General features: G+C 54.6%; 52 protein-coding genes (2 of these 52 only partly in view). 18 read left to right on the top strand and 34 right to left on the bottom strand.

Annotated features, from left to right (window positions below; genetic code table 11):
* From FCL49_RS02910 to FCL49_RS02885, 6 genes are all read right to left on the bottom strand, one after another.
* On the bottom strand, positions 1-352 hold the 5' portion of the coding sequence (locus tag FCL49_RS02910; protein WP_174352357.1) for an amino acid ABC transporter ATP-binding protein. Its footprint begins 410 nt before the window's first position; the window shows 352 of its 762 coding nt (coding positions 1-352); it begins with the start codon at positions 350-352; its stop codon lies beyond the left edge, outside the window.
* Positions 349-1,266 carry an amino acid ABC transporter permease gene (locus FCL49_RS02905; protein ID WP_174352356.1) on the bottom strand — a complete coding sequence of 306 codons (918 nt, stop codon included), beginning with the start codon at positions 1,264-1,266 and terminating at the stop codon, positions 349-351. Before FCL49_RS02905 ends, FCL49_RS02910 begins: the two co-directional genes overlap by 4 nt.
* Entirely contained in the window at positions 1,263-2,177 is a 915-nt protein-coding gene (locus tag FCL49_RS02900) for an ABC transporter substrate-binding protein (protein ID WP_174352355.1), read from the bottom strand. Before FCL49_RS02900 ends, FCL49_RS02905 begins: the two co-directional genes overlap by 4 nt.
* A 16-nt stretch (positions 2,178-2,193) precedes the next feature.
* On the bottom strand, positions 2,194-3,531 hold the full coding sequence (locus FCL49_RS02895) for an LLM class flavin-dependent oxidoreductase (protein ID WP_174352354.1): 1,338 nt from the start codon (positions 3,529-3,531) through the stop codon (positions 2,194-2,196).
* Between the two features lie 17 nt (positions 3,532-3,548).
* On the bottom strand, positions 3,549-4,868 hold the full coding sequence (locus FCL49_RS02890; RefSeq protein ID WP_174352353.1) for an MmgE/PrpD family protein: 1,320 nt from the start codon (positions 4,866-4,868) through the stop codon (positions 3,549-3,551).
* Between the two features lie 269 nt (positions 4,869-5,137).
* Positions 5,138-6,001, bottom strand: coding sequence for an alpha/beta hydrolase (locus FCL49_RS02885; protein ID WP_174352352.1), 864 nt, complete (start codon positions 5,999-6,001; stop codon positions 5,138-5,140).
* Between the two features lie 181 nt (positions 6,002-6,182).
* Here FCL49_RS02885 and FCL49_RS02880 point away from each other — a divergent pair, with 181 nt between their 5' ends.
* Positions 6,183-7,613, top strand: coding sequence for an MFS transporter (locus tag FCL49_RS02880; RefSeq protein ID WP_174352351.1), 1,431 nt, complete (start codon positions 6,183-6,185; stop codon positions 7,611-7,613).
* Between the two features lie 64 nt (positions 7,614-7,677).
* Here the strand turns inward: FCL49_RS02880 and FCL49_RS02875 are convergent, their stop codons facing one another.
* The gene (locus FCL49_RS02875; protein WP_174352350.1) at positions 7,678-8,700 is read right to left on the bottom strand and encodes an SDR family oxidoreductase; all 1,023 of its coding nucleotides are present in this window, start codon (positions 8,698-8,700) and stop codon (positions 7,678-7,680) included.
* Between the two features lie 123 nt (positions 8,701-8,823).
* Between FCL49_RS02875 and FCL49_RS02870 the strand changes: the two genes are divergently transcribed.
* The gene (locus tag FCL49_RS02870) at positions 8,824-9,441 is read left to right on the top strand and encodes a TetR/AcrR family transcriptional regulator (RefSeq protein ID WP_174352349.1); all 618 of its coding nucleotides are present in this window, start codon (positions 8,824-8,826) and stop codon (positions 9,439-9,441) included.
* Between the two features lie 7 nt (positions 9,442-9,448).
* Here the strand turns inward: FCL49_RS02870 and FCL49_RS02865 are convergent, their stop codons facing one another.
* From FCL49_RS02865 to FCL49_RS02820, 10 genes are all read right to left on the bottom strand, one after another.
* Entirely contained in the window at positions 9,449-10,870 is a 1,422-nt protein-coding gene (locus tag FCL49_RS02865; protein WP_174352348.1) for a hypothetical protein, read from the bottom strand.
* A complete protein-coding gene (locus tag FCL49_RS02860) occupies positions 10,851-12,764 on the bottom strand; it encodes a hypothetical protein (RefSeq protein ID WP_174352347.1) in 1,914 nt (637 codons plus the stop codon). The genes FCL49_RS02865 and FCL49_RS02860 overlap by 20 nt, the downstream gene beginning before the upstream one ends.
* Before the next feature lie 10 nt (positions 12,765-12,774).
* Complete coding sequence (locus FCL49_RS02855) at positions 12,775-14,436, bottom strand: hypothetical protein (RefSeq protein WP_174352346.1); 1,662 nt, start codon at positions 14,434-14,436, stop codon at positions 12,775-12,777.
* Positions 14,437-14,445: 9 nt separating this feature from the next.
* Positions 14,446-16,281 (bottom strand): hypothetical protein, encoded by a 1,836-nt coding sequence (locus tag FCL49_RS02850; protein WP_174352345.1) that lies wholly within the window; start codon positions 16,279-16,281, stop codon positions 14,446-14,448.
* Positions 16,282-16,347: 66 nt separating this feature from the next.
* A complete protein-coding gene (locus FCL49_RS02845) occupies positions 16,348-18,489 on the bottom strand; it encodes a hypothetical protein (RefSeq protein ID WP_174352344.1) in 2,142 nt (713 codons plus the stop codon).
* Between the two features lie 21 nt (positions 18,490-18,510).
* Entirely contained in the window at positions 18,511-19,935 is a 1,425-nt protein-coding gene (locus FCL49_RS02840; RefSeq protein WP_174352343.1) for a hypothetical protein, read from the bottom strand.
* Complete coding sequence (locus tag FCL49_RS02835) at positions 19,932-21,683, bottom strand: hypothetical protein (protein WP_174352342.1); 1,752 nt, start codon at positions 21,681-21,683, stop codon at positions 19,932-19,934. Before FCL49_RS02835 ends, FCL49_RS02840 begins: the two co-directional genes overlap by 4 nt.
* Positions 21,684-21,686: 3 nt before the next feature.
* Complete coding sequence (locus FCL49_RS02830) at positions 21,687-23,288, bottom strand: Hint domain-containing protein (RefSeq protein ID WP_174352341.1); 1,602 nt, start codon at positions 23,286-23,288, stop codon at positions 21,687-21,689.
* An 89-nt stretch (positions 23,289-23,377) separates the two neighbouring features.
* Positions 23,378-23,902: a hypothetical protein gene (locus FCL49_RS02825; protein ID WP_174352340.1), complete on the bottom strand. Its 525-nt coding sequence runs from the start codon at positions 23,900-23,902 to the stop codon at positions 23,378-23,380.
* Positions 23,903-24,419: 517 nt separating this feature from the next.
* Entirely contained in the window at positions 24,420-25,034 is a 615-nt protein-coding gene (locus FCL49_RS02820) for a TetR/AcrR family transcriptional regulator (RefSeq protein ID WP_174352339.1), read from the bottom strand.
* Between the two features lie 176 nt (positions 25,035-25,210).
* On the opposite strand from FCL49_RS02820, the gene FCL49_RS02815 reads away from it, so the two are divergent.
* Positions 25,211-26,425 carry an MFS transporter gene (locus FCL49_RS02815; RefSeq protein WP_174352338.1) on the top strand — a complete coding sequence of 405 codons (1,215 nt, stop codon included), beginning with the start codon at positions 25,211-25,213 and terminating at the stop codon, positions 26,423-26,425.
* Positions 26,426-26,471: 46 nt separating this feature from the next.
* Here the strand turns inward: FCL49_RS02815 and FCL49_RS02810 are convergent, their stop codons facing one another.
* The 4 genes from FCL49_RS02810 to FCL49_RS02795 all read right to left on the bottom strand — a co-directional run bounded on the left by FCL49_RS02810 (position 26,472) and on the right by FCL49_RS02795 (position 28,753).
* A complete protein-coding gene (locus FCL49_RS02810) occupies positions 26,472-26,666 on the bottom strand; it encodes a ribbon-helix-helix protein, CopG family (protein WP_037415083.1) in 195 nt (64 codons plus the stop codon).
* Between the two features lie 56 nt (positions 26,667-26,722).
* Positions 26,723-27,511 (bottom strand): spermidine synthase, encoded by a 789-nt coding sequence (locus FCL49_RS02805; RefSeq protein ID WP_174352337.1) that lies wholly within the window; start codon positions 27,509-27,511, stop codon positions 26,723-26,725.
* Between the two features lie 37 nt (positions 27,512-27,548).
* The gene (gene fabZ / locus FCL49_RS02800; RefSeq protein ID WP_135316520.1) at positions 27,549-28,004 is read right to left on the bottom strand and encodes a 3-hydroxyacyl-ACP dehydratase FabZ; all 456 of its coding nucleotides are present in this window, start codon (positions 28,002-28,004) and stop codon (positions 27,549-27,551) included.
* Positions 28,005-28,258: 254 nt separating this feature from the next.
* Positions 28,259-28,753, bottom strand: coding sequence for a TIGR00645 family protein (locus FCL49_RS02795; RefSeq protein WP_012145114.1), 495 nt, complete (start codon positions 28,751-28,753; stop codon positions 28,259-28,261).
* A gap of 303 nt (positions 28,754-29,056) precedes the next feature.
* Between FCL49_RS02795 and FCL49_RS02790 the strand changes: the two genes are divergently transcribed.
* A complete protein-coding gene (locus FCL49_RS02790; RefSeq protein WP_302479846.1) occupies positions 29,057-30,529 on the top strand; it encodes a serralysin family metalloprotease in 1,473 nt (490 codons plus the stop codon).
* A 41-nt stretch (positions 30,530-30,570) separates the two neighbouring features.
* Here FCL49_RS02790 and arsC read toward each other — a convergent pair whose 3' ends face one another.
* Genes arsC through FCL49_RS02775 form a run of 3 tightly spaced genes read right to left on the bottom strand, consistent with a single transcriptional unit; the run spans position 30,571 to position 32,669 of the window.
* A complete protein-coding gene (gene arsC / locus FCL49_RS02785) occupies positions 30,571-31,002 on the bottom strand; it encodes a glutaredoxin-dependent arsenate reductase (RefSeq protein WP_174352335.1) in 432 nt (143 codons plus the stop codon).
* Between the two features lie 12 nt (positions 31,003-31,014).
* A complete protein-coding gene (locus tag FCL49_RS02780) occupies positions 31,015-32,304 on the bottom strand; it encodes an arsenic transporter (protein ID WP_174352334.1) in 1,290 nt (429 codons plus the stop codon).
* 44 nt (positions 32,305-32,348) lie between these two features.
* The gene (locus tag FCL49_RS02775) at positions 32,349-32,669 is read right to left on the bottom strand and encodes a transcriptional regulator (RefSeq protein ID WP_012145119.1); all 321 of its coding nucleotides are present in this window, start codon (positions 32,667-32,669) and stop codon (positions 32,349-32,351) included.
* 90 nt (positions 32,670-32,759) lie between these two features.
* Here FCL49_RS02775 and arsH point away from each other — a divergent pair, with 90 nt between their 5' ends.
* Complete coding sequence (gene arsH / locus FCL49_RS02770) at positions 32,760-33,458, top strand: arsenical resistance protein ArsH (RefSeq protein ID WP_174353443.1); 699 nt, start codon at positions 32,760-32,762, stop codon at positions 33,456-33,458.
* Between the two features lie 44 nt (positions 33,459-33,502).
* On the opposite strand, the gene FCL49_RS02765 is transcribed toward arsH, so the two are convergent.
* A complete protein-coding gene (locus FCL49_RS02765; RefSeq protein ID WP_174352333.1) occupies positions 33,503-35,461 on the bottom strand; it encodes a sigma-54-dependent Fis family transcriptional regulator in 1,959 nt (652 codons plus the stop codon).
* Positions 35,462-35,654: 193 nt separating this feature from the next.
* Between FCL49_RS02765 and FCL49_RS02760 the strand changes: the two genes are divergently transcribed.
* The 3 genes from FCL49_RS02760 to FCL49_RS02750 all read left to right on the top strand — a co-directional run bounded on the left by FCL49_RS02760 (position 35,655) and on the right by FCL49_RS02750 (position 38,468).
* Positions 35,655-36,671 (top strand): Gfo/Idh/MocA family oxidoreductase, encoded by a 1,017-nt coding sequence (locus tag FCL49_RS02760; RefSeq protein WP_174352332.1) that lies wholly within the window; start codon positions 35,655-35,657, stop codon positions 36,669-36,671.
* Entirely contained in the window at positions 36,671-37,450 is a 780-nt protein-coding gene (locus FCL49_RS02755) for a TIM barrel protein (RefSeq protein WP_174352331.1), read from the top strand. The genes FCL49_RS02760 and FCL49_RS02755 overlap by 1 nt, the downstream gene beginning before the upstream one ends.
* A gap of 94 nt (positions 37,451-37,544) precedes the next feature.
* Entirely contained in the window at positions 37,545-38,468 is a 924-nt protein-coding gene (locus tag FCL49_RS02750) for a substrate-binding domain-containing protein (protein ID WP_174352330.1), read from the top strand.
* A gap of 45 nt (positions 38,469-38,513) precedes the next feature.
* On the opposite strand, the gene FCL49_RS02745 is transcribed toward FCL49_RS02750, so the two are convergent.
* Complete coding sequence (locus FCL49_RS02745; RefSeq protein ID WP_174352329.1) at positions 38,514-39,737, bottom strand: MFS transporter; 1,224 nt, start codon at positions 39,735-39,737, stop codon at positions 38,514-38,516.
* Between the two features lie 97 nt (positions 39,738-39,834).
* Here FCL49_RS02745 and FCL49_RS02740 point away from each other — a divergent pair, with 97 nt between their 5' ends.
* The 5 genes from FCL49_RS02740 to FCL49_RS02720 all read left to right on the top strand — a co-directional run bounded on the left by FCL49_RS02740 (position 39,835) and on the right by FCL49_RS02720 (position 43,947).
* The gene (locus FCL49_RS02740) at positions 39,835-40,773 is read left to right on the top strand and encodes a LysR family transcriptional regulator (RefSeq protein WP_174352328.1); all 939 of its coding nucleotides are present in this window, start codon (positions 39,835-39,837) and stop codon (positions 40,771-40,773) included.
* Between the two features lie 160 nt (positions 40,774-40,933).
* Complete coding sequence (locus tag FCL49_RS02735; RefSeq protein WP_174352327.1) at positions 40,934-41,695, top strand: dimethylarginine dimethylaminohydrolase family protein; 762 nt, start codon at positions 40,934-40,936, stop codon at positions 41,693-41,695.
* A gap of 27 nt (positions 41,696-41,722) precedes the next feature.
* Positions 41,723-42,496, top strand: coding sequence for an ABC transporter substrate-binding protein (locus tag FCL49_RS02730; protein ID WP_174352326.1), 774 nt, complete (start codon positions 41,723-41,725; stop codon positions 42,494-42,496).
* A gap of 36 nt (positions 42,497-42,532) precedes the next feature.
* Complete coding sequence (locus FCL49_RS02725) at positions 42,533-43,225, top strand: ABC transporter permease (protein WP_174352325.1); 693 nt, start codon at positions 42,533-42,535, stop codon at positions 43,223-43,225.
* Positions 43,225-43,947: an ABC transporter permease gene (locus FCL49_RS02720; RefSeq protein WP_174352324.1), complete on the top strand. Its 723-nt coding sequence runs from the start codon at positions 43,225-43,227 to the stop codon at positions 43,945-43,947. The genes FCL49_RS02725 and FCL49_RS02720 overlap by 1 nt, the downstream gene beginning before the upstream one ends.
* Before the next feature lie 6 nt (positions 43,948-43,953).
* Here FCL49_RS02720 and FCL49_RS02715 read toward each other — a convergent pair whose 3' ends face one another.
* On the bottom strand, positions 43,954-44,409 hold the full coding sequence (locus FCL49_RS02715) for an Lrp/AsnC family transcriptional regulator (protein WP_085116755.1): 456 nt from the start codon (positions 44,407-44,409) through the stop codon (positions 43,954-43,956).
* Positions 44,410-44,423: 14 nt separating this feature from the next.
* Here FCL49_RS02715 and FCL49_RS02710 point away from each other — a divergent pair, with 14 nt between their 5' ends.
* Complete coding sequence (locus FCL49_RS02710) at positions 44,424-45,530, top strand: succinylglutamate desuccinylase/aspartoacylase family protein (protein WP_174352323.1); 1,107 nt, start codon at positions 44,424-44,426, stop codon at positions 45,528-45,530.
* Positions 45,531-45,546: 16 nt separating this feature from the next.
* Here FCL49_RS02710 and FCL49_RS02705 read toward each other — a convergent pair whose 3' ends face one another.
* Positions 45,547-46,224 carry a helix-turn-helix transcriptional regulator gene (locus tag FCL49_RS02705; RefSeq protein WP_174352322.1) on the bottom strand — a complete coding sequence of 226 codons (678 nt, stop codon included), beginning with the start codon at positions 46,222-46,224 and terminating at the stop codon, positions 45,547-45,549.
* Between the two features lie 86 nt (positions 46,225-46,310).
* On the opposite strand from FCL49_RS02705, the gene FCL49_RS02700 reads away from it, so the two are divergent.
* Positions 46,311-46,904, top strand: a complete 594-nt coding sequence (locus FCL49_RS02700) for a hypothetical protein (RefSeq protein ID WP_135316534.1) — start codon at positions 46,311-46,313, stop codon at positions 46,902-46,904.
* A gap of 56 nt (positions 46,905-46,960) precedes the next feature.
* On the opposite strand, the gene FCL49_RS02695 is transcribed toward FCL49_RS02700, so the two are convergent.
* From FCL49_RS02695 to FCL49_RS02675, 5 genes are read right to left on the bottom strand one after another with little or no spacing between them, the layout of a single operon-like run.
* Positions 46,961-47,881, bottom strand: a complete 921-nt coding sequence (locus FCL49_RS02695; RefSeq protein ID WP_174352321.1) for a metallophosphoesterase — start codon at positions 47,879-47,881, stop codon at positions 46,961-46,963.
* Between the two features lie 17 nt (positions 47,882-47,898).
* Positions 47,899-48,741 (bottom strand): carbohydrate ABC transporter permease, encoded by an 843-nt coding sequence (locus FCL49_RS02690; RefSeq protein ID WP_174352320.1) that lies wholly within the window; start codon positions 48,739-48,741, stop codon positions 47,899-47,901.
* Entirely contained in the window at positions 48,738-49,649 is a 912-nt protein-coding gene (locus tag FCL49_RS02685) for a carbohydrate ABC transporter permease (RefSeq protein WP_174352319.1), read from the bottom strand. Before FCL49_RS02685 ends, FCL49_RS02690 begins: the two co-directional genes overlap by 4 nt.
* An 11-nt stretch (positions 49,650-49,660) precedes the next feature.
* Positions 49,661-50,947 carry an ABC transporter substrate-binding protein gene (locus FCL49_RS02680; protein ID WP_174352318.1) on the bottom strand — a complete coding sequence of 429 codons (1,287 nt, stop codon included), beginning with the start codon at positions 50,945-50,947 and terminating at the stop codon, positions 49,661-49,663.
* A 34-nt stretch (positions 50,948-50,981) separates the two neighbouring features.
* A complete protein-coding gene (locus FCL49_RS02675) occupies positions 50,982-52,085 on the bottom strand; it encodes an ABC transporter ATP-binding protein (protein WP_174352317.1) in 1,104 nt (367 codons plus the stop codon).
* A 226-nt stretch (positions 52,086-52,311) separates the two neighbouring features.
* On the opposite strand from FCL49_RS02675, the gene FCL49_RS02670 reads away from it, so the two are divergent.
* A complete protein-coding gene (locus tag FCL49_RS02670; protein ID WP_153860444.1) occupies positions 52,312-52,512 on the top strand; it encodes a hypothetical protein in 201 nt (66 codons plus the stop codon).
* A gap of 152 nt (positions 52,513-52,664) precedes the next feature.
* On the top strand, positions 52,665-53,678 hold the full coding sequence (gene adhP / locus FCL49_RS02665; protein ID WP_174352316.1) for an alcohol dehydrogenase AdhP: 1,014 nt from the start codon (positions 52,665-52,667) through the stop codon (positions 53,676-53,678).
* Positions 53,679-53,867: 189 nt separating this feature from the next.
* Here the strand turns inward: adhP and exaC are convergent, their stop codons facing one another.
* A complete protein-coding gene (exaC, locus tag FCL49_RS02660; protein ID WP_174352315.1) occupies positions 53,868-55,388 on the bottom strand; it encodes an acetaldehyde dehydrogenase ExaC in 1,521 nt (506 codons plus the stop codon).
* Between the two features lie 280 nt (positions 55,389-55,668).
* On the opposite strand from exaC, the gene FCL49_RS02655 reads away from it, so the two are divergent.
* A protein-coding gene (locus tag FCL49_RS02655) for a sigma-54-dependent Fis family transcriptional regulator (RefSeq protein WP_174352314.1) crosses the window boundary here: on the top strand, positions 55,669-57,175 show its 5' portion. The gene runs 290 nt beyond the window's last position; the window shows 1,507 of its 1,797 coding nt (coding positions 1-1,507); the start codon lies at positions 55,669-55,671; its stop codon lies off the right edge, out of view.

The following is a 57,175-nucleotide window of genomic DNA, read 5'->3' as shown; positions in this document are numbered from 1 at the left end:
CCAGCAATGGCGCTTCAGAGACGTTTTCCAGCACCGTGCGGTGGGGGAACAGGTTGAACTGCTGGAACACCATGCCGATGCTTTTACGCTGTTCGGCGACTTCTCGCTCCTTCAGTTCGTACAGGTGATTGCCTTTCTGGCGATAGCCGATGAGCTGTTCGCCTACGCGAATGGTGCCGCCATCGAGTTTCTCCAGGTGGTTGATGCAGCGTAGCAAGGTCGATTTACCCGAGCCGGAAGGGCCAAGGATCACCGTGACCGAGCCGGCCGGGATCTGCAGACTGATATTCTTCAACACCTCGGTGCCGGAGAAGGACTTGCGAACCTGATTAATGTGAATGGCGGCGCTCATGACTCTGCTCCCTGTGACGGACTAACCGGAGCCTTGCGGCGGCGAAACAGCCAGTTGCTGCGGCTGGCCTGGCTGCCTCGACCAAAGTAGCGCTCAACGTAGTGCTGGCCGATCGACAAAATTGAGGTCATCACCAGATACCATAGCGTGGCTACCAGTAGCAGCGGAATGACTTCGTAAGTGCGCTGGTAGATGATCTGCGCCGAATACAGCACGTCCTGCAGGGCAATCACCGATACCACCGCGGTGGTTTTAAGCTGCCCGATCACCTCATTACCGGCCGGTGGCAAAATAGTGCGCATCGCCTGCGGTAAAACCACTCGCCACAGAATTTGCCCACGACGATAGCCCAGGGCCTTGGCGGCTTCCAATTGACCGCTGCCGACGCTTTGGATACCGGCACGGACAATCTCTGCCGCGTAAGCCGACTGATGCATCACCAGCGCGATCACTGCCGCGCTGAAGGTGCTGATAATGGTGTTGGTTGGCGCGCTGGCGACTTCCCCCAGGAACGGGATCCACAGGCTGATGCGCGGATAGAGCGCGGCGATGTTGTACCACAGGAAAAGCTGCACCAGCATCGGCACCGCGCGAAAGAACCAGGTATAGAACCAGCTTACCGCCACCAGCACCGGGTTGGCCGACAGGCGCATCAGTGCCAGCAAAACGCCACCGGCGAAGCCGAAGATCACCGAAATCACCGTCAGCTTCAGCGTCATGATCACGCCGTTGATAATCGACTCTTCGGTGAAGTTTTCAGCCACCACGGCCCATTCGAAACGCGGGTTATGCAGCATCGAATTGGCGATAAGGCCAACCATCAGCAGCACCAGCAGTGCGCTGAACCAGCGGCCGTAATGCCGATGACCGACGATGCGCAGCTCGGCATCGTCGGTAGGGTATTGCCCACTCATTTTGCGATCTCTTCATTGATACCGGCGGTTTTCACCGCGCCAAAACCGATATCCCAGCCGTCGAGGATTTTCTGATAGCTGCCATCGGCAATCAGCGAGTTCAGCGCCGCCTGTACCGGTTTTACCAGTTCGGAGCCTTTCGGCAAGGCGATGGCCACCGTAGTGCCTTCAATGTTGATATCACCGGCCAGCGCCAGCGGCTTAACGTGGGTCGCCTGGTAACGCAAGCCTTCATAAGGGCCGAAGAACATCGGCACCCGGCCGCTGATCACTGCCTGAACCCCGGCCGGGCGGTCCGGGAAGATCGGAATGACGATTGCCGGTTTGCCGGCGCTGACGCATTGTTCGCTGGCCTGCTGCAAACGGGTGATCTGTGAAGTGCCTGCACCCGCACCGACGGTTTGACCACAAAGCTGAGCCAGATCGGTATAAGGCCCCAGTGCCGCATCTTTACGGGCAATCAGTGCCAGTTTGGACGCGTTGTAATAGCCGACAAAATCAACCTGCTGGAAGCGTTTCTTGTTGGCGTCGATATTGGCCAGCGCCACGTCATAGCGGCCGGATTTCAGGCCGGGAATGATATTGTCGAAACCGCCAGTGTCTTTCCAGTGAATGGACACGCCAAGACGATCGGCAATCGCGCTCATCACGTCAATTTCACGACCGGCCAGCGTTTTGTTATCCGCTTCATAGAAGGTGGTCGGTGGGGTATTCGGGTTGGTGCCTGCCACGATGTAACCGGCCTTTTTGATGGCTTCAGGCAGGCTGTTGTGTAAAGCCGGATCGGCGCTGGCTTTCACCGCGGCACGGAAGGGCACATCGCCTTCGGCGGCGAAGCCGCTGGCCAGCGGTGCCAGCACGGCAGAGGCCAGCAGCAGGGACAGTGCAGTACGTTTAATGGTGATTTTCATGATGTTCCCCTGCGAATTAAGCCGATTTAACGTTGGCGAAGTTGATTGCCGGTTGCGGCAGGCCCAGGTTTTCACGCAGGGTTGCATACTGATACTCTTCGCGGAACAGACCACGACGGCGCAGCTCCGGGATCACCAGTTCGACGAACAGTTCCAATTGGTTCGGCAGTACCGCAGGCATGATGTTAAAGCCGTCGGCGCCTTGCTGTTCCAGCCACAGTTGGAAGTCATCGGCGATCTCTTCGGCGGTGCCCACCACCACGCGATGCCCGCGTGAGCCGGCGGCCACGGCGGCCAATTCACGCAACGTCAGGTTTTCACGCGCCGCCAGATCGGTCAGCAGTTTCACCCGGCTTTGGCCGCCTTCGGTCGCGCCCACGTCCGGTACCGGGCCGTCAAGCGGCAAGCCGCTCAAATCGAAGCCAAAACGGGCAGAAAGCTGTTCGATGCCGTTATCGATATCCACCAGCTGATTAAGTTGATACCAGGTTTCCTGCGCCTCGGCTTTGGTACGGCCGATGATCGGCATCACGCCCGGCAGGATCAGCAAGTGATCCGGATTGCGTCCGGCATCGGCGACAAATTTCTTCTGGCTGCGGTAGAAAGCCTGGCCTTCTTCCAGCGTGGCGGCGGCGGTAAACACCACCTCGGCGGTTTCTGCCGCCAACTGCTGTCCGGCCGGTGAGGAGCCGGCTTCGATAATCACCGGACGGCCCTGTGGGGAGAGTGAAATATTCAGCGGCCCCTGTACCGAGAAATGTTTGCCTTTGTGGTTGGCGGCATGAATTTTCTCGTCAATGGCGTACACACCGTTTTCTTTGTCACGCACGATGGCATCTTCTTCCCAGCCGTCCCACAGCTTGTAGCTGGCCTCCAGGAACTCGCGTGCCACTTCATAGCGCTCGGCGTGTGAGGGCAGATCGTCACGGCTGAAGTTGCGAGCGGCATCGCTGGAAAATGAGGTCACCACGTTCCAGGCTGCACGGCCGTGGCTGATATGGTCGATGGAGGCCATGGCGCGTGCCAGATGGAAGGGTTGATCGAAGGTGGTGGAGGCGGTAGCCGCCAGCCCGATATGGCGGGTATTCACCGCCAGCGCAGCCAACAGCGTCAGTGGCTCCAGGCGCGACATGGTGGAGGGTAAACGGTGCACGCTGGTTGCCAGCGCATCGCCGACGAAGAACATGTCAAAGGTGCCTTCCTCGGCTTTTTGAGCGATCCAGGTGAACCAGTCAATGTCCGTAGGAGAACCACTGGCACCGGCGGCACGCCAGCCGCCGACGTGGTGCCCCAGTGCCTGAACAAATAGGCCGAGACGTAATTGACGCGATGGTGTTGAAGATAAAGCACTCATAATTATTCCTATATTTATTATTGGTTTAGTAATTTTATTAAACGGGTCAAGGCGTCAGGCTGTGCCAGCGCACAGTCGCTGATCACCCGGTCACAATCCAGGTGCGGCAACAGGTGCAGAATGCTGCGCAGCTTGGCATTGACATCGGTTTGGCGGGCGGCCGTTTGCTTTCTGGTGACAATGTCACTTAATTGCCGACCATCGTGTAGGGTCAGGGTCACGCGGTGGAAGCGTAACTCTGCATCCAGCTCATCCGGTGGAGCCGTCAGGTCGGCGTGGCGCTCAACCCGTGCTGCCAGGGCAGCAATCAGTGGATCAACCGGGTTTTCGCCGTAATGCATCAGCGGTAGGCTGCCGCTGTACAGGGCGTCGGCGATGACATACTCCAGGCTGAAACGCGCCTCGACCCCGTTTGACGGGCGACGAATATAAGGCGCGGTATCGGCGCCAGGCGGGAAACTGACCTGAATATGACGGATTGCCGCAGGGATATCGGCGGCGGTAATACCTTGTTCGAGCAGGCGCTCACGCAGGATGAATGCCGCTTCGACGGCGCTGTGGGTACCGCCGCAGGTCGGGTAGCGTTTAAATTCCAGGCCCGGTTGCAGAATGCGCCACGGCGCGCCCCAGTCCGCGGTCAGCAGCTCCGGCCGCTGCCGCCCGTCACCGTGCGAGTGCAGCAGGCTGTCTATCACGCCTTCCGACTGACCGACAAAACCCGCCTGAGCCAGCAGCACCGCATTTACCGCCGCGCGTGCCGCCAATCCCGCATGCAGCGGTTTGGCGGCCGAACCAAACTGGCTGCGCAACCCGGCGGCCTGGGTGGCGGCCAGCCCGAGTGCGATCTGGGTTTGTTGGGGTGTCAGTTGTAAATAGCGTGCGGCTGCCGCACTGGCGGCCACCGCCCCCAGGGTCGCGGTGCTGTGAAAACCCAACTGATAATGCTGGGTTCCCGCAGCCAGCCCCAGTCGCCCGGCGGCTTCTACGCCGATCGCATAGGCGCTCAGCAGCGCATCAACGTCAGGTTTATCGTCGGTCAGCGCCAGCAGCGCAGACAGCACTACCGTGGTCGGGTGGCCGCGCAGCGCGGGGTGATAATCATCAAAATCCAGCGAGTGGCTGACATAGCCGAAGTACAACGCCCGGTTCTCAGGCCCGACAGGGGGGAAGACCGTGTTCACCGTCGCCAGCCCGCTGTCGGTGAGTGCGCCCTGGGCAATAGGCAATGCACAGGCGAAATAATCCATCAGCCCAACACGGGCGGCCAACAGGGCGGAGGCTTCGGGCCGGCTATCGAGCACCAGACGGGCAAATTGAGCGGTTATGAGCGATGGCAAGATATAAAACCTGATTTTTTATGCGGTTATGCGCTGGTCAGCAATTCAGATTTCATTGTGTGGTGATTTTACCGGGGCCGAAAGAACGAACGGAACTTTCATATTGCCAAATGGAATATAAAAAAAGAACAGGTAGCCCAGAGAGACCGAAGCATTACGGAGTTGCATCCGCCTTAGTCAATTTTGTGCATAGCAAAGGCGCAATTAATCTTAATAAAATGACCCAGGCAGAATAGCCGGGCACTATTCTGCTGTTTAAGCGACCGGGGTTACATCATCATTGCCATGACCTGTTTGAACATGGCGCTGTCAGGATTGGCCAACTCGTTCACCAGGGTGAAATGGTTGCAGTGCCTGTCTTCCAGCAGCGTGACGTTAAGCCCTTTTTCACGACAGGCGGCGTAATAAGCCAGCGTCTGGTTTTTAAAGCCCTGAGTCTCTTTGGCACCTACGTCGAGCAGGATCTGCGGCGCATTGGCCTTTGCCGGCAGCATAAACAGCGGGCTGAGCGTTGCCGCCTGTTCAGGCGTCAGACGCATCCAGTCATTGACGTAGATATCACACAGCGGACGAATATCGTACAAGCCACTGAGCGCCAGCGCGCCTTTAATCACATTGACCGGTAACTGATAAAGATGCTGCCAGTCATCGGCAATCAGCATTCCGCTCAGATGGCCGCCGGCTGAGCTGCCACTGACAAAAATACGCTCGGGATCGATGCCATATTGAGCGGCATGATGGTAAAGCCAGGCTATTGCGCTGCGCACTTCGCGGACAATTTCCGCCAGTGTGGCTTCCGGTTGCAGGGTATATTCCAGCGTGGCCACCGCTACCCCGTGGCGGGTGAAGCTGGCGGCCATCGAGCAGGCTTCCTCTTTGCGTTGGGAGTGCCAATATCCACCGTGAATAAAGACCAACAGGGGCGCAGGCTGGCTGGCGGCCGGGAACAGATCTAGGCGTTCGGCAACGCCCATGCCGTAGTGGATGTTATAAATCCCCGGCGTTTGCGCTTTGGCCTGGCTGGCCAACGCCGCATATTGCGCCATACAGGCGTCAAAATCCTCTACCGAGTTGCGGGCATTGTATTGCACCGCGCGTACTGACAGGTCATCAAACAGCAGGTCGATTTTCATCTTGTCTCCTTGAGTGGTTCCTCATCATCTGCCTGAAGGCGATTTAAAGTTTGCTGCTTAATGCTGGCCAAACTCGGCCATAACATGGCGTCGCATGCACTAATAAACTGCATATGCTGCGTCTTCCGCCAGGTTATTAGCTGACATAGGCTACTGACAGGTTCTTTTCAGGAGTCAGACTATGAAGCCAATTACTCAGCATACCGCCCCCAGCCCCCATATCGGTGGGATCCTCGCCAGCCTTTCCTTGTCGATGCTGGTTTCCTCATTGGGGGCCAGCATCGCCAACATCGGTTTGCCCACGTTGGCACAGGCGTTCAACACCTCGTTTCAGGCGGTGCAGTGGGTGATGATCGTCTATCTGCTGACCATTACCACCTCCATCATTGCGGTTGGGCGTCTGGGAGATAGAATCGGCCGACGCCGCCTGCTGCTGTTGGGGATTGGCCTGTTCAGCGTCGCTTCCGCACTCTGTGCCATTGCGCCTGATATCTGGCTGCTGCTGGCGGCCCGCATTGCACAAGGGCTGGGGGCGGCAGTGATGATGGCGATGACCATGGCGCTGGTGGGTGAGACGTTGGGCAAAGAAAATACCGGCCGTGCCATGGGGTTGCTGGGCAGCATGTCGGCGATTGGCACCGCGCTTGGCCCTTCGCTGGGCGGCGCATTGATTTTTGGCTTTGGCTGGCGGGCGATGTTTCTGGTGAATTTTCCGCTGGGGCTGCTGGCCTTTATATTGGTTTATCGTTATCTGCCTGGGAACCCGCCGCAGTGGCAAAAGGACACCGGCAGGTTTGATTTGCCCGGCTCTTTGCTGCTGGGTTTGACGCTGGCCAGCTACGCGCTGTCGATGACCTTGGGACAGGGTGATTTCGGTGCCATCAATTTGCTGTTGTTGCTTTGCGCCGGTCTGGGAACCGGGCTGTTTATACGGCTGGAAAACAGCACGGCATCGCCTCTGATACAGCTGGCGCTGTTCCGCCAGCCGGGGCTGAGCAGTGGGTTAATGATGAGCGCACTGGTGATGACGGTGATGATGACGTCGCTGGTAGTGGGGCCATTTTACCTGACGCGCGGTTTGGGCTTGACGGTGGGACAGGCCGGGCTGGCGATGTCAGCCGGGCCGCTGGTTGCCGCTTTGTTCGGTGTGCCTGCTGGCCGACTGGTGGATCGCCTGGGGGCACAAAAAATTACTGCCGTGGGGCTCGCCGTGATGACCTTGGGGGCGGGGGTGATGTCGATGATGTTGTTAAGTGAGGGCGTTCTCGGCTATGTGGCTCCCCTCTGCCTGATTACCCTGGGTTACTCGCTATTTCAGGTCGCCAATAATACCGCGCTGATGAAGCATGCAGCCCCTGAGCAACGCGGGGTGATCTCCGGCATGGTTAACTTGTCACGTAATCTTGGTTTGATCACCGGCGCTTCTGCCATGGGCGCGTTGTTTATGCTGGCGGCGAACACTGGTGATATCAAGCTGGCGACGGCAGAGGCGATATCCCATGGCATGCGGGTGACTTACCTGGCGGCTGGCGTATTGGTAGCCATCGCATTGGTAATGACCCTCAAAAAACCTGCCGCTATTAAACCGGACGCGGATTACGGTAGGGAGTGATTGAGTCGGCGGGCTGGGCCGACTAACTCGAAACACAACGGCTTAATCGACAAACTCTGGCGGATCAGCCGGGCTTGAGGTGATTGCGTAACCAGGCCACCGTATCCTGAAGCGTTTGTTCCAACTGTCGGAATGTCAGCCCCAGGTCACGTTCACTTTTGGCGTGATTAAAATGAGAACGATTGCCCTCTTTTACCATCAGGCGTACCGTGGCCAGACTGAGTAGCACCGGTTTGCCACTGAGGCGGGCGTAGGCCTCCTGTAGCGTCGCCAACAGGTAGAGAAACGGCAGTGGCAGCGTGCGGGTGGGGGTTTTGACACCGGCAATCTCTCCCAGCAAGGGGACCAACTGGTGCATGGTCATGTGTTGCCCGGCGGCCAGATAACGTTCACCGCGTCGACCGCGCTCTGCAGCCAGTATCATGGCCTGTGCCACATCTCTCGCGTCAACCACTGAAAAACTGCCCGTCACCAGCCCCGGCAATTTGCCCTGCATCACGTCATTGGCTAACTGACCGGAAGAGGTGGGACCAAGATCGCCCGGCCCCCACATCCAGCCTGGCAAGATCAGGCTGCCGTTCATTTCCGGATACTGATTCAGGAAGGCCAAAACCTCTTCATCCGCCATTATTTTACTGCGGTAGTAATCATCGGCATCTTCGGGGCGTCGCAGACAGGTTTCGTCGATCGGCTGGCCCGGTTCGCCGTTGAGCACGGCGATGGATGAGGTATGGATAAAACGACGTAATCCGGCACGGTAAGCCTGTTCCAGCAGATGCCTGGTACCCTCGACGTTGATGGCTTTCAGCTTCGGCCAATGGCTACCGCCCTTGTAATTATCACGGAAGTAGGCCGCAGTATGGAACAGGATGTCGCAACCTTGCAGGTGTTCGGCAAAGGCGGCGACGTCAGTCATATCGCCTACGATTAATTCAACACCTTCGATCCCCCCGAACTGCCGGCGACCTTTTTCCATGGAACGAACCAGAGCTTTGACCCTGGCCCCTTGAGAGACCAACTCACGCACCAGATTATTACCGAGCAAACCGGTCGCGCCGGTGACAAATGCCGTTTCTATTTTCATCATGATTAAAATCTTAAGTGAATTTCAAAGTTCAAGTGATATCTAAATCTAGTGGTAGAGGTTTAAAATATCAAGTGATATCTTGAATGCACTGGAGCAGTGACAACCCGCGTAAAGTTGAAACAGATGAAAACGATAAAAAAACGCTTAACCCGTGAGGAGAGCCAACATCAGACCCGAGAACGGCTGATTGAAACCGCTCGCCAATTATTTATTGTCGGCGGTTATGGCGGCACTTCGATCCGTGATATTGCCAGCGAGGCCGGCTATTCACAGGGGGCGTTCTATTCCAATTTCGCTTCCAAGGAGGATCTGTTGTTGCAACTGTTGCAGCGACATATGGAAACGGAGGCGGCACAGCTCACCGGCCTGACCCAGAATGATGGGGGAAGTCCGGAGCAGGTATTTGCGGCGCTGGAAGCCTGGTCGGCGACCCTGAATCTGGAGGTTGACTGGTGCATGCTGTCGATAGAGCTGCAACTGCATGCGCAGCGCAGCCCGGCCTTCGCCGTCGAATATCAAAGGGTCTGGGATAGCCATCAGGCAAAAATTGGCGGGGTGATAGCCTCGCTGTTTCAGCAGGTGGGTAAGACGCCGCCCGCGGAACCCCATGAGCTGGCGGCGGCTTTTATGGCGATGGCGCACGGGTTGGCTTTGCAACGTACTCGTGGGGGGGGCGATCCCTCGGGCCGGTTGATTATGCTGTTTCTGCGCAGTCTGCTGCAGATGCCAACAGCAGACTGATCGCTCCTCAGGGGACGTAAATGATCTCAAAGCTGGAGGTTTTATCGTAGTAGGGCGTCATGCCGCCATCGACGTAGAAAACCTGTAGGTCGTAATGATAAATCAGCTTTTTATCCGGGTTGAGGATCAGATCCAATGCCGAGACTTTAACCGTGACGTCATGGTTGGGGTGATCTTTATTCAATTCGACGGTTTGGTTATCGATATTCACCAAAATGCGTTTGATCGGTCGCGGCCCAGAGGGGTCGTAGGCACCGCTGTCGCTTCTGAATTCAATGGTTTTGTAGATGTCGACCGGTGCCGTCTGTTTGATAAAGTCACGTACCTTACTCTGATATTTGGCATCCAGCGCCAGTACCACCGGCAGGTTATCCGGGTTAAAACCGATAAACTGCACCGCCAGATAGCCTTTCAACAACAGGTTTTGCGGTGAGCGATCAAATAACGCGTCCCAGATTAGCGCGAACTGCTGAGCGGGCAGCGTGAATGAATCGACAATGCCGCTTTGCAGGTTGATCAGCGCATTTTTTTCCTCGGTTTTGCCTTCGGGCAATGCCAGCTGCAACACCAGTGAGTCCGCATTGGCGAAGGGTGCCAGCCGGGCGTCCGACTGCATTTGTGAAAACTGTGCCGTGGCGTTGGCGATGCGTCCCTGGTTCACCTTGGGCGACAGGAAGTAGTCAAAAGTCACTTTGATCTCCCCCAGCGAGGTGGCGTGCTCGCCGGCGGAGAAGGATATTGACAGCATCGGCTTGCCATCGGTATCGGTGCCCAGCAGGAAGGTATCCGGCAGGTAATAAAGGTAATTCTTGCGCACGTAGTCCTGATAGTAGTTATACCAGAGTTGCTGATACTGCAATGGCGTGAGGATCAGCTGCAGGCGCGGCGGTGGTGGCGCAATGCCCTGGTAAATGTACGGGTAATAGTTTTCGGCAAAGTAGAAAACTTTAGGGTCGGTGACGGTATTGGTGAGGCCGTGCTCGGTTTTGACTGCCACCACCAGCGTGGTTTGCGCATCGTAATCCGACAAGGCCTGCAGCAAGGCGTCGCGTTGCTCCAGCTTGTACAGATCCAGCTGAGCCTGATAGCGATTTTCCTGTGGTGTCAGCAGGACCTGGTCAAAAATCATCTCTTCGACGCTGCCAAAGCGGGTGTAACTCAGCACCACATAGGGAATTTGCGGGATGCTGTGATTCAGGGCAAAGTCCAGTTGCATGCGCCAACTGCTGCCGTCGGTGCTGGTGGCGATCTGGTAGCGGGTTTCCCCTGAAACGATTTCGGTGCAGACCTCGGCGGTCAGGTCGTCTTCCCGCATTAGCGCTGCCGCCCGGTAGCGTAGCTTTTTACCCTCAACGTCAGGAAACTGCTCACGGGCATTGAGCAGAATAATTTGGTTCAGTGCCACCAGGTCATTGAGAAAGGTATTCATGGTTATCCTCAGTGCATTCAGTTTGGGCCAGAGTTCTGAATTGGTTCAGGCAGGACGAGGTCCAGAGGAAGCGCCCGTCATGCCGACGGTAGAGTGGGCTTTCCAATTGGTCGGCGGGCCATTGCCAGTGGGCCAATGCATCAATCAGCGGCGTGAGTTGCGGGATCCCCGCCAGCCTGGCGTACTCAAGGGCCGTGCGCCATTCGTTGGGGTGGGCGTAATAGGGCGTTAGCGAACTGAGCCGATCGTAACGGTTGTCACTCCATTGCACCGCCTGATTCAGCATTTGAATAATGCGCCGGTAAGCCGGTAACACGGCGTCGCTGCCGCTCACAAGTCGGTGGAGCAGGATCAGCGCATTGGTGTTCACGCAGCAATCCAACTGGCGGATGTCATTATCATCTTTCATCCAGGTGTGAAAACTTTGGCACTCCGCCCATTGGTGCTGCTCGGCGGCCTGACGGGGATCGACCCGGCGTAGCTGATAGCCGTTCATGTGCGAAATCGTCTCCCCGACCTGTGACAGTGAAATGCGCCCAAACTTGTACAGCAACTCGGTGATAATCGCGGTGTCGTCAATGTCGGCGCAGATACTCTGGTTCGCCATCCATGGCGGATGGGCGGTGGGCGGCCAAAAGCTGAAATGGCACGGGCGGGTTTCACAGGCGATTAAAAAGTCGAGCGCCTTCTCGATATAAGGCTCGGTCTGCGGGGTGTGATCCAGAGTGCGTAGCACCTGCGCGGTCACAAAGGCGTTTTCATCATGATGCCAGCATCCGTCCGGGGTTCTGACATGGGCGGCAAAGGCGCCACTGGCACACTGTTGACTCAGTAACGCGCTTAAGCTGGAATTCTCATTAGTGCCGGCGGATGAAATCGGTTGCTGCGGCTGCACTACGAAGTGGGTATTTTGCGGGCTAAAAGTGCAGCTGATGGCATGACGACCCTGCATATCCAGTGAAAAACCCACTACGTTGAACTGCAGGGGAACTTGCGCGGTCATGACGCATTGCAACAAGGGCATGGTTTGTTGGCTTTGTGTCAACAAGGCTTGCAGCGCGGGGAACACTCGCGGGTTATCACCAAAGAAACTGGCCGCCATGGTGAACAGCGTGAAGCTCTCCAGTTCACCTCCGGGGCCATAGACCAGGCTAAAACCGTAGGTGGTGGGTGGAAAACCTTCGCGACTCAGGGTTTGTTGCCGGGCACGTTCCAGCAGCGGTGCCAGCGCTGGAAACAGCCGTTCACAGTCAAAAAAGGCCATGACTGCCGCAATATCAGCTTCAGTGATTAGCGCACTGTGCCACTGGAAGTAATACTCACGCGGCGAGTCGATCTGTTGCGGGTAATAACCGACCATCAGCAGTGACAAGCCGGCCAGTTGGCAGGCCGCGGCGGGGTAATCCGGCCAGACAATCTCCACCGTACTGTCGGGCGGGACCTCGGAGTAGACCTTGGTTTTAACCGTCTCCGGGCTATATTTTCGCCCAAGCCAGGAGCCAAAGCGCAGAGGTTGGGCCGCCTGGCGCTGCATCTGGCTGATGGTAGCCAAACAGGCCTCTACATCATCCTGCGCGGGCGAGTCCGTGATTTGCTGGTAGTGCCGATAAAAAGCCTCAACCCCACGATTTTCGGCATAGCGTGGTAAAAAAGGGTCCAGCGTGCAGGAAAGCGCCTGCGGTTTTGACGACGAGACGGTGAACTCCAGTGGACTGCCGTTATACCCCAACAGACTGGTGTTAAAGGCCGCGGACAAACAGCCTGAAGCCTGGCGTGCCTGGCTAAAGCGCGCGATTTCGGGCACCAGTGAGCGGCGTAAATAGGGCGCCTCCTGACACAGGGCGCTTACCAGGGCGTTCCATGCCGCTGGTAATACCGTATTGCGTTCGACCATCGTCAGTTCCCTATGCCACGGCCGGAATAACAATGGCCGGCGGATTCTCGCTGCCATCACGCGTGACACTGTCACCACCGACCAGCAGGTAAGTGATTTTGTAATCGACCGTCCAGGGCTTCTCAGTCAGGCAGCGGTACTTAAAGGTCTGCTCCTCGGTTTTATCCGGATTAAACTGGTACTTCTTGGTTTTGCGACTTTGTTTGTCGTCCAGGTAAGTCAGTTCGACGATCACCTGATTGTAATTCTCCCAGGAGAATTTCCGGTCGAGGAAGATGGAGATCTCGTTGAAGGTCAGCACCGCTCCAGGATCCAAATTCAGCAGGGTTGAAGCTGAAGCCGACGGCTGCTTGTAGCTGGTGCTACCTTCCCAGCCGGTGGTGGCGGCAGACTTGAAGGCATATTCGCTGTTGATCACAAACAGCTCATTTCTGTCAGGGCTGCGCGAAATGGTCTTGCTCCATTTACCGTCGTCGGTGACAAACGGTTCGGCGGTATAAACCTGTTTGTTATATTCGATTTTGAAGGTAGCGGCCTTGATGCCGTATTCGTCAAAACCATCCGGCCCCAGCACGGTAAAGTCGATTTTCTGGAAGAAAGGATCGTTAACGTTAACTTCAATAAAGTAAGGCGGCTCTTTTTTGGCGCGCAGAATGTCGCTGCCGATAAAGTTTTGCGGTACCGCCGACTGGCTGAGGGCTTTTGATGAGGTGTAGTTGAAGTTCAGGCTTTTGGTTTCTTCGATGCGCACCAGTTTTATTTCCAGCGAGGCACTGGGGAACAGCCCGCCTTTGCCGCCTTCCTCACCGTCTTCTTTACCGCTGGCGAGCAGAGATTCCAGGATGGAGTCGCTGGCTGATTTGGCCTGAGTATTGCTGTCATCATTGGGTTTGAGCGATGCGGTGAAGAAGCTTTTCAGGATCTCCTCTTTGACAAACTGCAGCGCCCATTCTTTCTCTTTGGCTTCCTCCTCGCTCGGCATGCTCTCGGTGACCTTGATGATCAACTTCTGATCCTGCTGCAGTTTTTTGATCACGCTGTCAAAGCCCAGCCAAAAACTGGCCGGGGTTTCCACCGGGATCGGGATATTGGCGCCAAATTTAAGGTCGAACTCTTTGTAGATGCTTTCAAATTTGGCTTCTACCTCGACCTTTAACGCTGGGGTGATGCCGGTAAAGCTGAGGTTATAGGCCACGGCCGCCGATGCCTGCGCTTTGTTAAAGGCCGCTTCCAGGATCACCGCCTGCTGCGGCGTCAGTTTGGCGCTGAAGATGGCACTATTGTTGCCAAACAGGCTGGGGCACTGCGCGCTGATCAACTCACCGTTGGCATTGCTGCCGACATCAAGCACGAAGAAATTTACCGTGCCTTTGTCATACGGCACCTGGGCCTTGCGGGCGGTTTTCGGATCAACTTTGAGTTTACGCAGGTACTCGTTAAATGCAGCGTCCAACTCGCTGGCATCGATCGAGGTATTGACCTCGAAGTTGATGTAACCCCCTTGCTGACCGCTGCCGTCACCAGTGTATTTGATCAATGAAAAAATCGGTCTCCCGTCTTTTTCTGCGATATGGATATCACCGGGCAAATACCAGAACTGCTTGTCATCGGAGTCGTCGGCAAAGAAGGTGATGTTGTTGATCGTGGCAGTTCTTGCTCTGAGTAATAACATGATGGTTCCTTAAATGAGGTTGGCGATATCGATATCGTCTTGAACGGTTGCGGTTTGGACGTAATCGGGCTTATCCCCGCCTTGGTCCGGTTGGTAGGTAAACCAAATTTCCAGATCGACGCTAAGTCGTTCGGGGTCGAGTTGGTCGGCACTAAAACGCTGAGGGGCGGCATCGTCGGCGGTAAACTGAAAAATTTGCTGCAAAGGCGGGGCGTCATCGCCGGGCAAATAGGCATAGCTGGCAGAAACCAGCACCGACGCAATCTGTTGCCAGTCCATGTTGGCGGCAATCATTAACACCCGCTGGTGATACAGACTGGAGACCAGGTACACATCCTGGCTGGTCGGTTCGTTTAACAGCGCAGAGATATGGGGCGAGTTAACGGCGCTGTTGTATTCCTTGGTGACCTCAAACAAATACTGATCCGGGTTGGGCAGCATCACCGGATAGCTGTTCTGCTGCGTCGTCTGGCTAATCTGAAAGCTTTTCGACAGGCTGGCTAGCGGCTGTCCGCTATGGCGGCAGCGCAGGGTGACCAGGATCGACTGGTACCAGCGCCAGTCAAACAGGCTGGCGGCCTCAATGACAAAATCGTAGCGGCCGTAGACAGACTCAATATCCAGATAGACATCGTTCAATTCGGTTTGCAGCGCGCCGGAACTGACCGATTTCACGCCGCCTACCGCCTGATTGAGATAGACGGTGAAGCTGTATTCGACCGGCCACAGCATTTTGCCGGTTATAGGGTCGGTAATACTCGGTGACCTGAATAACTTCGGCCCGATATCACCCAGGCGGAAGGTGTATTGCTTGCTGTCCGAGCCATAGCGCAGGCGCACCATCACCAATTGGACGTTAACGTCCAGCTCGTCGGACAGCAGGTTGATCCGAACTTCACGGTGGGCGAAGAAGTCATCCTGCAGGTCAGTTTGGCTGATCACCCGGTTGGCCTGATAGTCGGTGCCGGCGACCAGTTCGGCAAACAGGGCCTGCGGATAAAGCGAACGTTTGACCACCGTGGTTTCGCTCAGCTTGCCGCTTAAACGCCGCTGGTCAATATCCTCAACCGACAGCCTTTGCAGATAAAAACCGGCCCTGGGCTTGGGTTGTTGTGGCACTTCGGCAAACACCGGGGTGAAAAACTCGCCGGTCAGGATCTGCGTCAACTCGGCCACCGCCTGCCTGAAGTGCCCATCGGGGTCAGTGTCCCTGACTTTGATGGTCACCACTTTTTTGCTGATTAATTGCGATGAGGTTTCTTCGATATCGACGGAAAAAAACAGCAGGTTGAAACCGACCGACTGCTGCAGAAATTGATAAACCTGATCCCAACGGGCTTCCAGTTCAAAGGTGGCTGGCGGCAATTGCAGCAGATAGTCAATTTTATAGCTGATGGCGATGGGCGCCGTGGCGGGGGTCGCCATCAGGCTGGCCAGCAGAGCGATATCCGCGTCAGCCGGTAATTTGGCCAACAGATAGCAGTTTTGTTGGTCGCTCAGTGAGGTCTTGCTGGTTTGGCCGTCGATAAAGCCGGGAATGTTCAGCGTGGCGCTGCAAGCGATCGCCTGCAAGGGTAATAACACCGCGTCGCGCGGCATGTCCGGGTTGGCTGCCGCCGCCGACTGCGCCGCCTCGGGGCTGCTGGTTAACTGGGTTTGCAACGACAGCATGGCATAGTAAACCGTGGCCGGTTGGCTGCTGTTTCTAAATATCTGTAGCTGGACCGCCGGTTGGTCACCGTCAATAACGCTAATGCCCGGCGCGGCCGCGCAATAATAATAAATGGGCCGGTCCGGATCGGCCCGGATAAAACAGATGTTTTGCACTACGACCTGATTGTTCATAGCGACCATCCCATTTTATGAAGGAGATCCAGGGCAAAGAAGCTTTGCCCTGGAGTGCTCAGCACATCAGAAAGTCACCACCACAATGGTGCTGGTTCCTGTCACATCCTTCTTGACGGTTTTTTCCAGATTGTCAGGCCCGTAATACACCGTAGCGACGTAATGGATCCTCACCTCGTTGTCTTTTTCAGCCTGCATCAGGTCGAAGGTCAGGTACTGGGTGAGGGATTTAGGATCAAACTCGGTCAGGGCAAGGGATTGGGATTGCGTAAAGTCCCATTTCGGGTAATACACCACCATTTCATAGGTGATGAGCGAGATATCTTTCTGGCTTGGCTTGAAGATAATGGTGTACTTCTGCTCTTTCGGCAGGGCATTGGCGACCACGATCTGGTGGCCGCGGATCAGCCCATAACCCGGTAGTTGTGGGTTGGTCTCAACGCCGCTGGGGATGTAGGTCAGGCTGTCCCCATCCAGGGTCTGGTAATCGGTGGAGAAATAAATCGGCTTATCCACGTCAATGCCAATCGGGTAAATAAAGGGGTGAGGAGGAGTCGACTCCCTGACTATCTGGCTGTCAGTCTTGAGTTTGACCCCCTTATCGGGATCGGAATATTGGGTTTTAATCACCACCTGGCTGAAGACTTTCCAGCCCATAGGATCGAGCAGCGTAGAAATATCGGCATAAACGATGCCGCATTCGGCCACGTTGATGGAGATAACCAGATCCTGATCGCTCTGAAGTTCGCCAGAGTGATAGGGCTTGGCCTGCATGCCGGTGAAGTTGACGGTGTAGGAGTATTTAAATGCCCGACCCAATTCGGGGTTGATAAACCATTTGCCGGTTTCTTTCGGCTCGCTGTCGCCTGGGGAAAACTGCAGCGTGCTCTGGTTGTCTTTGTCGTAGACGGCGGTCACCACGATATTGGCGACGTTATATTGTGCCAAATCCTGTGTGACATAGAACTTGGGCTGTATGTACTGGTAGAAAGGATCGTTGAGATCGTACTCTTTAAAATAGTCTTTCAGATTGGCTTCGCCGACAATGGACTGGATAGACGGCAACTGAGTCTGAGGGGCGATGGAGAAAGAGACCACCGAGTTTTCATCATAAACGCGGGTAAAGCTTTTGGTTTCGCTAAGGCTGGACTTGAATTTATCAAAGCCGTCGGCTTCATTAAGCAATTCCAGGCTCATGTCCAACCCGGTTTGGCTGCTTAAAATCTGTTCTACCTGCTTTTGCCCCCAAGCGGTTAGCCCGTCTTTCCATTTAATGTATTGATCCGCGGTCATGCCCATTTCTGCGGCGGTCAGCCCGACCTGAACATCGATCTTGATCGCGCCTTTTTCGATATATTCGCGCTCAATTTTTTTCTCATCGGCCGACCAGGTGTGGTAGGTGATGCTTTGCGTCACCGATTTGGTGATTTCACTGTCATAGCTGACCGTAACTTTGGCCGCCGGCAGGGAAGCATCCAGGTTGAAGTCGAAACGAATGCCAACGCTGGAGTTTTTATCGGTGCCTTTCAATACCTGCTCGAACAGGGTGGCACCTTCGCCGGTTAACGACAGGCTGAAAACGGTATTGTTATCACCCAGGCCTGATGGCGACAGCGTGGTGGGGATTTGGCGGTAGAATTTCTCGTTGCTGTCCAGAATCAATGAAGCCTGTGCCGAGGTGAGTCTCGGGACTTGCAGCTTGATTTCTGTCGGCGTCAATTCCAGCACGAATTGGTCATTGCCTTTGTTGCTGTCATATAACGCGACAAACCTGGCAGCCTGATCGTCATTTAAACCGGTATTGCGCAACGCGGTATCCATAGCTGCTTTTTTGGTCGCATTTTCGGGGTCGGCCACCGAGGCCTGCTCGGCTTGAACATACTTGACGATCAGGGTGGACTTCGCGATCAGCGGATCTTTAAGCTTGCCGAGCAACTCGATAGCGATCTTGTTTTTCATCTCCGAATCAGGCTGCGGCAGCATCACGGTAAATTGCGCATAGCCGCCCTGGTTGTCTTCACCACGGTACTTGTAGAACATGAAATAGGGGCTTTTGGCATCCCTGGCGACAAACACCGGGATCTCGGGCACCACATAGAAAGTATTCTTATCAATGCTGTCGCCATAGCAGGTAAAGGCATATTCCTTAATGCCCAGATATTTATCCGTGGCGATCTTGACCGATTGCTGCAAAGCGGTGGTTAACATAGGGTGTTCCTCTTGTTTATGTCACTTGTTGTATTGCAGTTTGACGGGGCTGGCGCTGGCCTGTAGCGGGCCAGAGTCGTAGGTTTTGGGGAATATCGAGTCGAGTTTGCCTTGCCATTGGTAGTCAACGCGGCCGTTTAAACCGGCGGCATGGGCATTAATCCACCAGTTGGCCTGCCACTGCTGGGCAGCAAACGAAAAGCTGAAGTTTTGTTTTTTTGCCTGACCTGCCGGCTGATAAGTGGCGGTGCCGCTAATCGACTTAAATTTCGCCTTCAGCGGTTCGGCCTCAAACAGCAGGCTATAGAAACCCAGGTCTTGCGGGGTGAGCGCCAGGCTGTCTTGCCAGCCGAGTTGGCTTTCATAGCTGGTGTAGTCGGAAAACGTCACTTTCAGGGTGATAACGCTGACCTCTTCAGTGGTTTTCAAGGTGACCGGGGGGAAGCTGGGCCACTGCATCGGCGTTTGCGACTGGGCATAGCGCAGCTCGATCGACATGATGTTAAAACTCTTGGGATTGAACCCCAGACTCACCACGCATTCGCGGTGTTTTATCGGCTTATCCGGCCGGGTAGGTTCGGGTAACGGGGTCGGCGTAAAAGTGATAATGCTGTCGGCGGGCAGTTGGCCAAGCAAGGTGGCGATATCCTGCTGCTGAACCAGCAAATAGCGTTGCGGCACGCTATTGCTGTAGCTGACGTCATAACTGATCTTGCTGGGGATTTCATCGATGGAATGGATGTTACGCAGCGTATTGCTGACCAGCAGTGCTGCAGTATTCACCAGTGAGTTTCTGACCAGTTCGCGGGTCTGTTGCGAAGGATCATTATCGAACTGTTCCAGCAGGGTGATCACCCCGGCGTCGATCTGCTGATTAAGCAAAATAGCGATAGCTTCGGGTTGACGCGCCTGCTGGTTAAAGGCCAGGGTTAGAAATGCCACCCAGTCGGTTTCCAATCTGGCAGCAACGCGGCTGCTAACGCTAAACCGGCTGTGAGTCACCAGATAAACCTGGCTCTTGGCTCCGCGAATGGCGTTGTCCAGCAGGCCGGCTTCGGCATGGGTCAGCGGCATTTTTGACTGTTCGAATTCGACGTTATAACTGCCGGATTCCGGCTGGTGGACAAAGCGTAGAAACAGCGACTGACGTATGTCGCCCTGTTGCAGACTGATTTTTCCCGGAGCCGGAATGAAATGCTGGCGGATATAGGCTTCAATCGCCGCGGTATCCACCGGCAGATTGGGCGCGATAAAGGTCGCCAGACCGCCGCCGGGGCTGGTCAGCAAATGCAGCGCGCTGACCTTGCCGTCCAGCACTACCTGCGGGGTAAAGCTGCCGTAGGTGTAGCATTCCGGCGGCTGCGTTTGGTCGTGGAAAGCGAAGGCTCGGCCAAGCAGGAAAAAGTTCTGTAGCGTTTGTTGAGGGTTCAAATCTTCAGCGTTCATTTTTCACCTTTTATATCAATCGTTTGATCGCCGGTCACATACGCCGACCATTGGCCCGAAGGGGGCTGGTAGCGGAATCCGCAGGCAAAGATAGAAGTGACCGTCCACAGGTAATCGAAACTGCTCTGTTGGTGGGTGAAGGTATGCTCCGTAGTGCGGTCGGTGCCCTGGGCTTGAAAGAGCACCGTGGCTTTGAGCATTTCAGTGGGCAGAATGACGGTGATCCGCGCTCGTTGTGAGCCAAACTGCGGGAAGCTGTAAGCCCCGATGGTGGTGGGCTGGGTAATCGGCATCGGCAATGGTACGACGCCGCTGCCGGCAAGCTGATAGGCGGTTGCTTCGGCGTAGGTTTCATCACCGAGGATTGGGTAACTGAAATAAGGTGCCGCTGTGGTTAAGGTAAAATCCTGCTGCCAGCCGGCAGAATGATAGCGACCGCTAATTCGGCTTTCCCGGGCAAAACTCGGATCAATATTGATGGTCAGAAACTGACAGGGCAGCGCGGCGTAATCCAACACCAGAGCGCGTTGGTCGCACGCTTGCCGTTCACCGATTTTGGAGGGCCAGCCGCCCAGTTGCGTATTATTAACCCGGATTTGGTAGAAGAAAGGTTCTGTCTCCAACTCGCTGGTATAAAAGCGGAAGGTCAACCGGCTCTGGTCAGAATTCAGCAGTTGGGTTTGACTCTGTTCCATCGGGTAAATCAACCCTGGTGGCACGGTGATCTGAATATCGATAGAGACATTGCTTTTCAACCCCTGCGGGAAGGCGTAGAAAACGTCTATCTCCCGTTCACCCTGTGGAATTGGCGGGGCGGTAGTGCGGTGAATAATGGTCTCGGGCGAGACTTTGGCGATTTGCTGAGCGGCGGCAAAAGGATCCAGTATAAAACACAGCGGGCGTTGGCTCAGCACCACCGAGTCGAGTTTAAAGATCACCCGGCCGCCTTGAGCGGGCACCTGCAGGGCGATCATCGCCGTATTGCTGGATGCCGGACCGGCGTAGGGAGAGCCCAACAGATTGTAGAGTCGGTCAAGGAACGTCTGGCTGAAAAGCAGATTTTCCTCGGGCTGGTTCTCCGGTAAGGGGGGACTGATTTGCAGCGGCAGCCGCGCCAGATTTTGGTAGAGATATTGCGTCAGCAGGCCATAGTCAAACGCCACCCGGTCATCGTTAACCAGAGGCGTGCCTTTGGCTCCGTCGGTCAGGAGCAGCATCAGCGCGCGGGGATCAAACTCGACGGAATACGCCAGGCGCGGCGATACCCCCTCAACAAAGCCGTCCAGCCGGGCATTAAAACCGATGGTATCATCGAGCAGGGTTTTCTCAATCAGCTGGGTACTGGCCGAATTCAGCAAAATAATAAACTGGATACACTGAGCCGAATACCAGGTGGCGTCATAGCTTTGCCCGCGAAGAGCGCTGTGATACTCAATCGGCACGTCAAACCCCAGGCTACCGGGTAACACCGGCAACACCTTCACCGCTTTATCCGGGTGTTGCTGCTTGAAATTCACCAGACTTTGGCCTGCGGCATACTGCAGTTCTGTAGTGAAATTCAGCCAGCCGTAAATACTGTCGGTGCTGGGGCTGCGAACAATATCCAGCGAGAAAGCCAGTGGATCCGCGACCAGAATGCTGACCGAGTCCGGGTATAAGAAATAGCCATCATTCTGTTGATAGGTAGCGATAAACCTAAGCTGGTCGCTAATGATAATCTGCTGAAAGTCCGGATAGCCCTGATACATGAGTTATTTACCCGCCGCGTTGAGATGGTTTTGATAATCCTGATGCCATTCTTTTGGCAGTTTGCTCAGGATATTCGCCGGGCGTTGGTAATATTCATCCTCATAGATACGTTGCATCTGGAGATCACCGACCAATATGCCGTTGGCATACAGGGTGTTGTCGTCGTACAGACCTTTGTCAGCAGGTGCTTCAGCCGCCAACTGCAGGTTATATACCTTCAGTTCTCCTTGTTGTTGCACCATGCTTATAATCTCGCACTCACCATCCAGAGTGATTAATTTCGTTGAGTGGTTTAATTCACGAGCAATCACCACGCCGGCTGAGGTAATAAACGGGTGGCCAAGGCTGGTGGTAATGTTTTTTATTTCATCTTTGTTGTTTTTTACGGTTATTTCGATGAAATGACGTTCCTGGCCAGTAGTGATGGCTTCAATTTTGAGCGGTACATTGTTTCTCGATAATACGGACTCACCGATAGCAAGCTCGGAAATCATTTTTTCCCTGCCATCCTGCATCAGGATTTTTGTGTTCTCAGCCAGACAACCATAAACAATACGCATCGGCTTTAATGATTCTGTGTTTAGAAATCGCTGGTCTGGCTCAAGGCTTTTAGGGGCGTTGGTGATAAAGGTCGCAATGCTTTTCCCATCGACATTGAGAATAACCTTGAAAACATAATAAACCCATTCGCCAGATTCAAAGTCAACCTGATTGAACCTTAGCCAGTCCAGGTCCCAGGAGATATTGTCACCATTAATTCTGGTGTTGGCTGAATTGAAAATATTGTAGTTGCCGAAAGGGGTGACAGGATCGCCGCCAGCACGAGTACGTATCAAATAAATGGTATTACTGGCTTTGACAGGTTGGCCCCCGTTGAGCTCAATTTGCCCCAGGTAGGTAATATTACCTTTAATCGGTACCCTGACCGAGCCGTCATAATTATTTCGGTAATCACAGTCGGCCTCATCGCGGGTCAGGCAGATCTTGATTTCATTTGGATTAATAAGACTTCTCGGTGACTCATTATAGATAATTTTTGGATAACTCTGGCTGGTAATGATTTCTGCCCCGTATACCGTCTGGTTACCGATAGTCTGAGCAAAGGTATAAATCACCGTGACCGGATAATCCGCAGCGATCTGGCTACCCGGATAAACCCCATTGGCACTCAGAGTACAGTCTGCGGCGTAGACATAGGCCTGGTTGTAGTTAACCGGCCCGACATTGCCGGCCTCGCCGTCAAACAGCCCAAGGGTTTGCGTGACGTTAGTCGCCGAGACAGGCAGGGAGCCTATGGCATTGGCACGATAATTTCGACCGTCGGTAGAGTCCAGCCGGACAATACTGTAAACCGGTTGAGCGGAGCCATTACCGGCATCGCTCAACCGGCCGGCACTGAGTTTAAGCCGTTTTGTCTGTTGCCAGCATTGAGTAAACTGCGGAGTATTGCCCGTGGTAAGACCGGCAAGTTTTAATTGAATATCGTAAAAGCTGACCAGCAAGGGATCGCCGGGTTCAATAATAAACAGACCGGCATTGCTATATTTGCTGATGACATCTTTAACAATAGTCTTCTCGTCTGATGTATAACCTTGTGTGATCATAATATCAGTACCCAATAAGTTTCAGACATAAACGTGCGCAAGCAATGGCGGCAATGAACCAAACCATAGCTAATTAAACGATTAATGATTTATTTACAGGTTTCTTTGCAATAAGCGTAAATGGCACTCAGAGTGTCGGAACCAAGATATTCTTCGAATTGACCATCGGTAGGATCTATATGTGGATCCTGCGTCATGGCGTACAGTTCTTGAGCAAACATATCTTTGGTGGCAGAGGGCTTGTTTTTAAAATAGGTTTTCAATTTTCCCTTGCTGACTTTCCGTATCCAGGCGAACTCACCGCCAAGCGCTACTGTACCAGTGAAGGTGAAAACTTTACTGGTGTAGAAAGTAATATCATTGGGAAAAACTTTATAGCGAACAACTTGCTGGACTTCAATATTATGCAGAGTTTCTTCCCAGGTCTCTCTTTTGATAACGTTTAAGGCAAAGTTCTTGCCGTCAACCGGGCCGTCTTTTGCATCAGCAGTTCCGCCAAATAACATCGGACAACCTCTGGCAAAACCTTCATTTTTCAAACCTAATAGAATAAAGTCATCATTCCCAACAGCAGCCGGATTGCTGTCAAGAATGACGTATTTTTTAATCGGCATGGTCTGGTCCTTATACATTTGTGAGTATAAAAATAAAATTTATTTTTCGGGTCGGGAGCGATGAATTACTCAACTTCAACAATAGCAATGGCGACTAAAAAATCAACTGACACTTAAAAATAAATGAAGTATTTTTGGGTTGAGATCGAGATAACCAAGCAAATCACAGCGTTAAAAAAATAAAGAAAAATTTATTTAAAGAATCAAATAAACAGGAGGGTTTTGTTTTTATTTCGCGACTTCCGATCTTTAATTTCATTAAATCAATGAATTGAACGGCAAGGGTGATAAAGTCTTTTTAGAGTTGTTAAAATAATTCATGACACTTAGCTAAGCAATTAATTGTGTGATAGGAATTTCTTTAACCATAAAGGTTGTGAATAGTTAATTAAACAGTTGAAATAGTCATCATATTAGTTGGGTAATGATATTTATACTTTGCTAATGATATGGAAGGGCGATGATTTGCCAAAGTGTTCGCCAGATTGGTCCGGTGAACACTTTAGAGTCGATGCCATCAGGCATGACTATTAACATCCCAAACCGTCATCAATGCCGTGACGGCGTTATCCAGCACGCTGTAGTCGACGCCATCCCTTGCAAGCGTTGAAACGCCCAAAAGGAAGCTGTCGAACAGCGTGGCGATAACAGCAGGGTCAATCTGTTTTCTTAACTCGCCGCTTGCTATGCCTCGTTGAATGCAGCGACTAAAACCCTTCAACGTTCGTTGGCGTGAGTCTGTCAGTGGTTTCAGCACCGCGGCATGCTCATCAGAACCGCCGGACATTACCGCCAAAGCCACCATGCAGCCTTTGGGATGGTGGTCTTCGCATTGCATCTTGACCGAGCGGCGCAAGGAAGTTTCAATCGCTTCTCTGGGTGGCAGCGAATCATCCCACAACGCATCATTCACCCGTCCATAGCTATTGAGATAGCAGGACACCGTCTCGTTGAACAGTGCCTCTTTGGAACCAAAGGCGGCATAAAAACTGGGTGCGGTAATGCCGCCACCAATCTGTGCCTTCAGCTGTGCCAGAGAGGTGGACTCATAACCGTGCTGCCAGAACAGATGCAGCGCCTGCTGCACGGCCTGGTCGCGATCAAAGCGGCGAGGGCGGCCTATTTGTGCCATAGCTGTCTCCAGATTTTTAATTATATACCGATCGGTATAAATATCATTGACACTCAGATGATACCCGCTTAGCATTATTATACCACTCGATACATAAATCAATTCTCGTGATGCGCTCACGGGGACGGGTAAGTATCGCCCACATTTATACCGATCGATACATAATGAGGTTATTGATGAGCCAGACCCCAATCAATTGCACTGTAGAAGGGGATATACCCGAACAGGCGCAGCGTTTGCCGATGGCGGCGCTACTGGCATTGGCCATGACAGGTTTTATCTGTATTGCCACCGAAACCTTACCCGCCGGTTTGCTGCCGCTGATCGTTCCCGGCCTGCAGGTATCGCCTTCACTGGTAGGACAGATGATTACCGCCTACGCGCTGGGTTCTGTACTGGCGGCCATACCCCTGACGCTTGCCACTCAACGCTGGCGTCGACGCAGTGTTTTGTTGCTGACCATTGGCGGTTTTTTTGTTTTCAACACGGTCACAGCGCTTTCCTCCAGCTATGTTGTCACGCTGGCCGCGCGTTTTTTTGCCGGGGCGGCGGCAGGGTTGGCCTGGAGCCTGCTTGCCGGTTATGCTCGCCGCATGGTGGCGCCTCATCTGCAGGGAAAAGCCATGGCGGTCGCTATGGTGGGTGCGCCAATAGCGCTTTCGCTGGGGGTCCCACTGGGAACATGGCTGGGAACGGTGGTGGGTTGGCGCAGTGCTTTTGGTGTGATGTCATTGATGACACTAACGTTAATCGTTTGGGTGTTGGCAAAGGTGCCGGATTATCCTGGCCAGGCGGGTACTCAGCGAATGCCGCTGTATAAGGTGCTGATCACTCCGGGTGTCAGGTCGGTCTTGGGCGTCGTTATGCTGTGGATGTTTGCGCATAACATTCTCTACACTTACGTTGCCCCTTTGGTGACGCCGGCCGGATTGGCCAGTCAGGTTGATGCGGTGTTACTTGTTTTTGGTCTGGCGGCGCTGGCGGGGATTTGGTTTACCGGCCGGGTGGTTGATCGCCATTTGCGAAAGGCCGTGCTGGCCAGCCTGGCGTTGTTCGCCGTGACGACGTTGCTGTTGGGTATTGGTATTCACTCCGCGACTGCGATCTATGTGGGGATGGGGCTGTGGGGGTTGAGTTTTGGCGGGGCGGCGACGTTATTGCAAACTGCACTGGCGGACACTGCCGGCGAGGGGGCGGATGCCGCGCTGGCGATGAACGTCGTCATTTGGAACAGCGCCATTGCTGTCGGCGGTATTTTTGGCGGTTTGTTGCTTGACCACTTCGGGGCGGTGTCCTTCCCATGGGCATCGCTGGTGTTGGTGCTGGGAGGGTTGGCGCTCACGATAGCGGCCAAACGGCATGGTTTTTCCGCCGAGGCACGCAAGGGGTAAATCACCGTAGCAGTTACAGATGGCGCGAATCTTGCGCCATCTGACTTCAGACGTTATCCACGCGCGGATTCGAGTGGGTCGGCTGGCTTGGATATTCCACCTGATGTTTATGCAGATAGTCGCGTATCAGCTGGCGGATCACCTGGGAAGGGGTGACGTCCTGCTGCAAACACAGCTCTTCCAACGCTTTTTTCTTATCAGGATCAATGAGTACGGTCAGGCGCGCCGTTTTCTTTTCCATGATGGTGACTCCAGAGAATAATAATCAAATGATAATAGTGAAATGGCCCTACCGGCTCAGCTAAAGTGCAAGCGTTCAATCTTGCGTGACAGGTAACCGAGGTCACAGTTAAAACTCGGCCCGACTTCGGCACTAAGGCGGCGCAGCAGGTTTAGCGGCGTCTCGATTTCAGCCAATGTGGCATAGATAATCACGTTGCCGCTGGGCGCAACGCAGTACAACACGCTGTTAAACACCCGGTGCAAACTGTGGTACAGCAGTGAATCTTCATCGGGCACTTCATGGTAGTTCAGCACCAGCCAACCTTGTGGTGAAAGCCGTCCGGCACACCGCTGAAGAAAGCTTTGCGTCCCCTGTTGCGGATCCATGCTGAAGGCGCTGTAGAGGTCGGAAAAAATCAGATCATACTGCCGGGTTACCGGGGCACGTAAAAAATCGCCCGCGTCAGCAACGCGCAAGACAACCTTTTCGTCGGTGGGTAAGGTGAAATAACTCTGCGCAACAGAGACCACCGCCTCGCGCAGTTCTACCACTTCCAGCAGCATATTGGCGTCATAGGCATGCAATGCCCGCACCAGACCGCCGCCACCCAGTCCGAGGATCAGCGCTGCCGAAGGTGGCTGCCAGGCCACCGCCATCAGCATGGTTTTGATGTAGTTGTGAACCGGTACCTGTGGCGCGTCGATGCACATTTTGCTCTGCTCGCAAATACCGTCAAAACGCAGGGTTCGGTAGCCCTTGTGGTCAGAGACAATAATTTCACCGCAGTGGTCTTGCTTGCGGGCAATCACCTGGCCGCGAGGAGAAAAATCCAGGCTATTAAGCAATTTATCAACCATAGACATAGTAATTTCTTTAAGCCTCCATCAGAAAACTGCGGTGTTACTTCCGAGCGCACATAAACTCGGCGGTACAGATGCGGCGGCCATTGACCGTGGCACGGCCGGTAAAGCGGGCAAGGCCGGAGCGCTGCCTAACAAAGGCGACATCCATACGAAGCTGATCGCCAGGCCGTGCCGAGCGATAGAAACGAGCGTGATGAATGGCGGCAAAATAGTAATGTTCGCCGGGTAATAGCGGGCTGAGAAAATAATGAGCCAACAAGCCAGTGGTCTGTGCCAGCGCCTCCACCATTAATATGCCGGGAAACACCGTGGTCTGGTGGTGGCCAGTCCAGAAGGTCGGTTCATTGGCAGTGATATTTTTGATGGCACTCAAGCGGCCTTCGGCCACGGCAGTGCCGTCAGGCACAATGCGGTCAACCAGCAGACAGGGGAAGCGGTGCGGCAGGATGGATTGAACATCCTGAAACTGTAGTGGTTTACCATTGAGCGGCATGATTGATTAGGGTCCTGTCAGCGGGACAAAGCTCAGCTTGTGCCGGCGTCTGTGCCTGTCGAAGTGTAATAACATTATAATGTTATTATCATTGGATGCACCAAGTGAAATTAGGCCTATAAGCGGATAAAGGTTTCTTGGTGACAACGTCACTAAAAATGGAAGTTTAAAATATGACTCAATATGCTGATTAATATTAGATTTTAACGGGGTGGGTGGTTAGCCGCCAGCAGAGGGTGACGGCTAACGGGGGATCATTTTTTGTCGCGAGTCAGCTTATCGAGATAGCCCATCACAAAGGCGGAAAGCACAAAGGTGAGGTGGATGATCACATACCACATCAGCTTATTGTCCGGCACGTTCTTGGCATCCATAAACACCCGCAGCAGATGGATAGAAGAGATGGCGACAATGGATGCGGCCACTTTGCTCTTTAGCGAAGTGGAGTCCATTTTGCCCAACCAGCTCAGCTTTTCTTTGTCGTCGCTGATATCCAGTTGCGAAACAAAGTTCTCGTAACCCGAGAACATCACCATTACCAGCAGTCCGCCTACCAGCGCCATATCGATCAGCGACAGTAGCGTCAGAACCAGATCCGCCTCGGCTATGGCGAAAATGTTCGGCAGAACGTGGATGATCTCCTGGAAGAATTTTATCGACAGCGCCAGCAAGGCCAACGACAGGCCGAAGTAAACCGGGGCAAGTAGCCAGCGAGAGGCGTACATGGCATTTTCTAGAAAGCGTTCCATAGTCTTCTGAGTTCGTTACAAAAAGTGGGCCACAGTATAGCGCAACAGGCCTGGCAACTGGCAAGTGGCGCGATTGAGGGGCAACTCCCTGGATTATCCCTGGTCGGCGGCGTTGGCTTATTCGCACTAATAATTAGATATTAAAAAGATGATTACTCCGCGATAAATTATTTCATCAAAATATATTGAGCTATCTGAAAATCATACTAGCATTTAAATGCTGCGATATGATGTTGCGGTAATTCTATATATCGAAATTTTATTTCTATATAACGGAAATGAATTAACCTACTGGAGATGGATATGGATAATTCCCTAAATGGAAAGACCAGCGGTTGGGATGACGTTAATGATTTGCTGAATTATCATAATAGAGGTAATGATTTAATCATCAATAATAAGCCTTCTTTTGGCGTGGAAGAGGCCGGGAAGCAAATAGCACGTAGTGAACAGACCTGGAATGGTACTCATGTCACCGGCAACGGCGCTACCGTCACTTATTCGTTCCCAGACTGGGATTATAATCAGAGTAATTTAAATTTCCGATTTGGCACCAATAATCAAGATACCGGCCTTAGCGCCTTCACCGCAGAGCAAAAAGCTCAGGCCAAGCTGTCTCTGCAATCCTGGGCTGATGTAGCTAACCTTAAGTTTGTTGAAGTTGCCCCGGATCAAAAATCCAATATTACCTTCGGAAATTATGAGGGTTCTGGCCAGGCTTATGCAATTAAGCCATTCAGCGGGGCGGGTAATGACTATCGTGGGCATAATACCGATGGTCAAAGCTGGTTCAACATCAATTACGATTACGCAGATCCCCGTGATGGTGTTTACGCCAACCTGCACCCAGAGCTTGGCAACTATGGTCGCCTGAGCATTACCCATGAACTGGGGCATACCTTGGGCCTGGATCATCCTGGAAAATATAATGCCGATGAAAATAATCCACCCAACTACAGCATGGCGAATTATGCTGAGGACACGCGCCAATTCAGCGTAATGAGCTATTGGGATGAGTCACTCACCGGTGGTGATAACGGTGGTCATTTTGCCGCCGCGCCTCTGGTTGACGATATTGCCGCTATTCAATATCTGTATGGCGCCAATACCACTACGCGCACCGGGGACACGGTGTACGGGTTCAATTCCAATACCGGGCGGGATTTCTACACGCTGACGGACAGCAACCAGAAGCTGGTGTTCTCCGTCTGGGATGCAGGCGGCAACGACACTCTTGATTTCTCGGGCTATACGCAGAACCAACGCATCAATCTGACGGAAGGATCCTTCTCTGACGTCGGCGGATTGAAGGGCAACGTTTCCATCGCTCTGGGCGCTGTGATTGAAAATGCCATTGGTGGTTCAGGTAATGATGTGATTGTCGGCAATGATGCGGCCAATATTATCCATGGAGGTGCGGGTAACGACGTTATTTACGGTGGCGGCGGGCAGGATCAGCTATTCGGTGGCAGCGGCAACGATATCTTTGTTTTCTCTGCGGTAAGTGACTCGTCGTTCAAGTCCCCAGATAAGATTATGGACTTTGAAACCGGCATCGACAAAATTGATCTGTCGTTCTTTAATCATGGCGCTAAAGACGCAGGATTTATTCATTTCGTTGACGCTTTTAGCGGTCAGGCGGGGGAGGCATTGCTAACCTATGACTCACAAAGTAATTTGAGTGAGTTGGCGCTAAATATAAATGGCCAGGCTACCCCGGACTTCCTGGTCAATATTGTCGGGCAAGCGAATACTGCCACCGACTTTATTGTTTAAATCAGTCACGGTGGGTTACGCCCACCGTGCTTTTAAGGTCTTTACTCCGGCTTGATTCTATTGCCCGCCTGGTCAATTACCTTTTCACCGTCTTCTTTGGTGAATGCGGCCTGTTGCGGCTCTGGGAGGATATCCAACACCACTTCGGAAGGGCGGCACAATCGGGTTCCGGTCGGGGTGACGACGATGGGGCGGTTGATCAGGATCGGATACTGAAGCATAAATTCAATCAACTGCTCGTCCGTCAATAATTCATTATCAAGGCCCAGCTGCTCATAGGGTTCAACGTTTTTGCGTAGCAACGCACGGACGGTAATTCCCATATCCGCAATAAGTTGAACCAGTTCATCATGTGAAGGTGGTGTGTCGAGATAATAAATAATCGTCGGTTCGTTACCGCTGTTGCGGATCATCTCCAGCGTGTTACGTGAAGTGCCGCAGGCCGGGTTGTGATAGATGACAATGTTGCTCATATCGGTATCTCATTAGAAAGTAACGGAGAGCCGCAACGCCAGCGCGGCCAGGGTGACAAACAGAACGGGCAGGGTCATGACGATGCCGGTGCGGAAGTAATATCCCCAGGTGATCGTCATATTTTTTTGTGAAAGCACATGAAGCCACAGCAGGGTGGCGAGGCTGCCAATAGGGGTGATTTTTGGACCTAAATCGCAGCCAATGATGTTGGCATAAACCATGGCTTCTTTGATGACGCCGGTAGCCGTGCTCCCGTCAATCGACAATGCGCCAATCAGCACGGTAGGCATATTATTCATGACTGACGACAACAATGCCGTCAGGAAGCCGGTGCCCAATGTTGCAGCCCATAGTCCTTCATTTGCCAGCAGATTGAGAACACGGGAAAGATATTCCGTCAGCCCCGCATTTCGCAGTCCGTAGACCACCAGGTACATCCCCAGAGAGAAGACAACGATCTGCCAGGGTGCCCCTCGCAACACTTTCCCGGTATTAATGGCATGGCCTTTTTTCGCCACGGCAAACAGGACAACAGCGCCAGCTGCGGCGATCGCACTGACGGGGATCCCTAACGGCTCAAGAACGAAAAACCCCGCCAGCAGCAGCACAAGGACAATCCAGCCGGCTTTAAAGGTTGCCGGGTCTTTAATGGCGCTGGCAGGTGTCTTCAGTAACGCTACGTCGTAGGTCGCCGGGATATCCTTGCGGAAAAAGAGATGCAGCATGACCAGCGTAGCGATAATAGCGGCAATATCTACGGGGATCATGACCGACGCATATTCCGTAAAACCGAGCTGGAAAAAGTCAGCAGAGACAATATTCACCAGGTTTGAAACGATAAGCGGCAAACTGGCGGTATCCGCGATAAATCCGGCTGCCATAACGAAGGCCAGCGTTGTTCCTTTACTGAAACCCAGCGCGAGCAACATGGCAATGACGATGGGCGTCAGGATAAGTGCTGCACCATCGTTGGCGAACAGCGCTGCGACCGTCGCACCCAGCAATATAATCCAGGTGAAAAGCAAACGTCCTCGCCCATTGCCCCAGCGGGAAACATGCAGTGCGGCCCACTCAAAGAAGCCCGACTCGTCGAGCAGCAGGCTGATGATGATCACCGCAATAAAGGTTGCCGTGGCATTCCAGACGATATTCCACACGACAGGAATGTCATTAAGGTGGATGACGCCAAAGAGCAATGCCAGCACGGCGCCAATACTCGCACTCCAGCCAATGCTGAGCCCTCTGGGCTGCCAGATGACCAGAATCAGCGTCAGTAAAAAAATACTCCCTGCCAGTAACATATCAGACTCCGTTATATATGATTAAAGCAATGTGTTCCTATGGCTTAACAGGAGGATGTCGCTGATTGTGCCAGCCATCCACGAACATCTTCACGCAGGCACTGCCAGGAAGCCGTGATGGTCTCTGCCGCCCAGGCAGGGATATGGGGCGAGAGTCGATAGTGGATCCATTTTCCTTCACGGCGATCAATGACCAGCCCTGCATTGCGTAATATCGCCATGTGGCGGGATATCTTAGGCTGTGACTCTGAAGTAGCCCCGCAGATATCACAAACGCACAGCTCTCCCGACTCTCTGAGAAGCATAATGATGGCCAGTCGTGTTTCATCCGACAAAATTTTGAAAAGTTGAACAGGCTGTAGCATTTTGGACCTCAATGCGTTTAAATTACACATATGATAATTCATATGTATTAAATTTTAAATCACCGCGTGTAAATAATGAGGAACAAAAAAGTGGAGCAATTTCCGGCCCTGAACGAAGAGTGCTTTGATAAGCAGATTGCCGAGCGTCTGCATCTGCAAGAGCCACCACGGATCCTGATCCTGTATGGTTCGGTAAGAGAGCGTTCATACAGTCGTTTTGCTGCTGAGGAGGCAGGGCGCCTGCTGACCGCGTTGGGCGCCGAAGTCAAAACCTTTAACCCATCGGGTCTGCCGCTGCCTGACGATGCGCCAGAAACACATCCGAAAGTCGCTGAGCTGCGCGAACTGGTCAGATGGTGTGAGGGGATGGTCTGGAGTTCTCCTGAGAGACATGGTGCGATGAGTTCAGTGATGAAGGCCCAGATTGACTGGATCCCGTTAAGTGAAGGCGCTGTTCGCCCATCTCAGGGCAAAACACTGGCAGTGATGCAGGTCTGCGGCGGTTCGCAGTCATTCAATGCCGTGAATCAGATGCGCATTCTTGGCCGATGGATGCGGATGTTCACTATTCCCAACCAATCCTCAGTGGCGAAAGCCTGGCAGGAGTTCGATGATAACGGGCGGATGAAACCCTCTTCCTGGTACGATCGCATCGTCGATGTCACCGAGGAGTTGTTCAAAATAACCCTGCTGCTGAAGGGACAGACTGACTATCTTGCTGACAGATACAGCGAGCGGAAGGAAAGTCATCAGGAGCTGTCCGCACGCGTTAATCAGACAAAAATATAACCGGGTCTGCTGCCAGAGCGCAAAACTGCCTGGCTCCGGGGCACTCAGGAGCGAAGCAGCGCCAAATCGATCTGCCACTTATTGATTTTGTTGTACAGCGTAGTGCGCGACAGCCCGAGCATCTGGGCGGCCTGCCTCAAATTGCCACCATTGGCTTCAATCACCTGAATGATATGAGCGCGTTCATTGTCTTCCAGCCGGCTTGAGGGAATAGGGGCCGGTTCAGGGGCAGTTCGCCGGATATCCTCAGGCAGGTCACCTACGTCAATCAGTAATCCTTCACACAGGTTCACCACCCGCTCCACCAGGTTTTCCAGCTCGCGCACGTTGCCCGGCCAATGCCAGGCGTTGAGGCAGGCCATCGCCGGTGGTGAAACCTGCGGCGGAACTTTTTTCATCCGCGTGCTGAGCTTGTGAATAAAGCCGTTGACCAGTCCGGCAATGTCGTCCCGGCGTTCACGCAGTGGCGGAACCGGGATCGAGAGCACGTTTAAACGGTAATAGAGATCGCGGCGAAAGGCGCCTGTCTCCACCGCTTGCACCAAGTCGCAATGGGTGGCGGCAATGATGCGCACATTCACTTTTACCGGCTGCGCCGCACCAATGCGCAGCACTTCGCTTTCCTGCAGTACGCGCAGCAGGCTGGTTTGTGCTTCCAGCGGCATTTCACCAATTTCATCGAGCAGCAGGGTGCCACCGTCCGCCAGTTCGAACTTGCCGGCGGCTCCTCCCCGGCGCGATCCGGTAAAGGCACCGTCCACATAACCAAAGAGTTCGCTCTGCACCAAATCACGCGGTAAGGCACCGCAGTTGACGGCGACAAAGGGTTCGTTGCAACGTCCGCCGGCATTGTGGATAGCCTGGGCAAACAGCTCCTTGCCGGTGCCGCTTTCGCCGGTCAACAGTACCGTGCTGTCACTGCGGCTGCAGGTGCGCGCCTGCATGATGGCCTCGCGCATCCGCCCGGAGTGGCCATATATCATCTCAAAGGTATAGCTGGCGCTAACCCCCATTACGCGGCGGGTAATGGCACGGATACGCTGATTCTCACGTACTGAAAGCACCCGACCGTCATCCGGTGCGGGCATCAATGAAATCACGCAGGAGAGGGCCGGTTTACCGGCTGGCATAAACACCATTTCACGATCGTTACAAAATGGCATGGTCAGCAGCGAGCCGGACTGCGGGCGCAGCAGGTCATCGATCGATTCGTTGCCCGGCTCCAGACCGTCAAAAATCTGGCGGGCATAGCGATTGACGGTTTTCAGGCGGCCCTGACGATCGCAAACCATCACGCCTTCATTCAGGGTTTCCAAAATGGACTGCTGTTCGGCCAGCAGCCGCTGTAGCTTGAGCTGTTGACCGACGGCCTCCGCCGCTGCCTGCACGGTGCCCAGCGTGTGGGCATTGAAATTATCCGGCGTAGCGGTGAGGGTCAGCACGCCAATCATCGTTCCCTCGGCGTCACGTACCGGTGCGGCGGCGCACTGGCGATGGCGATGGCGCAGACCCATCTTCCAGTTTTCGCCGCTTAATACATACACCAGGCGCTGTTCCAGCAGGCAGCGTGCGGTGCAGTTGGTGCCCTGAACCTCTTCACGCAGAATACTGCCGACCGGCGTCATGTCCACACCGCAGTAGTGGAGGGTGACGCCGTTGGCATCGGTCAGGTTGATGTGGCCGTCGGGGTTGTAGGCCAACAGATTTTCCATGATGCTGCGTGCCACGCTAATCAGCCCGGCGTTGTGCAACAGGATGGCCTGTAGTTGCTCTGCCGGTGGTGCGTGATAGACAAACTCATCGGGATCAATACCGTACTCACGCGAGCGCCGCCATGATTGCAAGATTGACTTGCGGATCCAGCCCGGCTGCCCCCCTTCGTTAAATGCCTGCCAGCCTTGCCAAAACAGGCTGTCCCATTCACCGGCCTCCGGCCCTTCCGGCAGGCTGAAGATCGGGTCGCTCTCATCTTTGATTGGCAGCAGGCCGGCGGCAGTGTGCATCGGATAACTCCGTTTTGGAATGTAATGTCCATTTTATTGACATGTGAAATTGACATGTCAATTTAGTTGTCACTTTGTTATGGCTATCTGTGCAACGCCTCACAAATTCCCCGGGTTTTAAGCTGGCATCCCCTTTGCAATACCCTCCGTGAACTTGTTGCCCGCAAGGGCGTTACCCACATAAGGAATCACGATGAGCCATTTACCCCAAACCCTGCGCGTTGGTCTGATTGGTGCCGGAAGAATGGGCAGTTTCCATGCAGAGTCGCTGGCGCGGCGTGTGCCAGGCGCGGTACTGGCCGCGGTGGCCGATCCGTTACCCGGTGCCGCGCAACGGCTGGCGGAACGTCTGGGCGTTAAGGCCCATAGCGATTTGCAGGCGATGCTGGATGACCCGGCCATTGATGCCGTAGTGATCGCTTCTCCGGCGCGTACCCATGCACAGTGGGTGATAGCGGCGGCCGGGGCGGGTAAGCACGTCTTCTGTGAAAAACCGATGGCCGTCACGCTGGAGGAGGCAGATTGCGCCATCGCCGCCGCCAATCAGGCGGGTGTGGTGCTGCAGGTGGGCTTTAACCGCCGTTTTGTTACCGGTTTTGCCGCGGCCATTGCTGCCGTCAAGTCGGGCGAAAATGGCACCACCCAGTTGTCCCGCTCGGTCACCCGTGACCCGCAGTTGCGCGATCCGGCGCCGATCCCGGCATGGACCATCTTTCTGGAAACCCTGATCCATGATTTTGACACCTTGCTGCACTTCAACCCCGGAGCCAGGCCGGTAGAGGTTTACGCCCTGGCGGATGCGCTGGTGCGTCCGGACTTCAAGGACAAGGGGTTGCTGGATACCGCCGTAGTCACTATTCGCTTTGATAACGGCGCTATCGCAACTGCCGAGGCCAATTTCCAGGCGGTCTACGGCTATGACGTACGCGGTGAAGTGTTTGGCAGTAAAGGCATGTTGCAGGCGGGCAATATCAATTTAAACAACTGCGTGCGTTATCACGCCGGGGGTATCGCCATTGAGACTTCACGTCAGGATACCGATTTGCTGCACGACGCCTACGTGGCGGAACTGACCGAATTCGCTCAATGCATTCGGCAAGGGCAAAGGCCACGGGCGACTGGTCAGGATGCGCGTAATGCGCTGGAAATCGCACTGGCCTGTATAGCGTCGGTACAGCAGGGCAAACCGATCAGATTGGGAGATCAATAATGGCGAGTTTTCAGCTGTCCGTTTGCGCCGAAATGGTGTTTCTCGACCTGCCGTTTGTCGAACGCGTGGCGCGTATTGATGCGCTGGGTTTCGGCGTTGAAATCTGGAACTGGGCCAATAAAGACCTTGATGCTTTGGTGGCTACCGGAGCGCGCTTTACTTCGATGACCGGCTATCTCAGCGGCAACCTGACCGACGAAGAGGAGATCGTTCAACTGCTGCAAAGCGCCGAGCAGTCGCTGGCGGTGGCGCAACGCTTGAACTGCCCGAGCCTGAATCTGCACGGTACCGGCCTGGACTCGCAGGGGCTGCCGGTGAAACCGGTGGCGGTGGTGACGGGCGCGATGTGGCTGAAAGCGGCCAATACGTTAAACCGATTGGCACAAATGGGGGAGCAGGCCGGTAAAGTTTTCACCCTGGAAAACCTCAACCTGCCGTTGGATCACCCGGGTACGCCTTTTGCCAAAGCTGGCGACACTTTGGCTTTGGTGGAGGCGGTTAATCGACCGGGGTTGAAGATGAACCTCGATCTTTACCATGCGCAAATTGGCGAGGGCAACCTGATTGAACTGATCCGCCGCTGTGGCCCGGCAATCGGTGAAATTCAGGTGGCTGACGTGCCGGGGAGAAAACAACCTGGTACCGGTGAAATTAACTACCGCGCCATTGCCCGCGCGTTGGACGAAATCGGCTATCAGGGGGTGGTAGCGATGGAAGGCTGGGCATCCGATGACAGCACCGAGGCACTGCAACAGTTCCGCGACCATTTCACCCTATAAACCGAAGCAAACCGGGTATTGGCCTGTTGCCCGGAATAAACAGTGATGCGTTGATTTAAATAAAAAAACAAACCTCAACCTACAGGATGTCACCATGAAAACCAAAACCTTGTTGTTGATACTGCTGAGCATGGTCATGGCCTTCAGCGCCCAGGCGAAAACCTATAAGGTCGGCGTTGCGCTGGCCAATTTCGATCTTAACTTTGTCTCTATCTTGCGTTCGCAGATGGTCAGTGAACTCAAGCAGTTGAATATGGACGGGCAGTTTGTCGATGCCAAAGGGGACGTGGCGCTGCAGGTGCAGCAGGTGGATGACTTTATCAACCTCGGGGTGGACGCGATTATCCTCAATCCGGTCGATACCCAGGGGGTGAAGCCGATGATGGACGCGGCCGAACGCGCCCACATTCCACTGATTTTCGTCAACCGCAAGCCAGAGGTGAAATTGGGCAAAGCCATGGCCTACGTTGGGTCCGACTCGGCAGCGGGCGGTGAGATGCAGATGGAAGCCCTGGCGAAACAGATGAACTATCGCGGTAACGTGGCGATCCTGATGGGGGCGCTGTCCAACGAAGAGGCTCGCGAACGCACGCGGGCGGTGGAAGCGGTGATCGCCAAGTATAAAGATATGAAGGTGCTGGAGAAACAGACCGCCAAATGGCAGCGCAATGAGGCGGTGGATGTGGTGTCCGGTTGGTTGCTAAATGGTCGTCCGATTGACGCCATTGCCGCCAACAATGACGAAATGGCGATTGGTGCCATCATGGCGTTGAACCAGGCTAAAAATAAAACCATTTTGGTGGCTGGCATCGACGGTACCCCGGACGGTCAGCAGTTTGTCAAAAATGGCGGCATGACCCTGACCATCTTCCAGGACGCCAAGGGGCAGGCCACCGGGGCGGTGCAGGTGACCAAAGCGCTGCTGGAAAAGCAAAAAACCCAGCCGTACAACTGGGTGCCTTATAAAATCATCACCCGGGATAATCTGGCCGAGTTTATGGCGGCCAATACGAAGTAAGCGTGGCCGCCACTATAGCCGCAGTTTTCACTGCGGCTTTATCACTCAGGCTATGGCGCGTGTAGCAGGCTTGGCCAAGATTCTCAGGACCAGCCCGCCTGCGGCCGCCAGAGTAGCCAGTGCCACCACGCCCGGCCAACCGGCACTCTCAAGGATTTTGCTGCCCAATGCCGCGCCGCTGGCCATACCGACAAACACCAGCGTAAACAGGATGGCGTTGAGGCGGCTTCGTGCCCCCGGGTTGATGGCGTAAATAATGGTCTGATGCGCCACCAGCGTAGCCTGAATACCGAGATCAAAGCCTACCGCGCTAAGGGCGATCAGCGTCAGTTGCGCCGGTACCGACAGTAACGGCAGCAAAAACATCAGGGCAAATGAAACCACCACCATGGCAGCACCGATTTTAGTGACGTAGCCCGGCCCGTGACGATCGGCCAACATTCCCGCCAGGGGTGCCGCCAGGGCGCCGGCCGCACCCGCCAGACCAAAAGCTCCGGCAACGGCGCTACCCAGTTGATAGCGCTCCGCCAGCATCACCGCCAGTGTCGACCAGAAAGCACTGAACGCCACCGACAGCAAACCTTGCGCCAGCGCCGCGCGCCGCAGCTCCGGGTAGTCTGCCCACAATTTGCCTAAAGAACGCAGCAGTGCCGGGTAGCTCAGTGTGGTATTGGGCTTAAAGCGTGGCAATACCGCGCCGATCATCAGGGTGATCGCCAGCACGCCCACTGCCGCCAGCAGGTAAACGCTGCGCCAGCCGAAATATTCCGCCACCAGGCCGCTGAACACCCGCGACAGCAAAATGCCGGCCAGCAGCCCGGTCATCACCGTGCCCACCGTTTTGCCCCGGTTGGCATCAGAAGCCAGCGTGGCGGCTGCCGGGATAATGTCCTGCGCCACGGTAGCGGCCAGGCCAATCGCCAGGCTACTGAGCAACAGCAACGGGAAGGACGAAGAGAAACCGCAAAACAGCAGCGTGAGCGCCAGCAGTACGCCTTTAATACGGATGATCTGGCGACGATCGTGGCGATCGCCCAGTGGCGCCAGCAGCAGGATCCCCAGAGCGTAACCTACCTGGGTCAGCGTAGGCACCATACCGGCGTCGCTCACTCCTGCGTGGAATGCATTGCCCATAATGCCGAGCATCGGCTGGCTGTAGTAAATTGACGCCACGCTCAAACCGGCGCCGCTAGCCAGCAGAAAGACAACTTTGGCTGAAAGCGCGCTGGCAGGCACGGTGGTGTGATGGTCGGGTGAGGTCTGGCTCATGGTGATTATTCCAATCGAGATTAAGTGCGGCTATTTTTGCCAGTATTCGCCGTAAACTGTAGCCCCTGCGCGGGTAAAACTGTTATACGTAATAGGTATGAATAAGAATCTATTTCCCAATGGCGACCGCATAGCCATGCTGCAAACCCTGGTGCGCATTGTTGACAGCGGCAGCCTATCGGCGGCGGCAGCCCAAATGAACACCTCACAACCCACCGTCAGTCGGCGTTTACAGGTGCTGGAACAACTGCTGGGCGTTAAATTAATCCAGCGAACCACCCACAGCATGAAGCTGACGGATGATGGCGAACGTTGCTATCAGCACGCACGCAAGCTAATTGAACAATGGCAAAGCATGGAAGATGAACTGCGTGGGGTGCGCGATGAGCCGGTCGGTGTCTTGCGGGTAAGGGCGCCACATGCCTTTGGTCAGGATCAGTTGATTGGGCCACTGGGCGATTATCTGCAACGCTATAGCCAGACCAGCGTGGAGTGGACGCTCAACGACCACTCACCCGATTTTATTCCTGAAGGGGTAGACTGCGCTATCCACGCCGGTCCGGTGACCGATCCTTCCGTGGTTGCGGTGCTGCTGGCGGAGGTGCCGCGCATTGTGGTTGCTTCCCCAGAGCTGCTGGCGACGCATGCGCCGCTGACGCAGATCGGGGATTTGGTGCGGCTGCCCTGGCTGGCGCTAAACAGTTTTTATCGCAACGAGGTTACCCTGACCCACAGTGTCAGTGGTGAAAACTGCCGTTTTGACATTGCGCCCAGGTTGAGTACCGACAGTCTTTATGCGATACGCAAAGCGGCATTGAACGGCGTGGGGGTGGCGATGCTGTCATCCTGGATAGTCACACAGGATTTGGAACAGGGGCAGTTGACGCCGTTGATGCCGGAATGGCGCGCCGCACCTTTACCTGTCTATCTGCTTTACCCGTACGCCAGTTATTATCCGGCGCGCTTGCGCAAGTTTATTGAGCTGATGAAAGAAGTGATGCCACGCATCAGCGGTGCGCATGCGCCCCTGCGGTGAAAGGACAGGTTTTGTACTGAGCGCAGCAGAATAGGTCGTCGCTGGGATAATAAACAGCGTAAATCCAGAGCGCCAATGGGCGGATTCAGCCTGTTTGACGAGGCTATCTGTTTGATAATCGAGATAACAGTGACCGTCCCTTCAACAGAGAGAATCGCCCATGCACTTTACTCAAGCCATTGCCAGACTCCCTGCCGATAGCTGCGCCAGCGGCCAGACCACCGCCCAATTGGGGGCGCCGGATATTGCTGTCACCGGCCGCCAGTTTTTGGCCTATGTGGACACTTTGCTCCGCCTGGGGTTAAAAGTGACCGTGTTACCGGCTGCCCCGGCATTTCCTGACGCCCACTTTGTTGAAGACACGGCGGTAGTGATGCCGGAGCTGGCGGTGATCACCCATCCGGGTGCGCCAAGCCGCCAGGGCGAAGTGACCACCATTGCGCCGCTGTTCGAAGGGGAACGCCCGGTAGTGCGGATGAGCCAGCGCGGCCATCTTGATGGTGGCGATGTGCTGCTGGTCGATCGCCAGTTTTTTGTCGGCCAGACGTCTCGCACTGACGAAGCCGGTATCGGTGAATTTGCTGCGGCGGTAGAGCCCTACGGCTACCGGGTCACGGCCATTGAGGTGAGCGCCGGGCTGCACCTGAAATCGATCGTCAATTACGTGGGGCGTAATACCCTGTTGCTGACGGAAGACTACCAGCACCATGCTGCCTTTAGCGGTTTTAACAGCATCGTCATTGCGGAAGCGGAGTCCTACGCCGGTAATACGCTGTGGATCAACGATACGCTGATCACCCCGCAAGGTTACCCACAAACGCTGGCGCAAATAGAAAAACTCGGCATGCCCATCGTTCAACTCGACACCAGCGAATTTAAAAAAATGGACGGCGGCCTGACCTGCCTGTCACTGCGTTTCTGATACTTTCTTTTACCGGGGATCTCAGCCATGAAAAAAACATTAGCAGTTTTACTGATCAGTCTGGCAGTGGGCGGCCCAGCAGCGGCGCAGGCCTTCGACACCATCAGCTTTGGCGTTGACGGCGGCTATCCGCCGTTTGACGTGCTGGCACCCAGCGGTGAGATCACCGGTTTCGATATCGATATCGCCAATGCGTTGTGTACCCAGCTGCATGCCAAATGCGTGTTCGTCAAACAACCCTTTGAAAGCATGATTGCCGCGCTCAACGCCCATAAGTTCGATGCCATTATCGCCTCGTTAACCATTACCGATGAACGCAAGAAAGAGGTGGATTTTACCGACCGTTATTACCGCAGTTCTGCCCAGTTGGTGGCGCGTAAAGGGAGCGCATTGCTGCCGGACGTCGCCAGCCTGAAAGGCAAAACCGTTGGCGTGCAGACCGGTTCTATTCATGAGGCCTATGCCAAACAGCACTGGGGCGGAAAAGGGGTGAAAATTGTCTCTTACGCCAACCAGGATAATGTCTATCTGGATCTGATGTCCGGGCGCATCAATGCGTCATTGCAGGACAACACCCAAGCGGCCAGCAGCTTTATCGATACTCCACGCGGGCAGAAGTTTGCCTTTGCCGGGCCGGTCATTGAAGACAGCAGCATTTCTTCTGACGTTGGCATTGCGGTGGGTAAAGACAATCCGGCGCTGCGCGATGCGCTAAACGGGGCTATCAAGGCGATACGCGCCGATGGGACTTATCAGGCGATCCAGAAAAAATATTTTAGCTTCGATATTTACGGCAACTAAACCGGCTCGGATCCAGTCATCCAGGGGAGGCCATAAATGGTCGCAGAGTATATACCGTTGCTGGCACATGGCGCGTTACTGTCGCTGTGCGTGATGCTGGTTTCGCTGGCGGTGGCGTTGACGCTCGGCATGCTCAATGCGCTGATCAAACTCTTTGGTCCGCGTTGGCTGCGCTGGGTATCGACGGGTTACACCACGCTGGTGCGCGGCATTCCCGAGCTGGTGATCATGCTGTTGCTGTTTTTTGGCGGCGAAATGCTGGTCAACGGCTTGCTTGGCCTGGTGGGATTGGGGCCGCTGCGTTTCAACACCTTCATCTCTGGCGTGCTGGCCATCGGCTTTGTGTTTGGCGCTTACTACACCGAAACTTTTCGCGGCGCCTTTCTCACCGTGGAACGTGGCCAACTCGAGGCGGCAATGGCCTATGGCATGCGGCCGGGCCAGGTTTTTCGCCGCGTACTGTTGCCGCAGATGCTGAGCTTCGCCATTCCCGGTATCAACAACAACTGGCTTGGGCTGATGAAAGCCTCGGCGCTGGTGTCAATTCTCGGGCTGGAGGACATGGTTTGGCTGGCGGAGCAGGCCGGGCGGGCCACGCAAAAGCCTTTCCTGTTCTATTTCCTGGTGGCGCTGATTTATATGGGGATTACCGCTGTCTCCAGTTGGGGCTTTAGCCGACTGGCAAGGCGTTACGCGTTGGCTTCCTCACATTCGGCAGGAGCACGCTGATGAATCTGCAAAATATGCTGGATGCGGCACCGAGCTTTTTGTGGAGCGACGGTTCCGACGTGACCGGGCTGGCGATGACCGCCAAACTGTTCTTGTTATCGGTGGTGCCGGGATTGCTGCTGGCAGCGCTAATGGCGATCGGCCAGGTCTATGGCCCGCGACCGTTGTCGTGGATTATCCGCAGCGTGACTTACTTTTTCCGTAGCACGCCGCTCTATCTGCAGTTGATGCTGATTTACTACGGCCTGTCACAGTTCGACGTGGTGCAGTTGGGCTGGCAGAACGACCAGCCTTTCTGGCTGCTGTTTCGCGATGCCACTTTCTGCGCCACGCTGGCGTTGGTACTCAACACCAGCGCTTACGTTGCCCAGCTGTTGGCCGGCATGATGGAAACCTTCCCGCGTCAGGAGTGGATTGCCGGTGAGGCCTATGGCATGAGCCAGTGGCAGATAATCCGCCGCCTGGTGCTGCCGGCAACGCTGCGCCGCGGTATTCCGGCGCTGAATAATGAGATGGTCTTCCTGCTGCATGCCACCTCGCTGGCCAGCACCGTCACGCTGCTGGATATCACCGGTGTGGCTCGTGCCTTTTATGCCGCCACCTATTCACCCTTTATTCCGTTTCTGATGGCGGCAGCGCTCTACCTGCTGTGTACTTTCCTGCTGATCTTCATGTTTTCACGGGCGGAGCGTCGCTGGCTGGCCTTTATCCGTCGCGATTGATGCCGTTCAGGATCGTTTGATCGACTGCAGCTCGGTCAGGGTGACGATTTTATCCACCCGAAACTTTTTGCTGGTCAGCCAGGTATCGGCCAGCAGCCGATAGTTTTCCATGCTGCGGCAGCCGATACGCACCAGAAAATCGAAGTTGCCGCTGACCAGCCAGCAGTCCAATACCTCTGGGGTATTACGCATTTCCTGCTCGAACGCCGGTTGGGAGTGGCCGTGGTCGGCCAACGCGATCTGCGCCTGGATCACAAACGCATGTTCCGGCTCCGGCAATTCGATAATGGCGCTGTAGCCACGAATAATTCCGTCGCGCTCCAGCCCACGAACCCGTTCAAGGCAAGGGCGGGCGGTCAGATTGACCTGTTCGGACAGTTTTTGATACGAAATGCGGCCATCCCGGCACAGTATTTCAAGGATTTTTTTGTCGATGCGATCAAGCCGGGCTTTCTTTTCCACAGATAGGGCGTCCAATGAAAAGTAAACAGCATAAGTTACCTGAACATGCCCTGGGTGGGCAGCGCCAATTCACCAGTTTTCATTTCGGCCAGCCGGGTAAAGGCGAAAAAATTTACCTGCAGGCCGGTCTGCATGCCGATGAACTGCCCGGCATGCTGGTGCTGCACTATCTTAAAAGATTGCTCAGCCAGGCGGAACGGCGTGGTGAACTGCAAAGTGAAATAATTCTTGTCCCGGTAGCCAACCCACCAGGACTGGCGCAGGTGCTGCTCAACGCAGGTATAGGGCGCTTCGATCTGGTCAGTGGCCGCAATTTTAACCGTGACTTTCCTGATTTAGCCCGCTTGTTGCAGCAGCAGGATTTCAGTACCGCAGAGCCTATGCATCAGCAGGTACGCACCGCTATGCGCCATGTTTTACAGGCGGTGCCAGACACCAGCGAAGTCACGGCGCTGCGCAGGCAACTGTTGCTGTTGGCCTGTGACGCGGACGTGGTGCTGGATCTACACTGCGACGACCGCGCGATCCTGCACATGTACGCCGATCCGGCCTGGAGCGAACAGGCGGAAACATTGGCCCGCTTTATGGACATGGGTGCGGTGCTGCTTTCGCAAGACAGCGGTGGTGGCTCCTTTGATGAAGCCTGCGGCCTGCCTTGGCATCGGCTGGCAGCAGAGCATTCCGCCCTTGATGGGATGACTCCGGGTTGTATGGCGGTCACGCTGGAGTTACGCGGCCAGCGCGATATCAGCCACCCGTTGGCCAGCGGCGATGCCGAGCGACTCTATCGATACTTACAGCACCGCGGTGCCGTTGCCGGTGCTTCCCCGGTGATACCGCAGCTTGAGGTCGCCATGTTGCCGTTTGCTGCCGGGGAGATTGTTACCGCACCCGCCAGCGGCATTCTGTTGTTGCTACGCCAGCCGGGGGAGTGGGTGGAAGCGGATGAGGCGGTAGCTGAAATTGTTGACCCGATCACCGATACGGTAAAAGCGGTGCGCGCTAAAGCGGGTGGACTGATTTATGCCAGCCGCCAGACGCCTTTTGTCACCTTTGGGACCGAGGTGATGAAGATTGCCGGTAAAACCCCCTACGCAGGCGGCGGCGGGCTGGCGTCCTGATGTGCCTCAAGTGGTTCTAAAGTGTCTTGAGGTAATCTTCAAACAATTTGCCACTCTCAGGTCTGAAATGCAGGCCGGTACCCGCGGCAGAGATGATGTTATCGACCCTCAGATTACGAAAATCTGAACGGGTTTCGCACCATATCGTCAGCAACCACACCGCATCAAAAATTGTCAAACCAAGGGGGCGGGCGATTCGGTGACTCTTTGCCCCTTTAAGATCCAGATAAGTCATATTCAGTTGGAGACGTTGTCTTATCGCAAGGCGCAGGAAAGCCAGATGTTTATTGGCCTTTGCGCTTTCTTCTGTTTGCCGAGATACGGCCCTGAGAGGGAGCCTTTTGTAGATATCTGTCTTTTTGACATCAATCACCGCGCTGATTTTGGCCGAAACCCGGTTCGCGGCAGCAGAGAGCGCATCATCACTGCGAGCCGCAATCAGCCTCATTCCCAGCATAATCGCGTCCAATTCATCGGGGTCAAAACTCAGCGGCGGGAGAAAATGGCCTTTTTCAAGCAAGTAACCCAAGCCAGACTCACCACGAATGGGGGCCCCGATGGCCTGAAGCGTTGCCATGTCTCTGTATATTGTTCTCACCGAGACATTCAAAGCCTGGGCCAAAACTTCTGCTGAGACAGGATGTACGCGACAACGGAGATTATCGAGTAACGCGAATAACCGAATAGTTTTCATAGTTTGAGGTGACACTACCCTGACAAAAACTGTCAGGGTAGTGTCATACGATTAAGACTTCATATCAAGATGATAACGGAGTTTACATGACCACCCCATGTTACGAGATAGTCACCTACAAGGTAAAAGACCCGCAGCAAGCTGATTCAGCAAGAGCTATTGCACAAAATATGCTGAAGCATTTCCCAGGATTTATAGATTGGGTTGCATTTTCAGGCATGGATAGCCCAACTGAGCGTGTCGATCTGGTTATGTGGAATAGCCATAAGGACGCGCTGGCTGCTGCAAAAGCCGTCGAGAGCCAACCTGAATTCTCCAGTTTTAGGTCTTCCGTCAAAAGTTTGGTAAACATGGGGCATTATACGGCCCCCTTGGCTCAAGCCGCGCGAATGGGAACAGGATGTGGCATTGAAATAGGGCGGTTTCGGCTGAAGCCTGGTGTTGATGAGAGCGAAATGCGCAGCGCCTATAACCTGATGGTGGGAACCCATCTTTCTCTTCAGCAGGGGTGGAAGAGTCAGCATCTGGTCAGTTTGGGCAACGGAGTGTTTGTCGATCTTGCATTTGCCGATGATCAACAGCATGCGGAAGCCATCTGTGCGTCCTGGCAAGGGCAAACTGCCTGCGAGGCATTTTTGGACCTGATCGAACCGGTGAGTATGGAATTTGGTTCGCTATAAATGCCCTATAACACGGCAGGCTACTCGCCGTGTTATAGGGGGGCCCTGGCTGGTGTTTATCGCACCAGCACCCGGCTGATTTCCGGGCCATAGCCGGTGACCGAAAGTGTTTCGCCTGCCAGTTCAACCATAGCGAACGGCAGCAGATCGTCACCATCGACCATGCCCTTTAGGGTGATAAAGTCGGTGTTTTCCACCCGCACATAATCCCCCAAATGATAGTGACCGGCAAAGTAGGCGCGTACCTGATAGCGGCACAGCAGGGCCACCAGCGCATCGCAGTTCCACAGGTTGTGTTCATTGGCCGGTGCCAGCGGATAGTGACCGAACACCACAACGGTTTCGCCTTTGCTTTGCGCATCCGCCAGGCTGCATTCCAGCCAGCGCAGCTGTTCATCGCCAACGGCGCCGTTCCAGCTTTGTGCTTGTGGTTGATGCTCGGCACGGATGCGGGCCAGCAGTTGCTGTGCCTGCGCGCGCTCATCACCGTTAGCCTGATTGCAATACAGACTCAGATCGTTACCGTCAATCACGATAAAACGGTAGCCGTTCAGGCTGAATTGATAATAGTGCTTGGGCAGCGCCAGCGCAGGAGACTGAGCCGCCAGGTGACGGGAAATGACGTCGGCGTCATGGTTGCCCAACACCACCGCATGGGGATGAAGCAACTGCCCGTATACCGGCAATAACTCGGCGTAACTGCTCCAGTTATCGTCAACCAAATCCCCGAGCGTGGCAACAAAGGCCAGCGGCAAATCATTCAGTTCGGTAATCGCCTGGCTCAGCTTACTCAGGCTGTTACGGTAGTAACGGTTATATTCCAGATTGGGATCGGCATCAGCATATTGCGGATCGGCAATTAGCCCAAAGCGAAGGGTCCCTGGCGGTTGTGATTGCCCGGAAAGTGCTGGGTGCTGGTAAAGCGAACTGACCTGGCCCAGGGCCAGAGATTGTGCTGCGGTGAGATTTGAAGTCATGGGTTACCCGCTCAGCGCTAGCGAATGCCGGCGCGCATAAAGGATTGGACGAACTGACGCTGAAACACCAGAAACAGCACCAGCAAAGGTAGGGAAGTCATCAGCGTCGCGGCACCGATCAACGCCCATTGCACACCTTGCTCTGGCGCTGAAAATAGCTGCAGTCCGACGGTCAGTGGCCGCACGTTAACCGAGTCGGTGATCACCAACGGCCAGAGAAAATCATTCCAGTGGAAACTGATTGATACCAGCGCAAAAGCGATATACACCGGTTTTGCCAGCGGGATATAGATGCGGCGCAGGATGTAAAACCGGCTGGCGCCTTCGACAATCGCCGCTTCCTCCAGCACCAGCGGGATGCTTTTGAAGGTCTGGCGCAGCAGGAAAATGGCAAATGCCGAGGCAAAGTAAGGCAGGGCGATCCCCAGTAGCGTATCGCGTAGCCCCAGCGCGCCAATGGTCTGGTAGTTATTCAGGATCAACACATCGGGGCTGATCATCAACTGCAGCAGCACCAAAGCAAACAGTATGCCCGCCCCCTTAAGCCTGAATCGCACCAGAGCGTAGGCGGCCATGGTGGCCAATATCAGTTGGCAGAACACAATCAGCAGCACCAGCATGATGGTGTTGAGGAAATAACGGCCGAAAGGCGCGGCATGCCAGGCATTGATAAAGTTCTGGGCAGTTAACGGCGAAAACAATGAAAAACCGCCCTGATCGGCAGCGGGATGAATGGCCACCCAGGTAGCGACCAGGATTGGGAAGACCCACAAGATTGCGGCCCCCCAGGTAAGCAGCCACCAACAAAGGCGGCGCAGGGAAATACTGCGCGGCGGCGAGGAAGTGATGGAAAGGCTCATTGGTAGTGGGCTCGCTTATCCAGCAGATTGAATTTGATTAACGCGATACTGGCTAAAATGACCAACAGCACCACGGTCATCGCCGAGGCGTAGGGCAAATCCCAATAGCTGAATGCTGTGCGGTAGATGTAGAACAGCAGCAGACTGGTGCTGTTGTCCGGCCCGCCGTTGGTCATGGCAATCACCTGATCGACAATGCGGAAAGCATTCATCGAAGCATTGATCAGAATAAATAGCGTGGTCGGCATCAGCAGCGGCCACTGGATACGGCGAAAGAAGTAGCTGCGCGAGGCCCCCTCTATCTCGGCAGCTTCGCCCAGTTTGGGATCAATCTGCTGTAGGGCCGCCAGATAAAAGATCATAAAGAAACCGGCCTCACGCCATACCGACACCGCCATCAGGCAATACAGCGCGGATTGGGGATCCCCCAGCCAGTTGACCGCAGGCAGCGAAAACATGGCCAGCAACTGATTCAGCAACCCTACCTGTGGGGTATAAAAAAACAGCCACAGATTGGCGATGGCCACCATCGGCAGCAGCGAAGGAATGAAGAAGGCGGCGCGGGCAAAAGCCGTACCGCGCATGCGCCGGTTTACCGCCAGCGCCATCAGCAGTGCCAATCCTACTGCCAGGGGAATGGTGACGGCCGCATATAACAGGTTATTACGCAGCGCCAGCATGAAGGTTTCGTCATCCAGCAGGGCACGGTAGTTTTCCAGCCCAACGAATTGGGCCGGTCGGTTATTGTGCGCCGCGCTGAACAGGCTTTCCCACACCGTGGCCAAAGCCGGGTAATGGGTAAAGGTGATCAGAAAAACCAACGCCGGCAGGACCAGCAGATAACCATAAAGCTGCAAAGAAAAGCGCTTATGGGCAGCGGCGGGTGCGGCAGAATGTGCTTGGGTCATGCCGGCTCCGGTTATTGGTAGCGTTGCAGCAGGCGGTCGGCCTGTTTTTGTGCACTTTCCAGCGCCTGCGCCGGAGTTTTGCCCTGTGTCACTGCGGCTTCCACCGCGCGATTGAGCAACTCCTGAATTTGCACGCTGTTATAGGTTGAAAGCTCGGGTTGCGAATATTTCAACTGTTCACGCGCCACGGTCGCCTGCGGCACTTTGACGGCATATTCTTTCATGGTTGCGGTTTCCCAGGCGGCCGGTGAGGTGGCCACATAGCCGGTGGCGATGCTCCAGCGGGCGGCTTGTTCCGGCGCAGAGAGCCAGCGCATAAAGGTCACGGCGGCTTGTTGTTGAGCCGGGCTGGTGCCTTTGAACAGGTACAGGTTGCCACCGCCGGTCGGGCTGCCGCGTTGGGTTTTCTCCGGCAGCATGGCGACGCCAAACGGGAACCTGGCGTTTTCACGCACCGTGGTCAGGTTGCCGGTGGTGGTCACCATCATGGCGGTTTTGCCGTCGATAAAGTCCTGCGGCGTGGTGCTCCAGGTAATGGCACCTTTTGGAGAGACTTGATATTTCTGCGCCAAATCGGTCAGCCAGGTTAACGCCTCAACGTTGGCCGGGGTGTTGAAGGTCACCGCCGTACCCTTGCCGTTATCCAAATGGCTGCCATTGGTGGCGGCAATGCCCTGGAAAGTCCAATAGCCAATCGGGGTGGAAGGGATCTCAATCCCCCATTGTTTAACTTCGTTGCCGTTGCGAACGACCAGTTTCTGGCCAAAATCGACCACCTGCTGCCAGTTGGCCGGTGGGGTCTCGCCATCAAGCCCGGCTTGCTGGAACGCCTGTTTATTCCAGTACAGCACCACGGTAGAACGCTGGAACGGAATGCCCCAGACCTTACCCTGGATTTTGCGAATAAATGCCGGATAGAAGCCGTCGATCCAGGCCTTGCCTGCCTGATCGTTGGCCAGATCGCTGACCGGTAAAATAGCCCCGGCGTCGATCAGCGAATAGGCCTCGATATCGCCAATGACGGCGATTTGCGGGGCGTTGCCGCCACGGAACGCGGTTAATGCCTTGGTCACCGTGGTGGCATAGTCACCGGTATAGACCGGCTGAATACTGATATCCGGGTGCAATTTTTCGAAATCTGCCACCAGGCCTTCAACGGTATGGCTGATTTTGCCGCCGACCGCGATCGGATAGTACATTTGCAGTTTTACGGCATCCGCCGCCTGGGCAGAAAGAGTCACACCGGCCAGCAACAGGGCAACAGCGCTTAACCTGGATAAACGGATCGAGACGGACATGGTATTCCCCTGAAATAAAATGATGTTTTTTTGATTATTGAACGGCGTATTGATGAGTCACTGGCTGAAAAGCCTGCTCCATGGCGTGACAACGCTCACCACTGGAGGAAAACAGGTACTGCGCGTGGCCGGCCCATTGCAGACCGACCAGGCTGCCTTCGGTAAAGTGTTGCATGCCGGGAGTTTTGACCGTGATTTGCCCCTGAACCGCCGGCAGATGACAAACGACGAGGGTATCGGCACCCATATATTCATAGCTGAGCACCTGGCAGGTAAGATTGCCGCTGCCCGGAGCACACAGGCTAATCTCTTCGGCGCGGATCCCCAGACTCAACGCCATTTCCTGGCTGCCAAAGACGACCGGCAGCGGGGCGTTACCAATATGAAACCCATCACTTTTGCGCGTTAACGGGATGATGTTCATCGGTGGCGCTCCGATAAATTGCGCGGCAAAAATGCTGGCAGGGTTGTTATATAAGTTGTCTGGGGTGTCGTGCTGCTCAATGCGGCCATCGTTCAGCAGAATGATTTTGTCCGCCATGCTCATGGCTTCGGTTTGATCATGGGTGACATACAGCATGGTCAACCCCAGCTTACGCTGTAGCGCACGGATTTCCCGACGCATGCTTTGGCGCAGCTTGGCGTCCAGGTTGGATAAGGGTTCATCCATCAGGCACAGTTTGTTCTGGGCGATCACCGCACGGCCCAGCGCCACACGCTGTTGCTGCCCGCCGGAAAGCTGCGACGGCAAGCGATCCAACAGCGGCTCCAGTTCCATCAGCTTGCTGATATCGGCTAACCGGGAGGCAAAGTGTTGCTTGTCTTCACCTCTGGCTCGCAGGCCAAACAACAGGTTTTCACGCACGCTGAGGTGGGGGAATAACGCGTAAGACTGGAATACCATCGATAATTTACGCTGCGATGGCGGCAGGGCGGTCACGTCACGTTGCTGGATCTCAATCGTGCCGCTGTCAGCGGACTCCAGCCCGGCCAGGGTGCGTAGCAGGGTAGACTTACCGCAGCCGGAAGGTCCCAGCAGCGCAACAAAATCACCTTCTTTTACGTCAAAACTGACGTCATCCAGGGCGGATTTATCGCCCCAGGTTTTCTTGATGTTACAAAGTGATAAATAGCTCATGGTGCTTCTTGAATTGGCGTGTTCTGCCCACCCTAGCTGGCGCGTATTTATCTGGTATGAATAATTAATGACAGTTGTATGTCGTAGCGGACGAATGTCCCTGCGGGAAAGATGGCTTGCCGACCGCCGTCCATGTTAAATTTGACCTTTGCCACTCCGTAGCCCCTGATGACAAAGAGAATTTCAAATGGAACAACGGCTACCTGTGCCAAAGAAGTCAGGGTCTATGCGCACAGCCAAACCCCGTCGCCCGCATGGACGTTGGGTCTACTACATTCTGCATGAAGATATCCTGTGGCCTTGCCCGGTCAAATGGGAGTGGGAAAGCAGTTTCCACGCCTGGTTGCCGTTTTACTACTCGCCCACCCTGGAATTCGTTGCCGGTAACCCCGCCAAGGCGACAAAAATCACTAAAACCAAGCGCTAATCATTATTCCGGCTGAAGAACCCTGTTTAACTCTTTCGCAAGAAATAATTATTAACTGTCTGTTTTTAAACAAAACACCGGCTTCTTGCCCTCAGAGGGTACAGCAACTACATTAACAACTGTACTTCAACTCACCTGAGGAGAGACATCCTATGAAAGCTGCCGTAGTCACCAAAAACCACAGCGTAGATATTCAGGAAAAGCAGCTTCGCCCACTGAAATATGGCGAAGCGGCGCTCAAGATGGAGTGTTGTGGAGTTTGTCATACCGATCTTCACGTTAAGAATGGCGATTTTGGCGAGGTTCCCGGCATCACCCTGGGCCATGAAGGGGTCGGCGTAGTTACTGCCGTCGGCGAGGGGGTGACCTCGTTAAAAGTCGGAGACCGCACCAGCGTCGCCTGGTTCTATCAGGGCTGTGGCCACTGTGAATACTGCGTCAACGGTAACGAAACCCTGTGCCGCTCGGTCAAAAACGCCGGTTTCAGTGTGGATGGCGGCATGGCCGAAGAGTGCATCGTGGTGGCGGACTATGCGGTCAAGGTGCCTGATGGCCTGGATCCTTTTGCCGCCAGCAGCATCACCTGCGCCGGGGTTACTACCTATAAAGCGGTGAAAATTTCCGATATCAAACCGGGGCAGTGGATCGCGATTTATGGCCTGGGCGGGTTGGGCAACCTGGCGCTGCAGTATGCCAAGAACGTGTTCAACGCCAAAGTGATCGCCATTGACGTTAATCAGGGCCAGCTGGATTTTGCCAAAGAAATTGGTGCGGATCTGGTTATCAATTCCAAAACCGAGAACGCCGAAGAAATTATCCAGCAGAAAGTCGGGGGCGCTCATGCCGCCGTGGTCACTGCGGTAGCACGCTCGGCCTTTAACTCTGCGGTGAATGCGGTTCGCGCCGGGGGCAAGGTGGTGGCCGTGGGCCTGCCGCCAGAGAGTATGGATCTGAGTATTCCGCGTTTGGTATTGGATGGGATTCAGGTGGTGGGGTCGTTGGTGGGGACTCGGGAAGATCTGAAAGAAGCCTTCCAGTTTGCCGCCGAGGGCAAAGTGACACCGAAAGTGACCAAAAGACCGCTGGAGGATATCAACGCCATCTTTGAAGAGATGAAGTCAGGCACCATCCGTGGCCGTATGGTTATCGATCTGACCAACTCTTAATCCCGCCAAAAAATAAAGCCATCTATAGGTGGCCTTGAGGCCGTTGGTCAAGAGCTCTGTTGTTCAATGGTAGGGGCGCTGCATGCTGCGCCCATTTGCATAATCAATGGGTTACATCGGGTCGAACATGTTCGACCCCTACCGATTTAGCCCTTTCGCGGGTTTGTCAGCAATCTGAAGACCACCAAATCAGAACAGTCCAAGCGGTTTGGCATCGTAGCTGACCAACAGGTTTTTCACCTGCTGATAATGCGACAGCGCCACCTTGTGGGTTTCGCGGCCGACGCCGGAGTTTTTATAACCGCCGAAGGCGGCATGCGCCGGGTAGAGGTGGTAACAGTTGGTCCACACGCGTCCGGCCTTGATGGCGCGGCCCATGCGGTAAGCGCGGTTGACGTCGCGGGTCCACAGACCGGCACCCAGCCCGAACTCACTGTCGTTGGCCAATGCCAGCGCTTCAGCCTCGTCTTTGAAGGTGGTGACGCCAATCACTGGCCCGAAGATTTCTTCGCGGAAGAAACGCATGCTGTTATTACCGGTGATCAGCGTGGGCTGGAGATAGAAACCGCTCTGCAACGTCTGCTCATGGCTGGCACGCTCGCCGCCGGCGATAATTTTCCCGCCTTCATTCTTGGCGATCTCGATATAAGACAGGATCTTGTCGAACTGCTGCTGGGAGGCCTGCGCGCCAATCATGGTGTCGGTATCAAAGGGGTCGCCCTGGCGAATGGTGGTGATGCGCGCCAACACTTTTTCCATAAATTGTGGGTAGATAGATTCCTGGATCAGGGCGCGTGAAGGGCAGGTACAGACTTCTCCCTGGTTAAAGAAACCGAGGATCAGGCCTTCAACCGCCTTGTCGATAAACTCCGGTTCGGCCTGCATGATGTCTTCAAAGAAGATATTCGGTGACTTGCCACCCAGCTCGACGGTGCTGGGAATGATATTTTCCGCTGCACAGGCGAGGATATGTCGGCCTACCGGGGTGGAACCGGTAAAGGCAATTTTATCAATGCGTTTGCTGGTCGCCAGTGCCTCACCGGCTTCTTTACCAAAGCCCTGCACCACATTGAGTACCCCAGGTGGCAACAGGTCACCAATCATTTCCAGTAACACACAGATGCTGAGCGGAGTCTGTTCTGCCGGTTTGAGCACCACGCAGTTACCGGCTGCCAGCGCCGGAGCCAGTTTCCAGGCCGCCATCAGCAGCGGGAAGTTCCAGGGGATAATCTGCCCAACCACGCCCAGCGGTTCGTAAATATGGTAGGCGACGGTGTTTTGGTCGATCTCTGCGGCGGTGCCTTCCTGTGCACGCAGGCAACCGGCAAAGTAGCGGAAGTGGTCAATCGCCAGTGGGATATCCGCGTTCAGCGTTTCGCGGATCGGCTTCCCGTTGTCCCAGCTTTCGGTCAGCGCCAGTAACTCCAGCTTTGACTCCATACGGTCAGCGATAGCCAGTAACACGTTGGAGCGCTCCTGCACGCTGGCCTTGCCCCAGGTTTCGGCCGCGGCATGGGCGGCATCCAATGCCAGCTCGATGTCTTTCGCGTCGGAGCGTGGGAACTCGGCCACCGTCTGGCCGGTCATCGGGGAGGTGTCGGTGAAATAGTTGCCTGAAACGGGTTCGACAAATTTACCGCCAATGTAATTGCCATAACGTTGCTTGAATGAAACCAGCGAGCCAGGTAAACCGGGATGAACGTATTTCATGTAAACACCTCTTATGGGAACAGACTGTGTAGGGTTGACGCCTGACTGAGTGACGCCATCACCCTAACCCTAAGCATTGCCTGTGCCACATTGCGGCGATGGCAGAGGTGTAAAAATAAAAAATGATTAATATCAGTGCATTGAGTAATCAAAAACTCTTTCAGCAGCAATAAAACCGAGGGCTGACTATTCATTTCTATTATTTTTTGTGTCCCATGTCGCAACGCGTGAGACACATCTATGATACAAAAATGCAACACTTTATTGGCGGGAGTTGGGGATGTTGCATAAAGACCAGACCACCCAAGCCGGGTTTGCTTCTGAGAGCGATAACCTGTCTGCATCCAGCCCACTGTCAGAATCCTGGCTACGCTGCCAAGGTTATGGCCTTAACCGGGCCGACGATTTGGTTCCTTTTATCCGACCGACTTTGCTCAATGAAGTGCGTGGGCAAAATGGCTGGGTGGCACAATTGGCGCAGCCGCTGATCGAGCGTCTGGGCGGCGAAATTAACCGACAACCCTCAATAGTGGTGATCTCTGATGCCAGGGGGCTGGTGCTGGAAACCTGCGGCAATAGCCATTTTTTGCGTAAGGCTTCGCGTATCTCGTTGGCACCGGGCAATTTATGGGGTGAGCAGGAACGTGGCACTAACGCAATAGGTACCGCGCTGGCGCTCGGTGCTCTGTGCGAGGTCAATGGCGACGAGCATTTTCTTAATCAAAACACCGGGCTTTACTGCGCAGCAGCGCCAATTTACCGGCCCGACGGCCTGATTGCCGGGGTGCTGGACATTTCTACGCCGGCGCAACGCCCTTTTGATAACGCACGATCCCTGATTTTGCAAGCTGTCAGGCACATAGAGCATCAGTGGGTAATGGGGTGTGTCACCGCTCAACACTGGACGCTGCGCCTGCACAGTGATGCGCGGGTGCTCGGCAGCGCCCATGAGCTGCTACTGGTGTTTCGTGATGAGATCCTCACCGCCGCCAACCGACTGGCAATGCAGGAGTTTAATCTTACCGCCGCCTGCTTTGGCACTCTGAATTTCGCCTCCCTGTTCCCGGAAATGCAGCGCCAGACGCTTAACGCGCCACGTCAAACGCTGGCAGTTAATAATCGCCATTATTATTCGCAGTTGCAGATGCCGAAACGGCATTCGCAGTCGATGCGGCCGCTGCTGTCTCCCGTTGATCGTGACGGCGCCGACAGACAAAAAGCATTACGTATTTTGAATGCCGGGTTGGCGCTGTGCATTAGCGGGGAAACCGGCTGCGGCAAGGAGTACTTTAGCCAACGATTGTTTGAGGAAAGTCACCGGCGGCAGGGCAATTTCGTGGCGATCAACTGTGCTGCCTTGCCCGAGAACCTGATCGAATCCGAGCTTTTTGGCTATGCGCCCGGCGCTTTTACCGGTGCCAACCCAAAAGGTTACCTTGGCAAGATCAGAGAGGCCGATGGCGGCGTATTGTTCCTGGATGAAATCGGCGATATGCCACTGAGTTTACAGACCCGGCTGCTGCGGGTGCTGCAGGAAAAAACGGTCACGCCGCTCGGCAGTCGTATCAGCTATGCCGTCGACTTTTCGTTGATCTGCGCCACCCATCAGGATTTGGCGCAGCAGGTGGCGGCGGGGGCGTTCCGAGAGGATTTGATGTATCGGATCCAGGAGTTTAACCTGCGCATTTTACCGCTTCGTCAGCGAGCGCACGTCGATGGTTTTATCCTTAATCTGTGGCGTGAGCTGGGTGCCGAGTCTCGGAGTATCCGGCTGGCACCGGAGACCG

Source organism: Serratia proteamaculans, assembly GCF_013337185.1.
Classification (GTDB): Bacteria; Pseudomonadota; Gammaproteobacteria; order Enterobacterales; family Enterobacteriaceae; genus Serratia; species Serratia proteamaculans_D.
The sequence above is the reverse complement of the archived record's forward strand: the minus strand, read 5'-3'. Positions and strand labels throughout refer to the sequence as shown.

Excerpts from the sequence above, each read along its gene's own strand:
- FCL49_RS02695 (WP_174352321.1), bottom strand. The coding sequence starts at position 47,881 with ATGACTTCAAATCTCACCGCAGCACAATCTCTGGCCCTGGGCCAGGTC.
- FCL49_RS02705 (WP_174352322.1), bottom strand. The coding sequence starts at position 46,224 with ATGAAAACTATTCGGTTATTCGCGTTACTCGATAATCTCCGTTGTCGC.
- FCL49_RS02740 (WP_174352328.1), top strand. The coding sequence starts at position 39,835 with ATGAATAAGAATCTATTTCCCAATGGCGACCGCATAGCCATGCTGCAA.
- FCL49_RS02805 (WP_174352337.1), bottom strand. The coding sequence starts at position 27,511 with ATGTCTATGGTTGATAAATTGCTTAATAGCCTGGATTTTTCTCCTCGC.
- FCL49_RS02840 (WP_174352343.1), bottom strand. The coding sequence starts at position 19,935 with ATGAACGCTGAAGATTTGAACCCTCAACAAACGCTACAGAACTTTTTC.
- FCL49_RS02775 (WP_012145119.1), bottom strand. The coding sequence starts at position 32,669 with ATGCTACAGCCTGTTCAACTTTTCAAAATTTTGTCGGATGAAACACGA.
- FCL49_RS02755 (WP_174352331.1), top strand. The coding sequence starts at position 36,671 with ATGGCGAGTTTTCAGCTGTCCGTTTGCGCCGAAATGGTGTTTCTCGAC.
- FCL49_RS02745 (WP_174352329.1), bottom strand. The coding sequence starts at position 39,737 with ATGAGCCAGACCTCACCCGACCATCACACCACCGTGCCTGCCAGCGCG.
- FCL49_RS02790 (WP_302479846.1), top strand. The coding sequence starts at position 29,057 with ATGGATAATTCCCTAAATGGAAAGACCAGCGGTTGGGATGACGTTAAT.
- FCL49_RS02730 (WP_174352326.1), top strand. The coding sequence starts at position 41,723 with ATGAAAAAAACATTAGCAGTTTTACTGATCAGTCTGGCAGTGGGCGGC.
- FCL49_RS02685 (WP_174352319.1), bottom strand. The coding sequence starts at position 49,649 with ATGACCCAAGCACATTCTGCCGCACCCGCCGCTGCCCATAAGCGCTTT.
- FCL49_RS02905 (WP_174352356.1), bottom strand. The coding sequence starts at position 1,266 with ATGAGTGGGCAATACCCTACCGACGATGCCGAGCTGCGCATCGTCGGT.
- FCL49_RS02675 (WP_174352317.1), bottom strand. The coding sequence starts at position 52,085 with ATGAGCTATTTATCACTTTGTAACATCAAGAAAACCTGGGGCGATAAA.
- FCL49_RS02815 (WP_174352338.1), top strand. The coding sequence starts at position 25,211 with ATGAGCCAGACCCCAATCAATTGCACTGTAGAAGGGGATATACCCGAA.
- FCL49_RS02845 (WP_174352344.1), bottom strand. The coding sequence starts at position 18,489 with ATGTTAACCACCGCTTTGCAGCAATCGGTCAAGATCGCCACGGATAAA.
- FCL49_RS02735 (WP_174352327.1), top strand. The coding sequence starts at position 40,934 with ATGCACTTTACTCAAGCCATTGCCAGACTCCCTGCCGATAGCTGCGCC.
- FCL49_RS02725 (WP_174352325.1), top strand. The coding sequence starts at position 42,533 with ATGGTCGCAGAGTATATACCGTTGCTGGCACATGGCGCGTTACTGTCG.
- FCL49_RS02860 (WP_174352347.1), bottom strand. The coding sequence starts at position 12,764 with ATGGTCGAACGCAATACGGTATTACCAGCGGCATGGAACGCCCTGGTA.
- arsC (WP_174352335.1), bottom strand. The coding sequence starts at position 31,002 with ATGAGCAACATTGTCATCTATCACAACCCGGCCTGCGGCACTTCACGT.
- FCL49_RS02850 (WP_174352345.1), bottom strand. The coding sequence starts at position 16,281 with ATGAACAATCAGGTCGTAGTGCAAAACATCTGTTTTATCCGGGCCGAT.
- FCL49_RS02810 (WP_037415083.1), bottom strand. The coding sequence starts at position 26,666 with ATGGAAAAGAAAACGGCGCGCCTGACCGTACTCATTGATCCTGATAAG.
- FCL49_RS02670 (WP_153860444.1), top strand. The coding sequence starts at position 52,312 with ATGCGCACAGCCAAACCCCGTCGCCCGCATGGACGTTGGGTCTACTAC.
- exaC (WP_174352315.1), bottom strand. The coding sequence starts at position 55,388 with ATGAAATACGTTCATCCCGGTTTACCTGGCTCGCTGGTTTCATTCAAG.
- FCL49_RS02900 (WP_174352355.1), bottom strand. The coding sequence starts at position 2,177 with ATGAAAATCACCATTAAACGTACTGCACTGTCCCTGCTGCTGGCCTCT.
- FCL49_RS02865 (WP_174352348.1), bottom strand. The coding sequence starts at position 10,870 with ATGAATACCTTTCTCAATGACCTGGTGGCACTGAACCAAATTATTCTG.
- FCL49_RS02825 (WP_174352340.1), bottom strand. The coding sequence starts at position 23,902 with ATGCCGATTAAAAAATACGTCATTCTTGACAGCAATCCGGCTGCTGTT.
- FCL49_RS02855 (WP_174352346.1), bottom strand. The coding sequence starts at position 14,436 with ATGTTATTACTCAGAGCAAGAACTGCCACGATCAACAACATCACCTTC.
- fabZ (WP_135316520.1), bottom strand. The coding sequence starts at position 28,004 with ATGCCGCTCAATGGTAAACCACTACAGTTTCAGGATGTTCAATCCATC.
- FCL49_RS02710 (WP_174352323.1), top strand. The coding sequence starts at position 44,424 with ATGAAAAGTAAACAGCATAAGTTACCTGAACATGCCCTGGGTGGGCAG.
- FCL49_RS02885 (WP_174352352.1), bottom strand. The coding sequence starts at position 6,001 with ATGAAAATCGACCTGCTGTTTGATGACCTGTCAGTACGCGCGGTGCAA.
- FCL49_RS02880 (WP_174352351.1), top strand. The coding sequence starts at position 6,183 with ATGAAGCCAATTACTCAGCATACCGCCCCCAGCCCCCATATCGGTGGG.
- FCL49_RS02680 (WP_174352318.1), bottom strand. The coding sequence starts at position 50,947 with ATGTCCGTCTCGATCCGTTTATCCAGGTTAAGCGCTGTTGCCCTGTTG.
- FCL49_RS02720 (WP_174352324.1), top strand. The coding sequence starts at position 43,225 with ATGAATCTGCAAAATATGCTGGATGCGGCACCGAGCTTTTTGTGGAGC.
- FCL49_RS02690 (WP_174352320.1), bottom strand. The coding sequence starts at position 48,741 with ATGAGCCTTTCCATCACTTCCTCGCCGCCGCGCAGTATTTCCCTGCGC.
- FCL49_RS02835 (WP_174352342.1), bottom strand. The coding sequence starts at position 21,683 with ATGTATCAGGGCTATCCGGACTTTCAGCAGATTATCATTAGCGACCAG.
- FCL49_RS02820 (WP_174352339.1), bottom strand. The coding sequence starts at position 25,034 with ATGGCACAAATAGGCCGCCCTCGCCGCTTTGATCGCGACCAGGCCGTG.
- FCL49_RS02830 (WP_174352341.1), bottom strand. The coding sequence starts at position 23,288 with ATGATCACACAAGGTTATACATCAGACGAGAAGACTATTGTTAAAGAT.
- FCL49_RS02700 (WP_135316534.1), top strand. The coding sequence starts at position 46,311 with ATGACCACCCCATGTTACGAGATAGTCACCTACAAGGTAAAAGACCCG.
- FCL49_RS02750 (WP_174352330.1), top strand. The coding sequence starts at position 37,545 with ATGAAAACCAAAACCTTGTTGTTGATACTGCTGAGCATGGTCATGGCC.
- FCL49_RS02795 (WP_012145114.1), bottom strand. The coding sequence starts at position 28,753 with ATGGAACGCTTTCTAGAAAATGCCATGTACGCCTCTCGCTGGCTACTT.
- FCL49_RS02870 (WP_174352349.1), top strand. The coding sequence starts at position 8,824 with ATGAAAACGATAAAAAAACGCTTAACCCGTGAGGAGAGCCAACATCAG.
- adhP (WP_174352316.1), top strand. The coding sequence starts at position 52,665 with ATGAAAGCTGCCGTAGTCACCAAAAACCACAGCGTAGATATTCAGGAA.
- FCL49_RS02780 (WP_174352334.1), bottom strand. The coding sequence starts at position 32,304 with ATGTTACTGGCAGGGAGTATTTTTTTACTGACGCTGATTCTGGTCATC.
- FCL49_RS02765 (WP_174352333.1), bottom strand. The coding sequence starts at position 35,461 with ATGCACACTGCCGCCGGCCTGCTGCCAATCAAAGATGAGAGCGACCCG.
- FCL49_RS02760 (WP_174352332.1), top strand. The coding sequence starts at position 35,655 with ATGAGCCATTTACCCCAAACCCTGCGCGTTGGTCTGATTGGTGCCGGA.
- FCL49_RS02895 (WP_174352354.1), bottom strand. The coding sequence starts at position 3,531 with ATGAGTGCTTTATCTTCAACACCATCGCGTCAATTACGTCTCGGCCTA.
- FCL49_RS02875 (WP_174352350.1), bottom strand. The coding sequence starts at position 8,700 with ATGATGAAAATAGAAACGGCATTTGTCACCGGCGCGACCGGTTTGCTC.